Source organism: Streptomyces sp. NPDC048825, from assembly GCF_043198355.1.
GTDB classification, from domain to species: Bacteria; Actinomycetota; Actinomycetes; order Streptomycetales; family Streptomycetaceae; genus Streptomyces; species Streptomyces xiangluensis.
In genome coordinates this window covers 113887-171557 of record NZ_JBICUR010000022.1, presented here as the reverse complement: position 1 = coordinate 171557, position 57671 = coordinate 113887, and the positions used below count along the sequence as shown (strand labels likewise).

General features: G+C 69.3%; 37 protein-coding genes and 2 pseudogenes (2 of these 39 only partly in view). 25 read left to right on the top strand and 14 right to left on the bottom strand.

What is annotated here, in order from left to right; translation table 11 throughout:
• A protein-coding gene (locus ACGFNK_RS39010; protein WP_393423901.1) for an AIPR family protein crosses the window boundary here: on the top strand, window positions 1–908 show its end. The gene continues 1204 nt to the left of window position 1, outside the view; only the last 908 of its 2112 coding nucleotides appear in the window; the start codon falls outside the window, past its left edge; its stop codon occupies window positions 906–908.
• 27 nt (window positions 909–935) lie between these two features.
• Here the strand turns inward: ACGFNK_RS39010 and ACGFNK_RS39005 are convergent, their stop codons facing one another.
• The 3 genes and pseudogenes from ACGFNK_RS39005 to ACGFNK_RS38995 all read right to left on the bottom strand — a co-directional run bounded on the left by ACGFNK_RS39005 (window position 936) and on the right by ACGFNK_RS38995 (window position 3687).
• Complete coding sequence (locus ACGFNK_RS39005; protein ID WP_393423898.1) at window positions 936–2552, bottom strand: protein kinase; 1617 nt, start codon at window positions 2550–2552, stop codon at window positions 936–938.
• A gap of 79 nt (window positions 2553–2631) precedes the next feature.
• A complete protein-coding gene (locus tag ACGFNK_RS39000; RefSeq protein WP_393423895.1) occupies window positions 2632–2823 on the bottom strand; it encodes a hypothetical protein in 192 nt (63 codons plus the stop codon).
• A gap of 11 nt (window positions 2824–2834) precedes the next feature.
• A pseudogene (locus tag ACGFNK_RS38995) lies at window positions 2835–3687 on the bottom strand (helix-turn-helix domain-containing protein).
• A 242-nt stretch (window positions 3688–3929) separates the two neighbouring features.
• Between ACGFNK_RS38995 and ACGFNK_RS38990 the strand changes: the two are divergent.
• Entirely contained in the window at window positions 3930–4343 is a 414-nt protein-coding gene (locus tag ACGFNK_RS38990) for an ATP-binding protein (protein WP_393423892.1), read from the top strand.
• 34 nt (window positions 4344–4377) lie between these two features.
• On the opposite strand, the gene ACGFNK_RS38985 is transcribed toward ACGFNK_RS38990, so the two are convergent.
• The 5 genes from ACGFNK_RS38985 to ACGFNK_RS38965 all read right to left on the bottom strand — a co-directional run bounded on the left by ACGFNK_RS38985 (window position 4378) and on the right by ACGFNK_RS38965 (window position 13460).
• Window positions 4378–7581 (bottom strand): type I restriction endonuclease subunit R, encoded by a 3204-nt coding sequence (locus ACGFNK_RS38985; protein ID WP_393423889.1) that lies wholly within the window; start codon window positions 7579–7581, stop codon window positions 4378–4380.
• A 58-nt stretch (window positions 7582–7639) separates the two neighbouring features.
• Window positions 7640–7942 carry an AAA family ATPase gene (locus ACGFNK_RS38980; RefSeq protein ID WP_393423886.1) on the bottom strand — a complete coding sequence of 101 codons (303 nt, stop codon included), beginning with the start codon at window positions 7940–7942 and terminating at the stop codon, window positions 7640–7642.
• Between the two features lie 7 nt (window positions 7943–7949).
• Window positions 7950–9170, bottom strand: coding sequence for a restriction endonuclease subunit S (locus ACGFNK_RS38975; RefSeq protein WP_393423883.1), 1221 nt, complete (start codon window positions 9168–9170; stop codon window positions 7950–7952).
• On the bottom strand, window positions 9167–11263 hold the full coding sequence (locus ACGFNK_RS38970; RefSeq protein ID WP_393423880.1) for an N-6 DNA methylase: 2097 nt from the start codon (window positions 11261–11263) through the stop codon (window positions 9167–9169). Before ACGFNK_RS38970 ends, ACGFNK_RS38975 begins: the two co-directional genes overlap by 4 nt.
• Before the next feature lie 79 nt (window positions 11264–11342).
• Window positions 11343–13460 (bottom strand): N-6 DNA methylase, encoded by a 2118-nt coding sequence (locus ACGFNK_RS38965; protein WP_393423877.1) that lies wholly within the window; start codon window positions 13458–13460, stop codon window positions 11343–11345.
• Between the two features lie 195 nt (window positions 13461–13655).
• Between ACGFNK_RS38965 and ACGFNK_RS38960 the strand changes: the two genes are divergently transcribed.
• The gene (locus tag ACGFNK_RS38960; RefSeq protein WP_393423874.1) at window positions 13656–15350 is read left to right on the top strand and encodes a TIGR04141 family sporadically distributed protein; all 1695 of its coding nucleotides are present in this window, start codon (window positions 13656–13658) and stop codon (window positions 15348–15350) included.
• Between the two features lie 501 nt (window positions 15351–15851).
• On the opposite strand, the gene ACGFNK_RS38955 is transcribed toward ACGFNK_RS38960, so the two are convergent.
• Window positions 15852–17297, bottom strand: a complete 1446-nt coding sequence (locus tag ACGFNK_RS38955; protein ID WP_393423871.1) for an ATP-binding protein — start codon at window positions 17295–17297, stop codon at window positions 15852–15854.
• A gap of 323 nt (window positions 17298–17620) precedes the next feature.
• Here ACGFNK_RS38955 and ACGFNK_RS38950 point away from each other — a divergent pair, with 323 nt between their 5' ends.
• The 5 genes from ACGFNK_RS38950 (at window position 17621) to ACGFNK_RS38930 (ending at window position 27621) form a co-directional block, all read left to right on the top strand.
• The gene (locus ACGFNK_RS38950; protein WP_393423868.1) at window positions 17621–19315 is read left to right on the top strand and encodes a TIGR02677 family protein; all 1695 of its coding nucleotides are present in this window, start codon (window positions 17621–17623) and stop codon (window positions 19313–19315) included.
• The gene (locus ACGFNK_RS38945) at window positions 19315–20709 is read left to right on the top strand and encodes a TIGR02678 family protein (protein WP_393423865.1); all 1395 of its coding nucleotides are present in this window, start codon (window positions 19315–19317) and stop codon (window positions 20707–20709) included. Before ACGFNK_RS38950 ends, ACGFNK_RS38945 begins: the two co-directional genes overlap by 1 nt.
• A complete protein-coding gene (locus ACGFNK_RS38940) occupies window positions 20706–24962 on the top strand; it encodes a TIGR02680 family protein (protein WP_393423862.1) in 4257 nt (1418 codons plus the stop codon). Before ACGFNK_RS38945 ends, ACGFNK_RS38940 begins: the two co-directional genes overlap by 4 nt.
• Window positions 24959–26299, top strand: a complete 1341-nt coding sequence (locus ACGFNK_RS38935) for a TIGR02679 family protein (RefSeq protein WP_393423859.1) — start codon at window positions 24959–24961, stop codon at window positions 26297–26299. The genes ACGFNK_RS38940 and ACGFNK_RS38935 overlap by 4 nt, the downstream gene beginning before the upstream one ends.
• 926 nt (window positions 26300–27225) lie before the next feature.
• Entirely contained in the window at window positions 27226–27621 is a 396-nt protein-coding gene (locus ACGFNK_RS38930) for a hypothetical protein (protein ID WP_393423856.1), read from the top strand.
• A 50-nt stretch (window positions 27622–27671) separates the two neighbouring features.
• Here ACGFNK_RS38930 and ACGFNK_RS38925 read toward each other — a convergent pair.
• Window positions 27672–27951, bottom strand: a pseudogene (locus ACGFNK_RS38925) (phospholipase); the annotation flags it as partial.
• A 354-nt stretch (window positions 27952–28305) separates the two neighbouring features.
• On the opposite strand from ACGFNK_RS38925, the gene ACGFNK_RS38920 reads away from it, so the two are divergent.
• Window positions 28306–30123 carry an amino acid transporter gene (locus ACGFNK_RS38920; protein WP_393423853.1) on the top strand — a complete coding sequence of 606 codons (1818 nt, stop codon included), beginning with the start codon at window positions 28306–28308 and terminating at the stop codon, window positions 30121–30123.
• Window positions 30124–30415: 292 nt separating this feature from the next.
• On the opposite strand, the gene ACGFNK_RS38915 is transcribed toward ACGFNK_RS38920, so the two are convergent.
• Window positions 30416–33355 carry a BTAD domain-containing putative transcriptional regulator gene (locus ACGFNK_RS38915; RefSeq protein ID WP_393423850.1) on the bottom strand — a complete coding sequence of 980 codons (2940 nt, stop codon included), beginning with the start codon at window positions 33353–33355 and terminating at the stop codon, window positions 30416–30418.
• A 150-nt stretch (window positions 33356–33505) separates the two neighbouring features.
• On the opposite strand from ACGFNK_RS38915, the gene ACGFNK_RS38910 reads away from it, so the two are divergent.
• Window positions 33506–34552, top strand: coding sequence for a class I SAM-dependent methyltransferase (locus tag ACGFNK_RS38910; protein ID WP_393423847.1), 1047 nt, complete (start codon window positions 33506–33508; stop codon window positions 34550–34552).
• A 37-nt stretch (window positions 34553–34589) separates the two neighbouring features.
• On the opposite strand, the gene ACGFNK_RS38905 is transcribed toward ACGFNK_RS38910, so the two are convergent.
• The gene (locus ACGFNK_RS38905; RefSeq protein ID WP_393423844.1) at window positions 34590–35039 is read right to left on the bottom strand and encodes a hypothetical protein; all 450 of its coding nucleotides are present in this window, start codon (window positions 35037–35039) and stop codon (window positions 34590–34592) included.
• A gap of 363 nt (window positions 35040–35402) precedes the next feature.
• Here ACGFNK_RS38905 and ACGFNK_RS38900 point away from each other — a divergent pair, with 363 nt between their 5' ends.
• The 11 genes from ACGFNK_RS38900 to ACGFNK_RS38850 all read left to right on the top strand — a co-directional run bounded on the left by ACGFNK_RS38900 (window position 35403) and on the right by ACGFNK_RS38850 (window position 49818).
• On the top strand, window positions 35403–36446 hold the full coding sequence (locus tag ACGFNK_RS38900) for a LacI family DNA-binding transcriptional regulator (RefSeq protein ID WP_393423841.1): 1044 nt from the start codon (window positions 35403–35405) through the stop codon (window positions 36444–36446).
• On the top strand, window positions 36443–37474 hold the full coding sequence (locus tag ACGFNK_RS38895) for a Gfo/Idh/MocA family protein (RefSeq protein ID WP_393423838.1): 1032 nt from the start codon (window positions 36443–36445) through the stop codon (window positions 37472–37474). The genes ACGFNK_RS38900 and ACGFNK_RS38895 overlap by 4 nt, the downstream gene beginning before the upstream one ends.
• A gap of 49 nt (window positions 37475–37523) precedes the next feature.
• A complete protein-coding gene (locus ACGFNK_RS38890) occupies window positions 37524–39134 on the top strand; it encodes an acyl CoA:acetate/3-ketoacid CoA transferase (protein ID WP_393423835.1) in 1611 nt (536 codons plus the stop codon).
• A complete protein-coding gene (locus tag ACGFNK_RS38885; protein WP_393423832.1) occupies window positions 39131–41437 on the top strand; it encodes a gluconate 2-dehydrogenase subunit 3 family protein in 2307 nt (768 codons plus the stop codon). The genes ACGFNK_RS38890 and ACGFNK_RS38885 overlap by 4 nt, the downstream gene beginning before the upstream one ends.
• Complete coding sequence (locus tag ACGFNK_RS38880) at window positions 41434–42222, top strand: enoyl-CoA hydratase/isomerase family protein (RefSeq protein ID WP_393423829.1); 789 nt, start codon at window positions 41434–41436, stop codon at window positions 42220–42222. Before ACGFNK_RS38885 ends, ACGFNK_RS38880 begins: the two co-directional genes overlap by 4 nt.
• A gap of 41 nt (window positions 42223–42263) precedes the next feature.
• Window positions 42264–43760 (top strand): aldehyde dehydrogenase family protein, encoded by a 1497-nt coding sequence (locus tag ACGFNK_RS38875; protein ID WP_393423826.1) that lies wholly within the window; start codon window positions 42264–42266, stop codon window positions 43758–43760.
• A 1-nt stretch (window position 43761) separates the two neighbouring features.
• Window positions 43762–44934 (top strand): glycoside hydrolase family 88 protein, encoded by a 1173-nt coding sequence (locus ACGFNK_RS38870; protein WP_393423823.1) that lies wholly within the window; start codon window positions 43762–43764, stop codon window positions 44932–44934.
• Between the two features lie 59 nt (window positions 44935–44993).
• Entirely contained in the window at window positions 44994–46274 is a 1281-nt protein-coding gene (locus ACGFNK_RS38865) for an ABC transporter substrate-binding protein (protein WP_393423820.1), read from the top strand.
• A 67-nt stretch (window positions 46275–46341) separates the two neighbouring features.
• Window positions 46342–47370 carry a carbohydrate ABC transporter permease gene (locus ACGFNK_RS38860; RefSeq protein ID WP_393423817.1) on the top strand — a complete coding sequence of 343 codons (1029 nt, stop codon included), beginning with the start codon at window positions 46342–46344 and terminating at the stop codon, window positions 47368–47370.
• A complete protein-coding gene (locus ACGFNK_RS38855; RefSeq protein ID WP_386346245.1) occupies window positions 47370–48236 on the top strand; it encodes a carbohydrate ABC transporter permease in 867 nt (288 codons plus the stop codon). Before ACGFNK_RS38860 ends, ACGFNK_RS38855 begins: the two co-directional genes overlap by 1 nt.
• A gap of 1 nt (window position 48237) precedes the next feature.
• The gene (locus tag ACGFNK_RS38850) at window positions 48238–49818 is read left to right on the top strand and encodes an FAD-dependent oxidoreductase (RefSeq protein WP_393423813.1); all 1581 of its coding nucleotides are present in this window, start codon (window positions 48238–48240) and stop codon (window positions 49816–49818) included.
• Here the strand turns inward: ACGFNK_RS38850 and ACGFNK_RS38845 are convergent.
• Window positions 49808–51079, bottom strand: a complete 1272-nt coding sequence (locus tag ACGFNK_RS38845) for a helix-turn-helix domain-containing protein (protein ID WP_393423810.1) — start codon at window positions 51077–51079, stop codon at window positions 49808–49810. The two genes, ACGFNK_RS38850 and ACGFNK_RS38845, sit on opposite strands and share 11 nt — an antisense overlap.
• 281 nt (window positions 51080–51360) lie before the next feature.
• Between ACGFNK_RS38845 and ACGFNK_RS38840 the strand changes: the two genes are divergently transcribed.
• The 3 genes from ACGFNK_RS38840 to ACGFNK_RS38830 all read left to right on the top strand — a co-directional run bounded on the left by ACGFNK_RS38840 (window position 51361) and on the right by ACGFNK_RS38830 (window position 56341).
• Window positions 51361–52851, top strand: coding sequence for a class I adenylate-forming enzyme family protein (locus ACGFNK_RS38840; protein ID WP_393423807.1), 1491 nt, complete (start codon window positions 51361–51363; stop codon window positions 52849–52851).
• A gap of 145 nt (window positions 52852–52996) precedes the next feature.
• On the top strand, window positions 52997–54808 hold the full coding sequence (locus ACGFNK_RS38835; protein WP_393423804.1) for a DUF3556 domain-containing protein: 1812 nt from the start codon (window positions 52997–52999) through the stop codon (window positions 54806–54808).
• A 117-nt stretch (window positions 54809–54925) separates the two neighbouring features.
• Window positions 54926–56341 carry a phytoene desaturase family protein gene (locus ACGFNK_RS38830; RefSeq protein WP_393423801.1) on the top strand — a complete coding sequence of 472 codons (1416 nt, stop codon included), beginning with the start codon at window positions 54926–54928 and terminating at the stop codon, window positions 56339–56341.
• Between the two features lie 125 nt (window positions 56342–56466).
• Here the strand turns inward: ACGFNK_RS38830 and ACGFNK_RS38825 are convergent, their stop codons facing one another.
• Window positions 56467–57102 (bottom strand): TetR/AcrR family transcriptional regulator, encoded by a 636-nt coding sequence (locus ACGFNK_RS38825; RefSeq protein ID WP_393423798.1) that lies wholly within the window; start codon window positions 57100–57102, stop codon window positions 56467–56469.
• Window positions 57103–57340: 238 nt separating this feature from the next.
• Here ACGFNK_RS38825 and ACGFNK_RS38820 point away from each other — a divergent pair, with 238 nt between their 5' ends.
• Window positions 57341–57671 carry the 5' portion of an SDR family NAD(P)-dependent oxidoreductase gene (locus tag ACGFNK_RS38820; RefSeq protein ID WP_393423795.1) on the top strand. Its footprint extends 473 nt past the window's final position, so only the first 331 of its 804 coding nucleotides appear in the window; it begins with the start codon at window positions 57341–57343; its stop codon lies off the right edge, out of view.

Here is a 57671-nt window from a genome sequence, read left to right as displayed (position 1 = left end):
CCGAGACCGGTTGTTCACTGGACGAACTCGCTCTCGCACTCGCGTGCCTGCACCCGGATGCGGAACAGGCCGCCCGGGCCGCCAGTTCGACGGAGAACCTCTGGGAGCAGGGCCCCAAGGGCAGCCACACCCTGCTGTTCAAACGCGAGCCCTCTCCCCAGAAGGTGTGGCGCTCCGTGCTCACGCTGCGCGCGGCACGGAGCGCGGTCTACGAACTGGGCAGTGGTCAGAACAGCCGCGAGGCTGCGACCACCGAGCATGGTGGCTTTCTCGTCACCCACCTGCTCTTTCAGCATCTCGGCGCCACGAGTATCGATGACCCCGACTTCGACTGGGACAGCGAGGTCCTGGAGAAGATTCCCGCCCTCGTACCGGATCTGGTGCGTCGGCTGACGCACCAGATCGTCACTCGTTACGGGCCACGTCCCCAAATCAGGACCGCCTTCCAGACCGCGGAGACGTGCCGGGAGCTCGCGAAGCATGTCCTCGGCGACCTGGCCGATGGCGTCGCCGTTCCCGCACCTCCCGTGAAGGAGCGCAAGCCGCGTCGTCCGAACACCGTGCCGCTCCTGGTCGACCGCCGTGTCATCAAGGACGGATCCCCCCTTCGGTACGTGGCTCAGACCGAGCCCGAGCGTGACGCCATGGAAGAGTGGCTCGCCGAAGACGAAAGCCGACGCCAGGCGACCTGGGTCAATCACCGGACCAAGCCGATCCTGTGGGCGTACGACGAGCAGCAGTACTCGCCGTCCGGGCTGGTGTCGAAGATGTGGGCGGACGCCGAGTGGGACGAGCGACCCGTGGCCAACCAGGGAACGGCTCGCTGGTTCCAGTCGGATGACCTGAGCCTGTGGGATCTGGCTCAGCGCATCCACATTGAAGAGGGCGAGGCTGAGGACGAGGCCTGACGGCGTGTGCCCCACACCGGCAGGACGTCAGTAAGGGCGTGGTCCCTCCGGGTCGCGCAGCCGGGCGAGGAGATCAGCGATCTCGCGGGTCTCCTCATGGTCCTCGCCGAGGAGGACGCACATGTCCTCGTGGAGGGCGTCGAGGACCCCCTCGGCCTCGGTGCGGCGGCCCTCGGAGAAGAGGAGCACACCGATACTGCGGCGCAGGTCGAGAGCGGTTTCGGAGGCGTCCCCGGCCGCGTCGGACACGACTTCCAGGACCTCCTGGAACTCCCGCAGGGCGACGGTGGCCTGACCTAGGTTGGCCCGGCAGTGGGCGGCGTGCCGACGGCATTCCAGCGTGCTTTCATCGGCCGGTCCCGCCGTACGGGCGTAGACGGCGGCCAGAGCATCGAACTCCGGCAATGCACGCCGGAAGTCTTCGCCGGCCATGAGGACCGCCGCTCGCTGCCGCCGCAGACCGAGCACACGGGGGTTGAGTGCGCCGAGGGCGGTGGCCGCCGTGGCGATCGCCGCCTTGAGGACGTCCGCGGCCTGGGCAAACCGCCCGCTCTCGGCAAGGTCCGCGGACCGGGCGTAGGCGTCCCGGATCGCCTCCCGCAGCGCGGTGTCGACACGCCCGGCGACCGCCGCGGGACCCGTCGGCTCCGGTGAGGGCGCTGGCGCCGTGGTCCGCCGGAGGGGTGCGTTCGGCTGCCGGTAGACCCCCGTCGGGTCGGGTACTGCAGAAGGGGAGCCGCCGTGGGTGAGGGCCACGGGTTCGGCTGCCGATCCCGGCTGCGGCAGGTGCGGCGACAGGCGCTCGTACACCGCGTACGCGTCGGCGGGACGCTGCTCGGGCACCTTGGCCAGCAGGTCCAGGGTCAGCGCCTCCAGGTCCTCCGGCACCTCGGGCCGCAGGGTGCGCAACGGCTTCGGCGACACGTTCATGTGCTGGTGCAGGAGCTGGTAGTCGTTGTCGCCGCTGAAGACCGGCTCTCCGGCGAGGAGTTCGTGCAGCACGCAGCCAAGCGCGTAGAGGTCGCTCAGCGGTGTGATCTGCGCGCAGTCGATCTGCTCGGGCGGCATGTAACGGCTGGTGCCGATCCGGCTGTTGGTGGCCGTGAGCCGGGTGACATCCGTGCGCAGCAGCTTCGCGATGCCGAAATCCAGCACCTTGACCGTGCCGTCAGCGGCGATCAGGACGTTGTCCGGCTTCAGATCGCGGTGCACGACTGGGATGGCGTGCGCGTACGACAGGACGGTGCAGATCTGCGCCGCGATTGACGCGCCCCAGCTCACCGGGAGCAGCGCCGCCGTCCCGTCCTCCGCGCCTGCCAGCACCCTGCGCAGGGAGATCCCGCGCACGTACTCCATCACCAGGTACAGCCGGTCGTACGACGCCTCGTCGAGTACCGCGTCGAACACCTGCGGCACCCCGTGATGCCCGATCCGAGCGGTGACGCGCGCTTCGCGTTCGAAGCGGCGGGCGAACTCCTCTGCCTGCGCGGGCGATGCGACGACGTCGGGCCGGATGAGCTTGACCGCGATCTCCCGGTCGAGAACGGCGTCGTAGCCCCGCCAGACCGTGCCCATGCCGCCGGACTCGATCTCCTCGATCAGCTCATAGCGGCCCTGCTCGCCGATTCTCCTTGCCTGTGACACGCGTTGCGCCCCCGTCGTCCTGATGCCACGTCAGTCGATTGCTGTACACGGTACCTATTGGCGGGGCGCGCGGCAGGGGTTACACCAGGTGGTCGGCCTTGCCGGCCTTGATGTCGGTGATGAGGGTGCGCAGCGCTTCGAGGGAGTCGGTGAGGTATCGATCCTCTTGGCCGTTGACGGCTATGTAGCCGTTGCCGTCGGCGTCGGTGCCGAGGCGGAAGCAGTTGCTCGCGTCCTGGCAGAAGGGGGCTTCCCAGCTGATGTCAGACATGACCAGCTCTCCTAAAGGCTCTGGGAAATGGTGTGCATGAGATCGAGGGTCTCCTCAGGCTTGAGCGCGATCCTTTGCATCTCGTCGAGTTGCAGACGGTACTTGCACAAATGGGCGCCCGAATAAAGGAATTCTCCTGCCGTCGTGCGATCCAGTTGCACCGTGTCGAGCGGGGGCATCTGGCCGAGGGCGTACAGGATCGCCTGGCCCGAACCGGGGAACGCCCCCGCGGAGAAGGGGATGGCCTGGATTGTGACGTTGTCACGGTCTGCGGCTGCCATCAGGTGACCAAGTTGGTTTCGTAGCACCGCGCGTCCACCGACTTCGATCCGTAGGGCGGCTTCGTGGATGATCAGCACGTAGTCCGGAGCCCCTGGCCGGTCGATGACCTGGTGTCTTTGCACGCGGTGGGCGACTCTTGCGTCGAACTCCTCGGGGGGGCAGCGGCGGGATGGCAGCCTGGAAGAGAGCGCGCGCGTATGCCTCGGTCTGCAACTGTCCCGGCATGTGCGTCATCGTGCTGACACGCAAGCCCTGGGCGTGCCACTCCAACTCGGCGATGTCCAAGAATGTCGTGGGCAGGAGGTCGCGATACGCCTCCCACCAGCCGATCGTGCGGTCGCCACACATGGCGACCAGTGCATCCACCAGGGCCTGGTCAGTGCATTCATACCGGAAGGCAATGCGCCGGACACGCTCCGGGCTGACGCCGTGGCGTCCCGCCTCGGTGCTGGTGATTACGGTCCGCTTCGTGTCCAGCAGCACGGCGGCCTGTTCGGTGGACAGTCCCGCCCCTTCCCGTAGCTTGCGAAGCTCTGCGCCCAGACGCTGCTGGCGTGCGGTCGGATTGCTCCTCGGCGGCATACGTTCCCTCTCGTCGCGTGCGGCTCAGTTTGCCGCGAAGCGAAGTTCCTTCCAACGGACCTTCGGGATTTGGTAGCACATGTACCCCCGATGTCCTACCGTGAGTATCGCGCACGCTACACACCGCAATGCCGGAAGTGCACCGCGCGAGCATGCCCGTCCGCCCTGGGACCGGTGCGCCCGCGACCAGGGCGGTAGGCCACCGGCGACCCAAAACACCTCACACAGTCGTGGAGTTCGCCATGCCCGAGATCCCCCTCGTCCCTGCCCACTGGCGTTTCCCTGCCCATCCCGCCTCCGTACGGCGGGCCAGGCACGCCGTCGCCGAATCGCTGCCGCACGTCCTCCGCCCCCAGCTCGGCGACGACCTCGGCCTGTTGACCTCCGAGCTGGTCACCAACGCCATCCGCCACGGCGCGTGCCGGGAGGATGAGGACCTCATCGAACTCGTCCTGTGGCCCGCCGACGGACACTACTGGCTCGCCGTCTCCGACCCGGGTAGCGGCAAACCCGAGCTGGCTCGCCCGGACACGGACTCCGAAAGCGGCCGGGGTCTGATTATCGTCGAGAGCCTCGCCACCGCATGGACCGTCCGGCCCCGCCCCACGCGCGGGACGTCTGTGGTCGCGGGCCTCTCTTTCCACCAGGGCGGTTGACCCGGCGGAGTGGTCGGCCGGAAGGCCAGGCGGGTCAGGCCGCCTCGTCGTCGATGTTCTCCTCCCGGCGGATCATCCGCCAGGCCGCCCGGCGCGCACTCTGGTTGAGCGACTGCTTAAAGCTGTCGTCGTGGCTGAAGTACTGCCGTCCCATGTCGGCGATGGTGTCGATGTGTTCGGCCATCTTGTCCTCGAAGACCTCGTCGAAGACGAGACCGAAGTTCTCCTCGTCGTTGACGGCGGCGGCGCGGACCTTCGGGTCCGCCTTCGCCTCCGAGAACGGTGTGATCACGTCCTGATCTGTGAAGTCGGTGCCGAACTTGTCGTTGAACTTCTCGATCAGCTCCGACAGCAGCGACTTCTCCTGCTCCTTGGCACCGCCCCCACCTTCACCGAAGCCGCGCAGCTCCGCCGCTCCCTCGGCGGTCAGCGCGAGGTCGTGCTCGCCGGTCTTCTGGATCCGCAGGTGGCTGAGGTCGACGTCTCCTATGTCCACGCCGCCGTCTCCGCGTCGCGGCAGGCGGTTGAGCAGGTGGCGGCCGTAGAGGTAGAGGCATTCGAGGTCGGCGTCGCGGTAGGGCACGATCTGCGAGAGGAAGCCGTACTTCCGTACGTAGTCGTTGAGATCTGCGCGGAACTGCTCGGCGGCCTCGGCGGCTTCCTCCTCGGGGTCACCCGCCTCGTCCTTGCGGTCCAGCAGTTCGGTGAACCGATTGACGGCGGGGTCCAGATGCCGGTACAGCTCCGCGTGGAGCTTCTCCCAGCGGGCCGCCGAGCCTGCCGCATTCTCCTCGGCCGCCAGATAGGCATCCGCGAACTCCTGCATCTCCTCCTCGACGAGAATGTCGGGCTGCATGACCTGGCTCTGCGCGGTGTAGAGGAGATTGGGGTCGGAGGGAAGAGTGTTCGCCTCCTCGAAGTACGGGCGGAAGGACTCCTTGATGTCCTCGGCGTCGTTGACGAAGTCCAGTACGGCAAGGTCCGCCTGCGACTTGCGGTCGGCCGTGCGGTTCAGACGGGAGAGGGTCTGGACGGCGCTGATGCCCGCGAGCTTCTTGTTCACGTACATCGTGGTGAGCAGCGGCTGGTCGAAGCCGGTCTGGTACTTCTCGGCGACGACCAGGATGCGGTACTCGCGCTGAGTCGCCGTCCCGCCGGTGCGCACGGCCTTGTCGTCCTTGCGTGTGTACGCGAACGCCTTTGGCAGCGCGGACTCGGCGAGGCCGCCGTTCTCCTTCGGCTCGGTGGTCTCCTCGCCGTCGTACGTCAGGCTGCCGGAGAACGCGACCAGGACGCCGGGGTCGGCGTATGCGTTGTCGCCGACGTACTTCCTGATGGCACGGGCCATCTGCACGGCGCTGTGCCGGGAGGCCGTCACCACCATGGCCTTGGCACGCCCGCCGAGCCGGCCGGCGGTGTGCGTGCGGAAATGCTCGACGATCACCTGCGCCTGCTGTGACACGGTGGAGTCGTGCGTGAGTGCATACCGGGCGAGCAGGGGATTCGCCTTGGACGGGTCCACCTCGCGCTCGGCCGGGTTCTTGTTCACCAGCTTCCAGTACGTGTCGTAAGTGACGTAGGTGCACAGGGGGTCGAGGATGAAGCCTTCCTCGATGGCCTGGCGCATCGAGTATGTGTGGAAGGGGACGTACGCCGCTTTGCCGTTGACGGTGTCCAGGGTGCCGAAGAGTTCGAGGGTCTTGGCCTTAGGGGTGGCCGTGAACGCGAAGTAGGACAGGTTTGATGCCTTGCTGCGCTGGGTGGCCTTGCGGATGAGTCTGGCTTCGGTGGTGGCTGCCGCCGCTTCGAGCTCGGTTGCCCCGGCTTCGTCGGAGTCCGAGTCCAGGCCCAAGTCACGCAGCGCCGCGCGTACGGCCGTGGCCGCGTCGCCGGACTGCGAGGAGTGCGCCTCGTCCACGATGATCGCGAAGTTGTGGCCCTGGATCTCGGTGGGGTTGCGGCGCAGGTAGTCGATGAGGGCCGGGAAGGTGTGCAGCGTGACCGTGATGATCTTCCCGGTCTCGCGGGACAGTGCCTTGGCGAGCTGGTCGGACTTCGCGCCGTGCTTCTCGTCGATCTTCACCACCAGACCGGCGGTCTTCTCGAAACTGCCCACGGTCTCGCGGAGCTGGGCGTCGAGATTGCGGCGGTCGGTGATGATCACGACCTTGTCGAAGACGGGCGCGCCGGGCTTGAGTCCGGCGGCCAGGGCATCGGGGTCGACCTCGGCTGGATCGGTGGGCGTATGCAGCGACGACAGGCGGTGGGCCAGCCACCCGATGGTGTTCGACTTGCCGGAGCCGGCGGAGGCCATGCCGAGGTAGTTGTGACCGGCGCCGTGACGGGCCGCGTGGCCGGCGAGCTTCTTGACGATGTCCCACTGGTGGTAGCGGGGAAAGATCAGCTTCTTGCGCGTCCGCCCGTCCGGGCCCTTCTCCTTGCTGAGGTGCACGAACCGCTCGATCAGGTCCAGCCAGGTGTCCCGCTCCCAGATCTGTTCCCAGAGGTACGAGGTCGCGTACGTCCCGGGGACGGTGGGCGCAGGATTCCCGGCACCGCCGGGCTTCCCCGGGCCCTCCGATCCGGTGTTGAACGGTAGGAACCGCGTCAGCTTGCCGCGTAGTTCGGGCGCGACGTAGACCACGTCCGTGTCCACGGCGAAGTTCGCGATGACGCGGCGCGCGAAGAGCAGCTCAGTGGGGTCCCGCTTGAGTCGGTACTGCTCCTTGGCGTGCTCCGCCCCCTGCCGTGTGAGGGCGTTCTTCAACTCGGCGGTCGCCAGCGGGATTCCGTTGAGAAACAGGGTGAGGTCCAGCTCGTTGCCCTTGTCCGCCTGCTTCGCCGCGTACTGCAACTCCTTGACGAAGGTCAGCCGGTTCGCCCGATAGTCGTCCAGGACAGCGTCCGATGCGACGAGCGACGGCTTGAAGTACGCGAGCCTGATCAGGACTCCGTGGTCCTTCACGCCCTTGCGGAGTACGTCCAGCACACCGTCGGTTCCGATCGCCTGGTCGACGCGCTTAGCGAACCCGGCCTGGGCGGCGTTGGCATCCTCGCCGTAGAGGGCGATCAGTTCGGCCCAGTCATCGGCTTGGGTCTTGCCGATGAACTCGAAGAGCTGGGCGGTGTCCAGACCGAGTTGGGGTTGGTAGTGCGACCGGCTTCCTTCGCGCCAACCGCGCTCCAACAGGGCGGCGACTATGGCGTTTCCGAATGCTGCTTCGTCGTGGACGGACATGAACGGCTATTCCCCCCGTTTTCCGGTGACCAGATAGGTGATGTCGCGGCAGAACTTGTCAAAGTGTGATCGCCGGCAGGTGAAACTCTAGAGCGATCGTGCAGGAGGTTGCAGGTTCAGGGACCCGACGCAGCACCTCCCTCCACCCGCCGCGCACAGCCACGGCCTCGTCCGGGCCATCCGCGAGCGCGTCGCGGACAAAGCGCAGGGCGTCGAGGAAGTTCGACTTGCCTGCGGCGTTCAGTCCGAGCAGGGCGGTGAACCGGCCGAGAGCCACGTCGCAATGAGCGATGGACTTGTAGTTTTCGACTCGGACACGGGTGATGAACGGCATCGGGCGGGGAGGCGCGGCGGGATTCATGGCGCGATCATTCATCGATCCCACGTCCGCTGGCCGTGGAGACGTCGATCTGACCGGTGACGGCGGCGGTGATCAGGGCTTGGCGGCGCTCGGCGAGCAGTGCCTCCTGCGCCTTGAACTTCCCCAGTAGTTGGTCAATGGTGCCGACTTTCCTGTCGAGAGATTTGACGACGGCATCTTGTTGAGAGCGAGAGAGTGATGGCACAGGGAGTTGCTTCATGGCGCCTACGTTGAAATGTGACTGAATGCTGCCGACGGCGTGTTCGGAAACGCGTTCACTCGCGTAGTCGGAGTTCAGTACGTACTCTAGAAACGTCGGTGAAAGCTTATCTCCGGGGCGAACCAAGATCAGGTCAATACAATTGGCCCCGTCCAGAGAAGCGGGGACTACTGCTGTTGAGCCAGCTTGACCAGTCCGCACTACAACGACGTCACCAGCCCGCAGTCGTGACTTCCGGTTTTCCGTATGACCTTCTTCGCTGATGTGTACCAGGTCTTCGGTAGTGATCTCGCCTGGCTGCACGTTGAGTCCCCTGAGTGCAGGTACGCCACCATTTTCCACGTACCACTTGGCTGGTGTAATGACGATTCCGACCGTGATTTCCTCCGTCAGGTATTTTAGAGGCGTCAATCCGTGTACTGATGCCCTGCCGTCAAAGCCGAGTTCGGCGTCGATGATCCTGTTGCGCTTCAACGCAAGCAGATTCTTCATCCGGCGTCGCTTAGCGGCAACTGCATCGATGCGAGCGGTCTCGGCATCGAGAAAGTCGGCGATGCGGCGCTGTTCTTCTGGGCTCGGTGCGAGTACTGGCACCTGGGCAAGCGCGCTAGATGAAAGTTCTAGAAACGTCGTGCCAAGTCCCTGCGCCTGAAGGCCTTCTTTTGCTGATTCTAGTTGATACCCGAAGAAGCGGGAATCTACATCGGCTGTGGGTACAAGAGCGCGGCAGCCCTGATTAAAGGCCATAGGCACCTCGCTGATGGCGACGTAGCCGATAGGAGCGCGTGTCGACAGTAGGATGGCCCCCTTGGGCGCGACGGTCGACCCGGTATCCACCCCTCTGCGGGTAAGACTCCGGCGAGTCGTTCTGAGGGGGCTGAATGTCTCCCCGAAGTCGGCCGGTGTGGCCCAAGGAATGTTGCCCCCCCAGTTCTCGGCATCGGGAGTGGGTGTGCCCCCGTTGACGATCCTGAACAAGCGGCGAAGAGGCAGGACCCTTGACGTCATTCCGTTACCTCACCCAGCAGCGCCTGGATCTCGTTCTCCAGAGCCTTCAGCTCCGCGTCGATCTCGGCCAGCGGCCGTGGTGGCTTGTACGCGTAGAAATGCCGCGTGAACGGGATCTCGTACCCGATCTTCGTCTTGCTGTGGTCGATCCACGCGTCCGGGACATGCGGCAGAACCTCGCGGCGCAGGTACTCCTTCACGTCCTCCTCCAGCGGCACGTTCTCGTAGTCCCGCATCTCCGGATCCGGCTCAGGCTCGCCCTTGATGCGCTGGACCTCGCCCTCCGGGTCGCGGACGCCGACCGCCTCCCGTAGCGCCTTGCCGAACGGCGCACCCGTCGGCCACAGCAGGCCGGCCGCGACGACCGCATCCTTCAAGTCGATCCACGCATCGGACTTCGTCGTCCATGACTTGCCGACCAGCGGGCGCAGCGCCTCCGCGAAGGCCTCCGCGTCCGTGGCCCGTGCGATCGGCTTGGACGCGGTGACCGCCGCCAGCGTCTCCTCCGTCACCTCGAAGCGGAGCTTCAGCGGCCGTTCGACGGTGATCCGGTGGTACCCGAAGTCCCGGTTGCGGAAGACCTTGATCTTCCCAGCCCGGTCGGCCAGGTCATGGCCGCCGCCCTTCTTCGCCGCGTCGACGACCGCCAGCGCCTCCGTGTAGAGCCTCGTGATCTCGGAGATGTGCTGCTCGCCCAGTTCCTTGCGCTTGTCGCCGAGCGACTTCCGCATCTTGCGCCAGTAGTCGCGCGCGTCCAGCAGGACGACCTTGCCACGCCGGTCCCTGGCCTTGCGGTTGCTGAGCACCCAGAAGTACGTGGAGATGCCGGTGTTGTAGAAGAGCTGGTCGGGGAGGGCGACGATGCCCTCCAGCCAGTCCTTCTCCAGGATCCACTGCCGGATCCTGGACTCACCCGACTCCGCCGCCCCCGTGAACAGCGGGGAGCCGTTGAAGACGATCGCGATGCGGCTGCCGCCCGCCCCCGACGCGTCCACCGGCTTCATTTTCGAGATCATGTGCTGGAGGAAGAGCAACGACCCGTCGTTGATGCGTGGCAGGCCGGCTCCGAAGCGCCCGCTCTCACCGAGGCGTTCGTGTTCGTCCTCGACGGTGTCCTTGACCTTCTTCCACTCCACGCCGAACGGCGGGTTGGCCAGCAGGTAGTCGAAGGTAGTGGGCTTGTCCTTGCCCCCCCTGGAGTCGTCGCTGCTGAAGCCGTCGTCGCTGAAGGAGTTGCCGAACTTGATGTTCTCCGGGTCCTGACCCTTGATCATCATGTCCGACCGGCAGATCGCCCAGGACTCGGGGTTGAGTTCCTGACCGAAGACCTTGACCGTGGCGTCCGGGTTGAGAGCGGTGATGCGCTCCTCGGCCGCGCTGAGCATGCCGCCGGTGCCGCAGGCCGGGTCCATGACCGTACGGACGGTGCCCGGCAGGGCCAGCGCGTCGCCGTCCGGTGCGACGAGCAGATTGACCATTAGCCGGATGACTTCCCGGGGCGTGAAGTGCTCACCGGCCGTCTCGTTGGACTGCTCTGCGAAGCGCCGGATCAGCTCCTCGAAGACGTAGCCCATCTGGTGGTTGGTGACGATTTCGATCGGCTTGCCGTCCTCGCCGAGCACGACATTGCCGTCTGCGTCCCTCTCCACCGGCCGCAGGTCGAGGTCGGCGAACCGCCCGACCACCTGGTACAGCAGGTCCGCCGCGTCCAGCCGCTTGATCTGCTGGGCGAAGTCGTACCGTTCCAGGACCTCCCGCGCGTTGGGGGAGAAGGCGCCGTAGTACTCGTTGAGGTACTTCGCCGCGTGGGAGGCGTCGCCTGCGATGGCCTTCAGCGTGTAGGTGCTTGTGTTGTAGAAGCTGTGGCCGGACGCCTTGCGTAGGAAGCGGTCGGGGTTGATGTCCTGGTTCTCGTAGCGGGCGGCGACCTCCAGGACCTTGTCCTTGGTCGGGGCGAGGACACACTCCAGGCGCCGCAGCACGGTGAACGGCAGGATCACCTTGCCGTAGTCGGACTGCTTGTAGTCGCCGCGCAGGAGGTCGGCGACCGACCACGCATGGTTCGCCAGTTCCGTGTGCTTACTGCTGTTCAACGCTGTCCTTCCGGAGTTTCGCCGTCCCCGAGGGACGGAGAGGTCAAGTCTGGCCCTTCGCGGTGCCGGGCCGCAGGTTTCACGCCGATCCGTGCGGCAACAGCGCGCCGCCGGTGAGTCCGGTGCTGAGGAGACGTGTGACGTCCCCGGCGGCCTGGTCGGCACGGCGGGCGGCGGTACGCAGCTCGTGCAGGCGGCGGAACGCGGCGCCGTAGCGCTGCTGTTCGGCGAGTGGGAGCAAGGGGACACGTAGTCGTCGAGGGTCCACTCGAACGATCGATGTGCCGGTCGCTGCGGCGTTGACGTTCTGTTCCGCTGAGAGGAAGCCGGCCAGGAACCAGGAGTCGAGCCGACGTTGATCCGGGCGGAAGAGCAGCAGATGGGGTCCGAGGAAGCAGCCTGTCTCGCTCGGCTCGACGACCCGGGCCACGGCGCTACGCCCCACGCGGAGCGTCTCTGTGAGTAGCACGTCACTTCCCTGGATCAAAGGGAGGGCGGCGCCGGTGGGAAGGTCCGCTTCCGTTCCGGAGGCGGGTCGGTTCTTCACGACGTCGGTTGCCGTGAGCGTCGGTCGTCCGCCGAGTTCTGGTTCGGGTTGCGGTAGCGGTTCGCCGCTACGAGTCCGGCGGCCTGCGGGCGCGGTGCGAAGCAAACTGAGAGCGCCGCCACGCAGAAGATCTGCGACCGTCGCTGTGCGCCAGTCGCGGGGGTGGGCGTCGGCCGGTGGCCAGTCGCCTTCGGCGCTGAGGCCGGTCAGGTCCCTTGCGGCTTGGTGGAGTTGGTCGTAAAGCTTCGTTGCCTTCTGGGCCAGTAGGGCGGGGTGCAGAGTTTGCCGGGAAGCTGTGCGGATGTGGCGGGCCGGGGTCAGGTCCACGGACTCGTTTAGGAGGTCGGTGATGGGTACAGCGCTGGCAATGCCCGGAGCTCCGGTGAAGCCGTCCTGGTCGGCGAGGTACGGCCGCCACGCCGAGAGTACGGTGTCGTCGATGGTGGCCCAGTCGAGATCCCGGTTCTCGGAAGCGGCGGCATCGACGAGCAGAACCGTCCCCGGAGCTTCAGCCTGCGGATCGGGCCGTTCGAGCACCCACAGGTGCAGGCCGATGTGGAGCGGAGTGGCCGCGCCCTGGGGAAGCGAGACGACCGCGCGGAGGGCTCCGTCACGTACGAGCTGCGCCCGGATGCGCCGGCCGGCGGTGCGTTCCGCGACGGCGGGCGGCATGAGGAGCACGGCACGGCCGCCGGGCGCGAGGTGGGCCAGGGAGTGCTGGACCCAGGCAAGTTCGGGCTCGCCCTTGGGCGGCACGCCGTAGGCCCAGCGTTGGTCGTATGCCAGATCCTCGTGCCCCCAGTCACGGACTCCGTACGGAGGATTGCACAGGACGGCGTCCGTGGTTAGGCCCTTGAAGGCGTCGGAGCGCAGACTGTCCCCGGTGCGTACGGAGATCGCCGCCTCGGGGGTGCTCAGCCGGAGTCGCACGGCGGCCTGAGCGGCCTGTGCGACCAGGATGTCCTGGCCGTGCAGTTCGGTCGCCCCTGCGGATGCCGCCGCGGCGAGTAGCGATCCGGTGCCGCACGCGGGGTCCAGAACGCTCGCGGGGAAGTCGCCCGTGCTGTCGGTCAGAAGTCGGGCCATGAGGTCGGCCAAGGGTCGCGGCGTGAGGTAGGTGCCGGTGCCCCCCGTGTCCTCCAGCAGGCGTTCGGCCAGGACATCCGTCGCAGCCTCGGCGCCATCCGTGACGACGCACTGCAACAAGGCCCTCAGCGGCCCGGCTGCCTCGGGGGCGTATGCGGCCTCCTCGCTTCCCGGGATGTCCTGGGCTCCGTCGTCCGCAGCTGACCGGACCCATCGCAGCAGTGCGTCGTCACGCAGTTCGGGAAGGGCTTCGCGCTGTCTCCGGTCCAGCCGGGTAGCCGCGAGCACCACAGGGAGCAGGTGCAGGGCCAGTTCGCCGTCGCCGGGGTGGGTGCGCAGCGCGGTGCGAAGCCGGTCCGCCGGTGTGTCCTCGGGGAGTTGGCCACGGGCGGAGAGCCAGGCGCGTACGGCGTCGAGGTCGTAGGTGGGGCTGGTGTCCGTGCCTCCCGCAGGGGCGGGGAAGTCCGGATGCCGACGACGCCAGTTGCTCACCGTGGCGCGGGTGACTCCGGCTAGCCGGGAGATGTCGGCGGCGGTCACGAGGGCACTGGCCTGCTGGTTCATGGGCTCCTGCCGGGTGACGTGGGGGCGAGCGCGCTGGACAGCTTCACTCTATACCGACGCCCAACCGATGTGAAGTGTTTGACAGTGCTTTCAGTTGTCGTTCTACTGGTTGTGCTTTCACTCGGTTTCCCGGCTTCCCCGGGTGTCCCGGGCTTCCCCCTGCCCACAACATGTCGATTCGAATGGAGCGGCACCATGGCCACCAGTACTTCCGGCACGTCCAAGCGCACCCTGTACCGACTTACGGGTGTCGCTCCCACGGTCGACGCGATGTTCGACGTCCTCGACCCGGCTCGGCTCGAAGCCGTTGACGCGGAACTGCACTTCCCGGAGGAGCGGTTGGGCGTTCCGGCGCTGCTGGTCACCGGCAGCTTCGAGCAGCCGGTCGCGAACTGGTGCGGTGAGATCAATCGCATGACCGGGTGCGAGGTGTCGCGGCCCGTGAACCGGTCGGCCGGGCTGCTGATGCTCGTGGTCGACGGCGAGGTGTATGCCATCGGCTACGACCAGGGCTTCCGCCTGGTGCCCGACCGGGTCAAGGACCGGCGGTTCGGGCTGAGTTTCGTGATCCGCAGGGTGGACCCCGCCCAGATCCGGGACATGGTCTCCCATACGCCGGGCGGGGGCCGGACCGACATCACCCTCGTGCCCAGTGGCGCTCCGGTCTGGAGCCTGGGTGTCCAGGAGCACGCGCAGATCGTGCGGCGGCTGGGCGGTCGGCTGGACGGGATACAGCTGACGATCGCTCAGGACGACCGTACGAAGATCTCCAGCGTCGAGGGCGGTACCGGGCTGCGGATGCGCCTCGGTATCGACGCCGCGGACCTGGTCGCGGACATCCGGGCCATCTCCCGTGTCCTTCGGGACGAGGCCCCGGCTCCGGAACTGGAGTTCGTCGAGCACATCGTCCCGGTCAAGGACGCCGACCTCGTCACGCGGCTGGAGGAGCAGCTCGACGACATGCTGGGCGACGTGCCGGACGGACGTATCGCAGTCGCCGTCCCGTCCGATCACTGGGACGACTACGGCGCCGCCCAGGCATTCGCCACCAAGGTGCACAGCCTGGAGGCGCGCCTCACCGACGACTTCAGCCTGGAGTACGTCCTCAACCGGGCCCGCGTGCAGAGGTCGGGAACACGCTTCGCCGCGCTTCGGGACGGCACCGTCACCCTCTACGCGCACACCCGGGCGGAGAAGGGTGACGTCATCTGGACGTCGAGCGTGCTGCGGTGGATCGAGGCGGAGGTAGCGCTCGGTGCCCGCCGGTTCTTCCTACTGGACGGGCAGTGGTACGAGATCGGTGAGGCGTACCTGGAGACGATCCGTTCGCAGGTGGAGCGGCTCATCACCGACACGCCCTCGGTCGACCTTCCGGCCTGGGTGCTCGGGGACAAGGAGCGGGACTACAACGAGTCGGTGCCCGACCTGCGGCCCGGGTACGTCTGCTTCGACCGTGACAACGTCCGGACCGCGTTGCACCGGGGCAACGGCGTGGAGATCTGCGACCTGCTGAGCCCGGACGACGTCCTGGTCATGGTGAAGCGGGCCAAGGGCTCCGACGCGCTGAGCCATCTGTTCGGTCAGGCCGTGGTCGCCGTGCAGACCCTGCTGCACTCGCCGGAGGCCATGGACGGGTTCGCTCGCAAGGTGGCTACGGCCCGACCTGGCAGGGGGCTGGCGGAAGGCTTCCGGCCTTCGAAGGTTACTTTCGCGATCCTGCTGAAAAACGGAACCGACCTCACCGCCGACACGCTCTTCCCGTTTTCGCAGGTCACCCTCGTGCAGACGGCCAAGATCCTTGAGGCGTGGGGCGTCGCAGTCGAGGTCACCGGGATCCAGGCTGCGACGGTGACTCCGAGCCGGGCGGGAATCCGCCACATGGCCGCGTAGCGGGCCCGTCTAACACGTCCATGGGTAACTAAGATCACCCGTACCAATTGCGGACCGACGGGCTTTCCCCTACGCGAGGACCTACCCCCCACCCGCACGAGTCACTTGTCCCCTGGGGGGGACCACCTCGTGTCCATGCTCCTGCTGAGGCTCCGCTCCGCCCAGCCGTTGATGGGCTCGCGGTTCACGTAACCACCGTCGGGTTCGCTGCAGTATGCGAAGGCGGCCGAATGGAGTCGGACCCGGGCGCCTTCGAGCGCATCGAGCAGACCGTCTGACCCCAATAGTGACGAAGACCCCGTCCGGACCGCTGCAGGGCGCGATGTCGTCTTACGTAGCCAACAAGGTAGCCACACAAGCGCACTCCCTACGCGTTTGCACAGGTCATAGCGCTGCGATGGCACTCCCCGGCGTGCAGCCCGACTCGTCTGGCGTTTCATATTTTTGCAGGTCAAAGCTCTGCTTCAGATCCGCTGATGCGCCTACCAGTGGGCGCTCGCGTCACGCAGCGGAACCCCAGGCCTCCATCAGCTGCGCGGGCTCGTACGCCGCCGCGAGTCCGTCCACCGTGACCCCGGAGCGGGACACCGCGATCAGCGGAGTGTCCTCGTCGGCACCGGGTACGGCCAGGGCGTCCCGGGCCAGCGCTGCCAGGGCCCGGCGGTCGAAGGAGCCGCGCTCGTGCCACTTGATCGAGCCGACAAACCCGATCTCGCGCGCGGGCGACCGGTCTGCCCCCACCAAGTCCACTTCGGGATTGTTCGTACGAGGCCACCAGCCGCCCACTTCCCGCACCTGCGGCCAGGTGTCGTCGGGGAGCAGCCGGGCCAGGGACTCCCTCACGACGGGTTCGATCGCCCGCCCGCGCCATGCGGTCCATCCGCGTTCGATGGCATCGACGACGATCCGGCTGCGCCCTCGCTCGATCTCCGGGATCCCCTGCTCCAGGAAGGCGAGCCAGAAACGGAGGTAGGGATCAGCGACCCGGTAACGGCGGTCGCGGTCTCCGGGGCGGGCGGAGAGAGGGCTGTCGACGGCGACGAGTCGTTTGTCGGCGAGAGTGCGCAGGGCGGGGTTCAGCGAACCGGGCGGGAGCGGCCGGTCGGCAGCCCCGGCTTTCGCGGCGATCGTCCCGAAGGTCCGCTCACCGCTGCCGATCACGGAGAGCACGTGCCTGGCTTGGAGGGCAGTGGGGAACTCGGCGGCCAGGGCCCGCTCGGCGGAGACGAGGAGGGACGAGGTGGGGTCGTCGAGGGCGCGGGCGAGGAAGTCGGTGCGGCTCTCGCCTTCCTGCCACTCCTGGCAGATGAGCGGGAGGCCGCCGGTGATCAGATGGGCGTCGAAGGCCTCCGCGGCCGGGAGCCCGGTCATCGCCATGACCTCGGAGGGGGAGAGAGGTGCGAGGACCATCTCGACCCCTCGCTGGTGGAAGGGGCGGCCATAGGCGGAGAGCTGTTCCATCATCGCCAGGTCACTGCCGATGAGGATGAGCAGTACGGGTTTCCGGCTCAGTACCCGGTCCCACACGGTCTGCAGGGTGCCCTCCAGGACCGGGTCGCCTTCGAGCATCCAGGGCAGCTCGTCGAGTACGACGATGCTGGGGGTGTCGTCCGGGAGTACCGCCGCGAGCTGACGCAGGGCGGTGTCCCATTCGGCGACGGTGGTGACGCCGGTGAGGAGGGTGGTGTCGGGCAGTGAGGAGTTCCGGACCTCGGTGAGGAAACGGGCGCGTTCGCGGTGCGCGTCTTCGCCTCGGGTGGCCTGGTGCACGACGTACGGCACCTGGGCGCGTTCACAGAAGAGGTCCACCAGCCGTGACTTCCCGACCCGGCGTCGGCCGCGGAGCAGCAGGGCCCGGCCGCGCTGGTCGCCGCGGCCCTCGCGCACCCAGGCGAGGTGGCGGTTCAGCGCGGTCAGCTCGGATTTGCGGCCTACGAAGCCTGGCATCGATCACCTTTCGAAGTTGCTCATCTTGAGCATACTCAAGTGAACCATAGTATGGAGAATACGAGTAGTGGAACAATTGCTATCTGTGACGAGGGAGGGGGTGCCCAGCAGCATGGAGAGCAGGCGGAGGCAGGTCGGTGATGCCGCGCAGCCGTGGTGCCGGGCGCACCCGGCGTGCATCGTGACGTCAAGCCCGGCAACGTCATGCTCGGCGCCGAGGGCCGTGTGGTGCTCACCGACTTCGCCGGGCCGGCGTCCGCATGAGCGGTCGGTTTTTGCCGACTTCCTCCGGAGTGTCAGTGGGGGTCCGTACGCTCGGCGGTGTGAAGGGGGACGAATTGCACGAAGAGCTGCCCGATGATCTGCCGGACGAGGGGAGCGGCACCGACGCCTGGCAGCGGCTGAGCGCGTACGCGTACCTCAGTGCACCCGAGCGCCTGGAGTACGTCGCGGTGATGCGGGTGTTCTGCGGCACGCTGCTCGCGGACTTGGCCGTTCCCGACGTGCTCGCCAAGCTGGCACAGTCGGGCGACCCGGGCACACCGAGTAAGCAGGGCAACCCGGTCGGTCCGGCGGCGGCGCTCGACGCGGAGACACTCACCGCCCGGCTGGAACAGCTCGTGCGCTGGGGCGATCTACTGCGCAGCACGCACACCGTCACGGCGAGCAGCATCGCCGAGTACCAGCGCTCCCGGTCCCGCTACCAGCTGTCCAAGCTGGGGGAGCGCGTGCAGCGCGATGCGGACGAGGTGCTCGCCGGAGCGGACGCCGCGCGCGAGGTCAGCAGTGAGCTGCTCACGCTTGTCGACCGGGGCCTGCGCGACATCGCCGCCATGGCCGCCGCGCCGGGCGGCGCGGATCCACAGCAGGCGCTGGAGCGGATCAGCACGCTCTTCGTGCAGTTCGCCGAATTCGCCGAGTCGGTACGGGACTTCTACGCCTACTTGGGCCAGGTGCTCGCCCGCTACGACCTCGACGGAGCCGAGTACCAGGGGTTCAAGGAGCTGCTGCTCGACTACGTGGAGGCGATCACTGAAGACGTGTCCTTCCGCGCACCGCGCATCGCCGCACACCTGCGGGCGATCTGGCCCCACCTGCCCGCACTGCTGAGCCGCATCGACGCACACGCGGCAGGCCTTGGAGCACTGTCCGGAGCGCTCTCCGACGCGTTGCCGAAGACGCGCGTGCAGCGCAGCCGGGGACGGGACCTGGCCGACTGGGAGGGGCTGCGCGACTGGTTCGCCGACAGCGACGGGCACGGCAGCCAGGTGGACCAGCTCCGGGACGCCACCCTGCGCGCCCTGCAGTCGCTGCTCGCCAACGCCAAGCGGATGCTGCGCTCGGCGTCCGGGGAGATGTCCCGCCGCAAGGACCTGCTCAGGCTCGCGGCCTGGTTCGACGCCGCCGAGACCGAGGAGGCCCACGACATCGCGGTCGCCGCCTTCGGGCTGTACGGAGCGCGGCATATGGGGGTGGCGCCGGATCCCGACCAGACCGTACCGGCGTACGTGAGCTGGTGGACCGGACCCGTCGTGGACGTTCCGGTGGCGTTGCGCGAGCGCGGCAGCCGGGCCCCGCGCGGGCGGTCCGCGGCGGTGGAGGATCATGGCGTGCAGAAGTGCCGCCTCATGGAGCAGGCACGCGAGCAGGCCGCCGCCCGCCAGGCCGCGGCCGCCGAACTGCGCAGCGCCTCCGGCCGGTTCGACCAGGTCAGGTTGGGCTCCGCCGCCATGCGCCTGCTGCTGGAACTCCTCACCGCCGCCCTCGGCAACGCCCAGCTACACAAGGGCGATAAGGACGATAAGGGCGACGGGGGCGACAGTGACTTTCTGCTCGACGGCGCGCAGGCCGGCGACGCCGACCTGGGCATCAAGCTCACCGCGTGGCGCACTCCGGGCACGCACACACTCCTGCGTTCCGTGGACGGTGACCTGACCGCGGACGACCTCACCCTGGTCGTCGAGAGCATGGTCGCCGACAGCGCCTTGGCGCCCGCCGCCGAGGAGGCGAGCGCCTGATGGCCCTGCCCTCCGCGCACGACGTGGCACTCGCCGCCGAACGTCGCACCGCCGCCCGCCTGCTGCTGGCCCACCCCCTGGTCACCAGCAACGGCCCGCACAGCGACACCTTCCCGCTGATCCGGCGCCACGCCGACTGGCTCGCCCAGCGCTTCCAGCAGGTGTTCGGCTACCGGCTCCTCGTCGAGGCGTCGTACGCCCGCCTGTTCAAGGCGGGTCTCGGCCCCGGATCCGGTCACCGTCTGGAGCGGCCGTCCACCGGCACACCGTTCACCCCGCGGACGTACGCCTACTTGGCTCTCGCGCTCTCGGTCCTCGTCACCGCCCCGGAACAGCTCTTGCTCTCCCAACTCGTCGCCGACCTGAGGGCCGCGGCCGTGGACGCCGGGGTCGAGGTCAGCGACACCGGGCGGCAGGCGGAGCGTCGCACGCTCGCCGCCGCGCTGCGGCAACTCGTCGACTGGGGTGTCCTCGCGGAGACCGAGGGGCACGTCTCGGCCGTCGCCGAGGAGCGGGGCGGCGAGGCGCTGCTGACCGTGGACCGCGAGATCGCCCGCTCGGTCGTCGCCGGGCCGCTGGCCCAGAGCCGCGACGGAGCGGATCTCGTACGCCGCGCGGCCGACCCCGGTTTCGGCGGCCCGCGTACGTACGTCCGCAGGCGCCTCGTCGAAACCCCCGTCGTCCACCTCGACGACCTCACCGGCGCCGAGCGCGAATGGCTGCGGACCCGGCAGCGGCGCGAGTCCCAGGCCTTCTCCGAACTGCTGGGCCTTGAGGCCGAGATCCGTGCTGAGGGCATCGCCCTGGTCGACCCGGACGGCGAACTCACCGACCTGCACCTGCCCGGCACCGGCACGGTGGCCCAGGCCGCGCTGCTGCTGGTGGGGCGGCTGGTCGACCGATTGCACCCGGAGGATCCGGGCCACCCCGCGGTCGGCGGACGGCTGGTCATCGGCGTCCCCGTCCCGGACGGGCTGCTGCCAGAACTGCTCGACGAGCTGATCGAGGAGTACGGCCGGCGCAGCAACTGGCGGCGCGGCTTCCTGGAGGACCGGGACGGGCTGCTCGCCGCTGTCCTCGACCTCCTGGTCCGCATGCGTCTGATGGCGCCCGCCGGCCCGGTGCGCGCCGACGGCCACGGCCTGCCCGAGGGGTACGAGGACGCCGCACCCGACGGCCGGTCCGTCACGGACGTCTCGGACGCCCGAGGGCAGGACGGTACGGGCGGCTGGGTGCTGCTTGCCGCGGCCGCACGGTTCGCCACCAAGGTGGCCCTCAAGTCCCGTACCGGTACCGAACAGACCGCAGCAGATCACGTCACCGGACAGTCCACAGCGGACAACGCCGACTACGTCACCGACGTCGACCACGTCACTGAGGAGCCGCCCCGGTGAACCGCCCCCCGTCCCCGCACCGTTACCGCCTGCACCGCGCCGGCATCCGGAACGTCTGGCAGTACGACGAGCAGGAGTTCTCCTTCGGAGACGGCCGCCTGCTGCTGCGCGGCAAGAACGGCGCGGGCAAGTCCAAGGCCCTGGAGATGCTGCTTCCGTACCTCCTCGACGGGGACGCCCGCGCCCTGGACGCCACCGGAACGGGCCGGACCACGCTCCTCTGGCTGATGCTCGACGGCTTCGAGCAGACCAACCGACTGGGCTACCTGTGGGTGGAGTTCGTGCGGACGGACGAGCAGGGGGACGACCACCACCTCACCCTCGGCGCGGCCATCCGTGCCTCCCAGTCGACCAGGACGGCCAAGCCGTTCTTCTTCGTCACCCCGCTGAGGGTGGGCGAGAACCTGCATCTGGCACCCGCCGGCCAGCCGCTCCCCGTGGACCAGCTCAAGTCGCTCGTCGGTGCTGAGAATGTCACCGACCGCGCAGTGGAGCACCGGGCCCGGGTCGCCCGCCACCTGTTCGGCCTCACCGACCCCGCGCGCTACCGCAACCTGCTCCACCTGCTGCACCGCCTGCGCCGCCCCACCATCGGCGACCGCATCGACTCCGGCGGACTGGTCTCCGTCCTCGCGGAGACGCTGCCCGCGCTCGACGACGAGATCGTGGACAAGGTGGCCCGCAACCTCGACGACCTGGACGCCGTACGGACCGACCTCGGGCGCCTGGAGCGGACCGACGAGGCGCTGCGGACCTTCCTCACCGGTTACCGCGGCTACCTGCACGGGGCGCTGCGCCGCCGGGCCGATGGGGTGAGCGACGAACTGGAACGGCTGACGGAGCACCGACGTGCGGCGGCCGAGGCTGCGGAGAAAGCGGCGGAGCTCCGCACGAGTGAGGAAGAACTCGCCGCTCGCCTCGGTGTCCTCAGGGCGGAGTCGGAGGCAGCCGAGACGGATCTCGCCGCCCTGCACGACAGCGCCGCCTACCGCAGCCTCCAGGAACTGGCGGAGAAGCGCGCCACTGTGACCGCGCTGCACAGCGCGGCGGCGACCGCCTTCAAAGCCCTGCGCCAGGCCCACAGCACCCAGGAAGAGGTTGGACGGCGTCTCACCGACGAGGCAGGAAGGCTCGGCGAGGAGTTGGTCGAACTCGGCACGGCGCACGGCGAGTTGCTGCGGGAGGCGGAGCGGTCCGGGCTCGACCCCGTGCACCTGGGAGAGCCCGCGGAGGTCCCCGTCACCCCGGTCGCGGCCGCGGCGGCGGCCGAACTGACGGCCCCCGACGGCGACTTCCACTTCGTCCGCCACAGCGAGGTGCTGGCCGTCGACACGGAGGCCTGCGCCGACGCGCTGCACGTCTGGGACACCCAACTGGACGCCGCGGGGCCGGTGATCAGGAACCGCGCCCGAGCCGTGACGGAACTGGTCGCGCTCATGGAGAAGTCGCGCCAGGCCCAGCGAGAGGCGTACGGGGCCGATGCCGCACGGGAGCGCCTGGAGGAGCAGGCGGAAGAGGCACGTTCGCGGGCCGGACGCCGCCGGGAGGAGACGGCGCGCGAGGGGGAGGCGTACTCCGATGGCGTCCGGGCCTGGACCGAACGGCTGCAGAGCTTCACCGGCGTGTCCCTCGACGCCGTACGCGACCTGACCGCTCACGACCCGGCGGACGGGCCGCTGCCCGCCCATGCCCCTGACGAGGTGGCCGACACCGCCCGGTCGGCCGTCGACCCGTGGCTGGCGGAACTGGGCGAACAGCGTGACGCGCGCGCCGTGGCGATCCGCGAGCTGGCCGCCGAACAGGACCGCCTGCAGCGTGAGCGGAACGACTGGGAACGCCGCACCGACCCCGAGCCCGCGCCCCCGCCTCACCGCTCAGCGCCCCGCACGCCGGGCACCGGCGCACCCCTGTACCGGCTCGTGGACTTCGCCGACGACGTGGAGCCGGCCGCCCGGGCAGGCCTCGAAGCGGCACTCGAAGCGAGCGGCCTGCTCGACGCCTGGGTGTGCGCCGACGGCACCGTCCTGGACCCGGCCACGCGGGACACCCTCCTCGTCCCCGCCGGTACGCCGCCTTCCAGGAACACCCTTGCCGAGGTGCTGCGCCCGGTCGTGGCGCCGGACAGCGGGGTGAGGACCGAGCAGGTCGAAAGCGTGCTGCGGGCGGTGGCTCTGGTGACGGAGGGAGTCACGGGCACGACGGGGGCCATGGGCACGACGGCGGACTCCGCGATCGGTACCGACGGCTTCTGGAAGTTGGGCGTCGCCCACGGTCGCCACACCAAGCTGACCGCCGAGTACGTCGGCGCCGAGGTGCGCGCTGAGACCCGCCGCCGGGCCCTGGCCGAACTCGACCGGCAACTCACCGACGTACAGGAGAAGCTGACCGAGCAGGAGAGCAACCTGCGCATCCTGACGGAGCACCGCACGAAGGTGGCCGACACCTTGAGCCACCCGCCCACAGCACGACGGCTGACCGACGCATGGGCCCGCGCGGCCGAGGCCGAGCGCACCGAACAGGTGGCGGCCGGCAAGGCGTCCGCAGCCGCCCGCGAGGCGGAGCAGGCGCGCGCCCACGCGGTCGCCGCCCGACGTGAGACCGAGGCGGCAGCAAGCGCGAACGACCTCCCGGTCGACCCGACCGCACTCGACTCCGTACGTCTCGCCCTGGACCGCCTCGGCACGGGCACCGAACGACTGCGCCGACGACTGCGCGCGGTCGCCTCCTCCGCCGACGGTCACCGCCAGGGCCGGGAAGGCTACGAGCGCGCTCTGACGTCCTGTCGGGAAGCGGAGTCCGACTACGCCGAGCCGCTCGCCCGCCTGGATGCCGCCCGCCGCACGGTCCGGGGCCTGGAGGAGGCCCTGGGGGCGTCGGAGCAGGAGATCCTCGCCCGCGAGGACGAGGCGAAGCGCCGCATGGAGGCGGTACGGCGCCAACTTCCCGGCGTTCAGCGGGACATGAGTGCCGCACACGACGAACGCGTACGCGCGGAGGAGGACGAGAGGGTACGGCGCGAGGCGCTGGCCACGCAGGAGGGCGAGGTGATCGCGAGCGGCCGGCGACTGCGTACGGCGCTGTCCTTGCCGGGCGTGAGCAGGGGCGCGGCACTCGACATTCCGGCGGAGGACAAGGCGAATACGGCGGACACGGCGGACACGGCGGACAGGGCAGGCACGGCGGACAGGGCGGACTCCACGGATGACGATGCGCGGGACCGTACGGCACGGGACCGTACAAAGTCGCTGCGCCGACTGGTCGGGGCCGTACGGAGCGGCCTTGACGCCGAGCGACGCGACATCTCGGACACCACCCTCCTCAACCGGCACACGGAGCTGCGCGACCAGCTCTCCGGAGGCTACGACGCCACGCTTGAGGAACACGACGGCATCAAGGTCTGCCGCCTCGTCGACGACCACGGGCCGGCCGACATCGCCGTGGTGGGCGAGCGCATCGCAGCCCAGGCAGCCGAGGCCCGCGAACGGCTGACGGAACGCGAGCGTGAGGTGTTCCAGCGGTTCCTGACGGGAGAACTGGGCGACCATCTGTCCTCCCAGGTCCTGGCAGCAGGCGCCCTGGTGGCTGCACTGAACGTCACCCTGTCCACGGTCCGTACGTCACACGGCTTGGGCGTCACGCTTGACTGGAAGCTGGCCGACGGCGTGGAGGCCGACGTCAAGGCGGCCGTCGACCTCCTGCGCAGCCCCTCGGGCCTGCGCACCCGCGAACAGTCCGAGCAACTCCGCGACGTGCTCCAGCGCCGCATCGAGGACGCCCGCCGCGCCGACCCGGGCGCGGGCTATGCGGCCCACCTGCGCACAGCCCTCGACTACCGCGACTGGTTCACCTTCACCCCCTGGGTCGTGAACGACGCCGCCCCCGGCAGCCGTCGCAAACTATCGGGCCGCACGGGCCTCAGTCAGGGCGAGCAACGTGTCCTTTCCTACTTGGTCCTCTTCGCCGCCGCGGCCGCCCACTTCACGAGCCTCGCGGAAACGGCCCCGCACGCACCCCGGCTGATCCTGCTCGACGATGCATTCGCCAAGGTCGACGAGCCCACCCACGCACGCCTCGGCCGCATCCTGGTCGACCTGGACCTGGACTTCGTCCTCACCAGCGAACGCCTGATCGGCAACTGGCCCGACGTGCCGTCGCTGCACATCTACGAGTGCCTGCGCGACCCGCACGTGCGAGGCGTGGCGACGCTGCACTACACGTGGAACGGGCGGCAGCGGCGGCTGGTGTCGGTATGACGAGACGGGACGCACCCGGGGCGCCCCCGGACGCCGACGCCCTGGCGTTCCTCACTCGCCCAGGTCTCACCCGCCTCTGGACGGCCGTACGGGCACGCCTGGAACGCAACGGCCTCCAGCCGACCGGCACGGTCAGGCTCCAGAACCTGGACGCACAGGAGTGCGAGGCCTTGTCCCTCCTCCTCGCGAAACCGCTCACGGCCCCCAACGCCACGATCCGCCTGGCGGATCTGGACACCCGCCTGCGCGCCAGCGCGGTCGGCCGAGGCCTGGCCGCGACGTTGGCGGAACTGGGCCCACCCCTGACCGACCGCCGCGCGGCCCGCGACGCGGCGGCAGCCGAACGCACCCGCCTGTGGTCCACGGCAGAAGAGACTCTGACTGCCACGCCGCTTGGCGATCAGCTCTGGCCCCGCCAATGGCTGGAGGAGATACGACGAAGCGGCACGCTCACCCGCCAGTCGTCCCGCCAGTCATCCGACCAGTCGTCCCAGACGGCGCTTACCACCGTCATCCAGGCCATCCAGACCCTCGCCACCCTCTTCCCCGGCACAGGGCCCGACTCCACACCCACACCCACACCCACCCCCGCCACCTGGGGCCGTGGCGAACTGGCCACACGCACCACGGGCTCGGCCCACGGCCTGGACGACGGCACGCTGCTGGCCCGCCTGGTCCTGCGCGGCATCGCGCTGGCCCAGGACGTCGAGTTCCCGACCGACGCCCCAGGTCGCCGCGCGTTGTGGCGCCGGGCCTCGGTCACCCCGGACGAGGTCTCCAGCACGGTCCTGACCTACGGTCTGCGCCCGACGGGCGGCACTTGGCAGGAGACGGCCCTCCGCGAACGCGCCGACCACCACCTGGAGACGCACCTGACGTTGCGCGAACTACGCACGGTGCGCCTGGAGTTGACCCCGCGCACCCGCATCCACGTCTGCGAGAACCCACGCATTGTGGAGGCCGCGGCGGACGCCGGCTGCACCGCACCGTTGATCTGCACCTCGGGCAGCGCGACGACGGTCGTCCTCACCCTCCTGGACGCGCTGGCCGCGACCGGCTGTGCCTTCGCCTACCACGGAGACTTCGACTGGGCGGGCATCGCCCTGGCCAACCGCGTCATGCAGCGGTACGAGGCGACGACTCCTTGGCGTATGAATGCGGCCGACTACGAGTACCTCATAACCCGCTCGCAGGTGCACGGCACCCCGCAGCTCTCCCTCACCGGCGCTCCGGTCGTGGCCATGTGGGACCCCGAACTGACCCCGGTGATGGAGGCGTTGGGCATCGCCCTGCACGAGGAAGGTGCTCTGGACCTGCTGCTGGAAGACCTCGGATAAACCAGAAGGCCTGCGCACCGCCCAGAAACGCAAGCGGATCCTGCTTCGCCTGATGGAGGAGCACGGCTGGGAGTCGGACGGCACCACGGCGACTTACGCGACGCCCCATGTCGCCGTGCACGCGATGTGCACGGCCTCTGGTCACGCGGAACGTCCGCGCAGGTCACAGGCAACTTCCACGATTCACACCGCTGTCCCCGGCGTACAGCCCGACTCGTCTGCCAGCAGGGCTCTGACCTGGACTTATGGTCTGGTCGGAGTCTTTTGTCGTGTCTGGGCACATCTCGCTTCTACCTGCCAGTTCCCGGGAGTTCCCGCGCAAGTGTGCACGCGTTGTGCACTGGGGCACGGTCTCGGGCAGGCCGCGGCACCCCGTCCGCGCCGGGCGCGAGTGACGATGCCGGCACATCTCCCGAGAGCGCGGGGTCGGCTGACGTGGTGAGCACACCGCTCTGTTCGATCCGCACTGCGCCTCGAACCCCCGGCGGGGCCACATGCAGATGGTTGGCGACGCGGGAGCGTCGACACGCCGTCCACCGTGGTAGACCGCAGCGTCCACCACGCTGCGCTCCAGCGATACCCGCGGGGGCTCGGCCTCCGCCCGGACTCCGCCCACGAGCTGCGCGAGCGCGGCCCCGGCGGCCGGATCTCCTGTGCCGACCTCGCCGATACCGATGATGATGTCCGCCATCGTCCTCGGGCCTGTCCATGGACTACGAGGTCTTCCTCCCCTCCCGCATCCGCGAGTCCTGGCTGCACACCAACACCAACCACTTCAGCGTCGCCACCGGCCAGGCCGGCGCCGCCCGCTGGTGACGACCTCGTCAGCCATGGTCGTCCAGCGCATCCTGCTCGTATTCTGTGCGTCCGCGGATGCGGTCACGGAGGCGCGCCTCCCTCCAGGTGAGCTCGTTCAAAGGACCCGCATGAGTCAGATGCCCGGCAGCGTCAAGTCCGTTTGCGCCATGCTCCTCGTCATAGGTGCGGGGTGCCTTGTCCCTGCTCTGTGGTTCGTCACGGACGCTGTCACCTTGGAGACCGGCGCCATGGGGGAGCTGATCGTGGGCCTGCTGCTCCTCAAGGTGTTCCTGTTCGGGGCGCTGGCCGTGAGCTCGATCGTCATCGCTGCGAAGTTCGGTCGCGGCGGCAATCGCGTCCGCATCGGAGCGGTTGTCGTCGGCTCAGTGATCACCGCCCTCTGCGCGATCGGTGTGCTGGTCCACGATGGCTCCTGGAGCTTTGGTGCCGGAGCCGGATTCCTGGTGATCGCCCTTGCGACCAGTCAGGATGCCAGAGACTGGTTCGACCGGTGGCCTCGGTGACGAAGCGCGCCGAGAGCAACGCCGCCGTACGCCGTGGTCTTGTCCTCGGCGAGGAAGCTGACGGCGGGCAGGCTGCCGGCCTTGAGGGAAGCGTCGAAGTCGGTCAGGTCGTAGTTGTGGTTGGCCCGCCCGCTGTGCCCCACCTCGGCGATGCTCTTCCGGGCCAGGTGGTGCGGGTTGGCGGTCGACTTGTATTAGGCGAAGGCGTTGTGGTGCGGGCTGTAGTCCTCCACCGCCGCGCCGCCGACGTTGGTGTGGGTGGTACTGGCGCACTTCGGGTAGTCGCCGCTCGTACCGTCCCAGGCGGGTGGAGGGCCGGAAGCCTCCGCGAGGGCGCGCACGGTCGACGGTGTGTGGCCCCCGGTGGGTCGGCGCTTCCGAGAGGTCCGCATACTCGGTGATCGTCGCAGTGCCGTGAGTGCCGTGAGTGTCGTGAGTGTCGTGAGTGCCGTGAGTGCCGTGAGTGCGGTGACTGCTGTGACCGGCGGGCTGAGCAGGTAGAAGGGTTGTTGGGGGATATGAAGGACGCGAACGAACTTGCCGTGCCGGAAGTGGTGGCCAGTCCCGTTCTTCGGGCGCAGCCGAGCGGCAGGCCTGGCGCGGTGGTTGCTGCGCCACCGAGTGCAGCCGGTCGGGCCGGCTGCGGGTGAGGGGCATACCGAGCCGCACGCCTGGTGGAAGGTGATGTGTCTGACGGGCGTGGACTACTTCTCCAGCCTGGCTTATGTGCCGGCGATCGCGGCGCTTGCGGCCGGGGCGGTGTCGCCGTTGGCGACGTTGCTGATTGTGGCGTTGACGCTGGTGGGGATGCTGCCGATGTACCGGCGGGTGGCCCGGGAGAGCCCGCACGGAGCCGGGTCGGTGGCGATGTTGGAGGATCTGCTGCCGTTTTGGCGGGGCAAGCTGTTCGTGCTGGTCCTGCTCGGTTTTGTCGCCACGTCGTGGATCATCACGATCACCTTGTCCGCGGCGGACGCCTCCGTCCACATGGTGGAGAACCCCTACCTGCCCGATGCCCTGCGCGGTCATGAGGTCGCCATCACGGTGGCGTTGTTGCTGGTGCTCGGAGGGGTGTTCCTGCTCGGTTTCAGCGAAGCGGTCAGCGTGGCCATCCCGCTGGTCGCGGTCTTCCTGGTCCTCAACGCGGTGGTCATCGCCGTCGGTTTGGTGGACGTGTTCACCACGCCGGGGGCGTGGTCGGCGTGGACGGACGCGCTTGGCGAGGGGGGAGGCGGACTCGGCGATCTGGCGGGGCCGGCGCTGGTGGCGTTTCCGCTGCTGGTGCTGGGGCTGTCTGGCTTCGAGACCGGGGTGAGCATGATGCCGCTGGTGTCCGCCGACGGCGCTGATCCCGAGCAGCGGCTGCGCTCACGAATCCGCAACACCCGCAGGCTGCTGACCACCGCCGCGCTCATCATGAGCGTCTACCTGCTGTCCGCGAGCTTCGTGACCACCGTCCTCATCCCGCACAAGGAGTTCGAGCCCGGCGGCGAGGCCAACGGCCGGGCCCTGGCCTGGCTGGCCCACGAGCACGTCGGGGAGGCGTTCGGCACCGTCTACGACGTCAGCACCATCTTGATCCTTTGGTTCGCGGGCGCCTCCGCCATGGCGGGGCTGGTCAACATCGTCCCGCGGTACCTGCCCGACTATGGCATGGCCCCGGAGTGGGGACGGGCGGTACGCCCGGTCGTGATCGTCTACACCGTTCTCTGTGTCCTCATCACCATCGCGTTCGACGCCGACGTCGATGCCCAGGCCGGCGCCTACGCCACCGGCATCCTGGCCATGATGGTCTCCGGCGCCTTCGCGGTCACCGTCTCGGTCGTACGCCGCCGCCGGCGCGCGGCCGCCGCAGGCTTCGCACTGCTCACTGCGGTCCTGCTCTACGCCCTGGTGGCCAACATCGTCGACAAGCCCGACGGCATCGCCATCTCCGGCATGTTCATCGCCGGCATCATCGCCGTGTCGCTGATCTCCCGGGTCTCACGCACCACCGAACTGCGCGCCGACCGCATCGTCTTCGACGAGGCCGCCCGCCGGTTCATCACCGACACCCTTGCCCACGACAACTCCATCAACATCATCGCCAACCGGCGTCAGGCGGGCGATGGCGCCGAGTACTCCGGCAAGGAGCGCGAGCAGCGCGGCAGCAATCCGGTGCCCGCCCCGGCCGATGTGCTGTTCGTGGAAATCGATGTGGTCGACCCGTCCGACTTCAGTGAAGTCCTCGCTGTACGCGGAGTCGAGGTCGACGGCTACCGCATCCTGCGCGCCGAGGCACCGGCCGCGCCGAACGCCATCGCCGCGATTCTGCTCGCCCTGCGCAACGCCACGGGAGTTCAGCCGCACTGCTTCTTCGCGTGGGCCGAAGGCAGCCCCCTGATACACATGTTCCGCTACTTCCTGCTCGGCCGCGGCGACACAGCTCCGGTCACCCGCGAGATCATCCGCAGCAACGAACCCGACCCCGACCGCCGCCCCGGCATCCACGTCGGCGGCTGACCCCGCGCTCCGTCTGGCGAAGACGACGCCCAGGGCCTGTCGGTCGCCGAGGACCTCCGGTCGGGATGCGCCGACTGGGGCTTCATCGGAATCAGCGTCGCGTTCATCGTCGGGCTCGCCGGCACAACCTTCAGCCGGTCGATCGGCGCCTATCGACGGCTTGCCGCCGAGTAGCGAGGTGATGGACTACTACGACGGCAACACCGTCACCGGCCTGTGGAACGACGCCCATAGAAAGCAGCAGACCCGAACTGAGAGCGGTAAGCAGCTGCCGAGCTGCCCTCAAGGGCTGTCATGGTCGTCTGAGGTTCCGCTCGATCGCCTGCCGTGCCGCTTCGAGGACGGCCGGCCGGCCGGGGATCGGTTTCGCTGCGGCGGTCGCGGGGTGCGCGGTGGGTTCGGCGCCGTGAGAGCGGTCTGGGGCGGGGCGGGTGCCCTCTACGGCGGGTGCGTCGGGGGCCTGGTCGGCCGCGGCGTCGATCAGGGCCGCCGGTTCGTCGTCGCCGAGCCGGCGCAGCAGGTCGGCGAGGTTGCGCAGGGCGGTCCACAGGTGGGTCCAGTTGCCGTTGCGGGCGAAGTACTCGATGGCGTCGCGGTAGCCGTCCAGCGCCTCGTCGACCCGGCCCGCACAGGCGCGTACCGAGTGGAGCCCGACGGTCGCGACGCCGACGAGGAAGGTGGCGCCCGAGGTGCGGGCCAGGTCGATGGCACGGAGGTAGTGCCGCTCGGCCGACTCGGTGTGGCCCGCGAGGCTGTCGATCTCCCCGGCGACGTAGGCGCCCCACGAGAGCATCGAGGGCGACACCGCGGCGGTCAGCCCCCGGTCGTTCAGTCTCCGCGCCTCCTCCAGATCGCCCGCGTAGGCCATCGCGAGGGCGGCGATCCCGAGGCTCTCCCGCTGCGGGCCGACGAGATCGACCGCGGCGAGGCAGTGCTCGACCACGTCGTCGTAGGCGCCGCGAGCCAGGTCGGCCACCGAGAGGACCATCAGGCAGTGCCATGATCCGGCGCTGTCGGCCGCTTTCTCCAGCCCGGTACGGGAGAGCTGGTCGGCCCGGCGGTAGTCGCCGCGGTGGTAGGCGGCTTCCGCCGCGACTCCGAGCACGGCCACAGCACCCGGGTGGCCGGCGAGCGCCGGGTCGTCGGCCAGTTCCTCCGCCCAGTCGCGAATCTCGACGAGATCGCGGTAGGCGACCGCCTCGAACAGCGCGACGACCATCGCCACGGCGTCGTCCAGAGATCCCTGGCCGCGGACCAGCCGCCACGCAGCCCGCAGGTTCGGCAGTTCGCGGCGCAGGACGGCGTCGGCCTCGGGCTCCCGCTCGGTGTCCATGACGGTGCCGATCCATGAGGTCAGCTCGACGGCCCAGCGCAGCATGCGCTCGGCCGCGGCCTTGTCCTCGCCGGCCGCCGCGAGCCGGTCAAGACCGAAGGCCCGCAGCGTCTCCAGCATGCGGAACCGGGTGGCCCCCTCGAAGGAGGCCTCGACCATGGAGGCGTCGACGAGGCGGGCCAGAGTGCTTCCGGGGTCGCTCTCCAGGCCCAGGCCGGCGGCGAGCCGCTCCGCGGTGTCGAGGTCGACACCGTCTACGAAGACCGACAGATGCCGGAACAGCCGCCGTTCGTCCTCGGTGAGGAGCTGGTACGACCACTCGACGGTCGCGCGCAGCGTCCGGTGCCGGGAATCCGCGCTGGGGCTGCCCCCGCCGAGCAGGTCGAGCGAGCGGTCGAGGCGGCCCCGCAGATCAGCCAGGGAGAACGTGGACAGCCGGCCGGCCGCGAGCTCGATGGCCAGCGGCATCCCGTCGAGCCGGTGCACGATGTCGGCGATCGTACGCAGCTGTGCCGGCGTCGGTGGCGGCCCGGGGCGAACCCGGCGGGCCCGGTCCAGGAAGAGCGCCACGGACGGAACCCGTGAAGGATCCTGGTCGGGGTGGGGCAGCGGCAGCGGCGCCAGCCGTGAGACATGTTCGGCCGCCAGACCGAGAGGTTCGCGGCTGGTGGCCAGCAGGGAGATTCCGGAGCACGTGGAGAGGATCGTGTCCACCGTGTCCCGTACGCCGTCGAGCAGGTGCTCGCAGTTGTCGATCACCAACAGACCGGGGCGGTCGCACAGCACGGCGACGCAGGCGGACAGAACGTCGCCCCGGTCGACCTTCAGGTTCAGGGCCGCCGCCAGCGCGTGCGGGATGGCGGCGGGATCGGTGACCGGCGCGAGCAGCAGCACCGTCACCGTGCCGCTCTGCCCCGCGACCTCCAGGGCGACCCGGGTCTTGCCGACGCCGCCGGGACCGACGAGCGTGACCAGCCGCTCGGTCGCCAACAGCCGGTGCAGGGCCGCGACTTGCGCCGCACGGCCGATCAGCCGGGTGGTCGGCCGGGTCGGCACCACGGGCCCGGCGGCCATCCCGGGCAGGGTGGGCACCCCCGGCCGGGCGGGCACCTCGCGCAGGCCGGACGCCGAACCCTCGGCGCCTGCGATGATCTCGCGCTCGAGCTCGTCCAGCGCGGGTGAGGGATCGAGGCCGGTCTCGTCGACCAGCCGACGCCGGTATTCCCGTCCGACGCGCAGCGCGTCCGGCGCCTGCCCTGTCGCCGCCAGCGCCCGCATGAGCAGGAGGACCGCGGGCTCGCGCAGTGGGTCGGCGGCCGATGACGTGGCAGCGAGGCCAAGGATCCGGTCGGCCTGTCCCGCGGCGACGGCGACCGCGATCAGCGCGTCTGTCACCTCGCGGCGCAGCAGCGCGTACTCCTCGACCGCGGTGGCGATGGGCACGATGTCGGTGAGGTCGGCGAGAACTGGGCCTCGCCACAGCCCGTGCGCCTCTTGAAGCAGGGCGAACGCGCCGGCCGGGTCGCGCTGTTCCGTCGTACGCGCCGTCGCGAGCAACGCACGCGCCTGCGCGACGTCCAGTTCGTCGCGTCCGAGTGCGAGCCGATAGCCGTCCTGCCGCGTCTCTAGCCGGGCCACCGCAGGACCGAGGTGTCCGCGCAGCCGGGACACCTGGTTGTGCAGGGCCTGACGCCCTGATTCAGGTACCTCCGACGGCCACAGCGCGTCCATGAGATGGTCGACCGTCACGGTCCGGCCCTCGGCGAGCGCGAGCAGCGCGAGCACCGCACGCCGCTTCGGACCGGGTACGTCGACGGGGGCACCGCCGACGAGCAGCCGCAGCGGCCCGAGCACCTCCACACGAACCAACGGCGACGGCGACAGACGCCCGACTGCCATGGGAACCCCCGTGTCCGGCACGCTCGTGCGACGAGGACGAACTGGGTCTGTTAGCACGACGATAGCCCGTGCGAGGGCTGTGACAGGTCGCGCGCCAATCCTTTCTGTCGTGACCGGCAACGAGCCGGTTCGACAAGAAGGAGAACTGGGATGGACCACGAGAAGGTCAACGAGTTCCTGGGCCGGTTCGTGACCGACCTGGGGGCGACCGAAGCCGCCGGATCCGTCGCGATCGGCCATCGGCTCGGGCTCTACCGCGCACTCGCGGAGGGCCCCGCGACGCCCGAGGAGTTCGCCGAGCGCACCGGGTGCCACCCGCGCTACCTCACCGAGTGGCTGCGTGGACAGGCCGCCGGCGGGTACGCCGACTACGAACCGGCAACCGGTCGGTTCGCGCTGACCGAGGAGCAGGCATTCTGCCTGGCCGACCCGAACGGCCCCAACGTGCCCGCGGCCTTCCTCGCCGCTCTGGGGATGCTGCGCGCCGAACCGCGGATCGCCGAAGCGTTCCGCACCGGAGGCGGCGTCGGCTGGCACGAACACCACGAGGACGTCTTCGTCGGGGTCGACGCGTTCTACCGGCCCGGCTACGTGGCCGAGCTGATCCCGAGCTGGATCCCGGCTCTGGAGGGGGTCGACGCGAAACTGACCGCCGGCGCGCGCGTGGCCGACATCGGCTGCGGTCTCGGCTCCACGTCACTGCTCCTCGCCGAGGCCTACCCGCGCACCACCGTCGTGGGCTCGGACTACCACGGCACGTCGATCGAGCTGGCCCGTAAGAAGGCCTCCGAGGCCGGGGTCACCGACCGGGTCACCTTCGAGGTGGCCACCGCGCAGACCTTCGCCGGCACGGACTACGACCTGGTGATGACGTTCGACTGCCTGCACGACATGGGCGATCCGCTCGGCGCCGCCCGGCGGGTGCGGGAGGCGCTGGCCCCGGACGGCACCTGGCTGCTGGTGGAGCCGTTCGCCTCCGACACGGTCGAGGACAACTTCAACCCGGTCGGCCGGCTCTACTACAGCGGCTCCACGTTCCTCTGCGTGCCCAACAGCCTGTCCCAGCCGGGCGGCTATGCCCTGGGCGCACAGGCCGGCGAGACCGCTGTCCGCCAGGTGATCACCGACGCCGGTTTCACCGGGTTCCGCCGCGCCGCGCAGACGCCGTTCAACGTGGTGTACGAGATCCGGCCGTGAGCCGGTGGGCGATCCGACCGTGAGACGGATGCGGCGGTCATGCTCGCCCACGACCGCCGACCGGCCGGACGACCTCGCCCTTGCCGCAACGGCCCACGATGCGCATGACCACGGACGGCGGAAGCGGCCGACGGCCGCTTCCGCCGCCGCGAATCAGCAGAAATCCGCTTACCAGACGAATGAGGAGTATGAGCAGCCACCATACGAACCTGGCCAGGCCGCGCCGCAGGAGCGTCATGCTGACTGCGTCGATGCTCGTTGGCGGCGTGCAGGCCACCGGTGCGGCACCAGCCGACGCCGCGGTGCCAGGGCTGATCCGGACCACCCACCCCATGACCCAGCTGGACTCGGCGTCATCGAAGGCACGGACGCCGGAATGCCCGCGGGGGGCGGCGGCCGCGTCGTCGGTCCTGCCGCGGGAGTGATTCCGGCTCCGCACCCTGCTACCGGTCACCACCCGTACGCGCAGCTCAGAGGACATTTTCACGAACCGCGCACCTGTCCCCGGCGTACAGCCCGACTCGTCTGCTTCTATGGCCCTGACCTGGGGGTTTACCCGGGGCAGGGCCATTTCTTGTTTCGAATCCCGGCGGGAGCAGAATGTCGGCTGACGTGGTGATCACGCCTCTATGAACTGCCTCCTGGGTCGTCGGTAGTTAGACCGATATAGCAAGCTCTGACTCCACGCTGAAGCGAACATGTGGCATCTGTCAAGACGGATGCCTGTCATCTCTGCGTATTCATGCACCTTTTCCGGAAACTTGTGCAGCACCTCTTGACACATGGGCGCAACCCGGCCGACAGTCCTCACCATCAACTAGGTAGACCGATCTACTAGGCGGTGGAACAGGTGCCAAGAGTCACCCTCAGCGACGTAGCCGCGGCCTGCGGAGTCTCCAAGGCCACGGTGTCGCTCGTGGTGCGGGACAGCCCCCGGGTGTCCGCGGCGACGAAGGTGCGCGTTCGCGAGGCCATGGAGCAGCTGGGTTACGTGTACGACCGGCGGGCGGCGAACCTGCGGGCCCAGCGGTCGATGACGGTGGCACTCGTGGCGACGAACGTGCGCAACCCGTACTTCGCCGAGCTGACGATGGCGATCGAGCGGGTGCTGTACAAGCGCGGCTACACGCTTCTGCTCGGCTACAGCCACGACGACCAGGAGCGACAGACGCGGCTGCTGGAGGCGATGAGCGAGCACCGGGTGGACGGGATGCTGCTGGTTCCCTCGTACGACACCAGCGGCGAGATGCTCCAGAAGTCCCTGGGCGCCTCAGGAACCCCCCATGTGTTGGTCACGCGGCATGTGCCCGGTCACCAGGCGGACTACATCGGGGTGGACAACCGGGCGGCGGGACAGCTGCTCGGCGATCACCTGGTGCGGTCCGGGCGACGGCAGGTGGCATTCATCGGCGGCCCGCCCCGTTCCACGGCACGGGTGGAGCGTGAGCAGGGGGTGTGCACCGCACTGGAGGCACATGGGCTCGCCCTCGACCCTGCCTTGTCGATCGCGACCAGCGCCGACCGCGACGGCGGCGAGCGTGCGGTCGAACTGCTCGCCGAGACCGGCCGGCCGTACGACGCGATCGTCTGCTACAGCGACGTGGTGGCCTTCGGCGCGCTCTCCGCGCTCCGGGCGCAGGGTGTCGAGGCGGGCCGGGAAGTGGCGGTCGCGGGCTTCGACGACGTACCCGACGCCGCCCTGCAGCACCCCTCGCTCACCACGGTCGCCACGCATCCCGACCAGACCGGTGCCGAGGCGGCGGAGCTGCTGCTCCGCCGCATAGAAGAACCGGATCTCCAGCCGCATACCGTGCTCCTGACACCGGAACTGAAGGTGCGCGACTCCACACGGAGCCAGGACGGCGTCGTCCCGCACACCGCGGACCCGCGATGAGAGCGCCGTCGACCGGACTCCGCTGGGGACTGATCGGAGCCAGCGACATCGCGGCCACCCGGATGATCCCGGCCATGCGGGCGCTCGGCCACAGTGTCACCGCGCTCTGCTCTTCATCGGCACTGCGCGCCACCGTCTGGGCGGGTGCGCACGGCGTCCCCCACACCACCACCAGCGCCGAGGAACTGCTCGCCCGGGACGACATCGACGCCGTCTACATCAGTACGACCAACGACCTGCACCTGCCCCACACGCTCGCCGCTGCCGCCGCCGGCAAGCACGTGCTGTGTGAGAAGCCGCTCGCGCTCGCCCTTGCCGACGCCTGGTCGATGGTCGAGGCCTGCCGGACCGCGGGCGTCGTGCTGGGCGTGAACCACCATCTGCCCGGTGCCGCCACCCACCGCCGCATCCGTGAACTCGTCGCGGCCGGCGCGGTGGGGCGGCCGCTGGCGGCCCGGGTTTCCCACGCCGTGGCGCTGCCGGAACGGCTGCGTGGCTGGCGGCTGCGCGACCCGGGGGCCGGGGCAGGGGTCGTACTCGACATCACCTGCCACGATGCCTCGGTCACCAACGCCCTGTTCGGTACGCCTGTCGAGGCCACGGCACTGGCGGTGCGCCAGGGCTCGTGGGAGGCGGCGGCCGAGGACGCCGCGATGAGTGTCATTCGCTACGGCGACGGCGTACTGGCCCAGACCCACGACGCGTTCACCGTCGCCCACGCCCGCACCGGCCTGGAGGTGCACGGCACCGACGGGTCGATCACCGCGGTCGACGTCATGACTCAGAATCCGGTCGGCACGGTCCATCTGCACGACGCCGCCGGCTCCCGGGAGATCGACGTACCTGGCCGACGTGATCTGTACGAGGTGGTCCTGGAGGACCTTGCCCGCGCGGTCTGTGGCGCGGGAGAGCCGACCGTCACCGGTACGCAGGGAGTGCATGCGCTCGCGGTCGCCCTCGCCGTCCAGGAGGCCGCCCGCACCGGGCGCACGACACCCGTCGACCTCGCCCCCGCCACAGCGCACTGATCACTCGCCCGCCAGAACGCGCCCCCAAGAACGAAGGAGAGGCATCTCCATGCGAACAGTGCCCGCCGTGACCGCCGTCGAGGCGGCCGAGCTGATCCCGGACGGAGCGGTCGTCTCGGTGAGTTCCTCCTCCGCGCTTGGTTGCCCGGACGCCGTCCTCGCCGGTATCGGTGAACACTTCGCACAGACGGGTGCACCGCGCGGACTGACCACGGTGCACCCCATCGCGGCCGGTGACATGTACGGCGTCCCCGGCATCGACCACCTGGCGCAGCCGGGGCTGCTGTCCAGGATCGTCGCCGGCTCTTATCCCAGCGGGCCGTCGTCCGCCGAACCGCCCCGCATCTGGAAGATGATCGAGGCCGACGAGGTCGAGGCGTACAACCTCCCCTCCGGAGCGCTCTTCCAGATGCACCGGGCGGGCGCCGCCCGGCAGCCCGGCGTCCTCAGCGACGTCGGCCTCGACACCTTCGTCGACCCCCGCCACCAGGGCGGCCGGATGAACTCCGCCACCACCGAGGACCTCGTCACCCTCGAATCGCGCGACGGCCAGGAGTGGCTGTTCTACCCCGCGGTCCGTCCCGACGTGGCGATCGTCCGGGCGACCACCGCCGACGAGTGCGGCAACCTCACCTTCGAGGACGAGGGCTCCACGCTGGGCGCGCTGGACCAGGCATACGCCGCGCACAACAACGGCGGGATCGTCATCGCCCAGGTCAAGCGCATCGCCGCTGCCGGCACCCTGGACCCTCGCCAGGTACGCCTTCCCGGCATCCTCGTCGACGCCCTGGTGGTGCATGAGGAGCAGTGGCAGACCACGCAGACCGTCTACGATCCCGCGATCAGCGGCCAGATCCGCCGCCCGCTGCAGGTCGTCGAACCGGTGCCGTGGGGCCTTGAGAAGATCATCGCCCGGCGTGCCGCGCAGGAGCTGCGCGAGGACGACACCGTCAACCTCGGCTTCGGTATCTCCGCCCTGATCCCCAGGGTTCTCGTCGAGGAAGGCCACGCCGACGCCGTCACCTGGGTCATCGAGCAGGGCGCCGTCGGGGGAGTGCCGCTCACCGGGTTCGCTTTCGGCTGCGCGCTCAATCCGCAGGCCCTGATGCCCAGCATCGACCAGTTCACTCTGCTCCAGGGCGGCGGCTTCCATCGCGCCATGCTCTCGTTCCTGGAGATCGACCAGTACGGCGACGTGAATGTGCACCATCTGCCGGGCCGCCGGCACGTCACCGCCGGCGTCGGAGGCTTCGCCGACATCACCTCCGCGGCGCGGAACATCGTTTTCAGCGGCAACTTCACCGCCGGGCGGCGCGACATATCCGTCGCGGACGGCCGACTGACCATCCGCCAGGACGGCGCCGTGCCCAAGCTCGTGGAACGCGTCAGCGCGGTCACCTTCTCCGGCCGTCGCGCCCTCGCCCAGGGCCGCCGTGTCCGCTACGTCACCGAGCGCTGTGTGCTCGAACTGCGGGAACAGGGCCTCACCGTCATCGAGATCGCACCCGGTGCCGATCTTCAGATGGACGTACTCGACAAGGCCGCCTTCCCGCTGGCCGTCGCGGACGACCTGCGCGAGATGGACGCACGGCTGTTCTGCCCCGAACCCGTAGGCCTGGCACTCGACACCCCGCACCACACCAAGGCAGGTATGCGATGACCACCCCCTCGCCCGGGACATCCCCATCGGGAGCCTCCTTCCCGTCCGGCGCGGCCCGCACCGCGCTGACCGCTACCGAGGCGCGCGTCGCAGACGCCCTGTTCGAACGGCTCTTCCCCGCGGACGACAACGGCCCCGGAGCCCGTGCCATCGGCGTCCTCGACTACGTCGACCGCGCCCTCGCCGGCCACGACAGCCGCCACGTCCCCCTCTACCAGGCCGTCCTCGCGTCCCTCGACGCCTCGGCCCGCAGCACCTTCGGCCACGGCTTCGCCGACCTGCGCACCGACCAACAGGACGCGCTCGTACAGCACTTCAGCGAAGGTGGACTCGACGCACCGCTCGGCCCCGAGGAGCAGCAACTCGCCTTCGCGCAGGTCCGTGCCCATCTCCAAGAGGGGCTGTTCGCCGATCCGGCCTACGGCGGCAACCGTGACGCGGCGGGCTGGCGGCTGCTCGGCCACCCCGGCGTCTGGCTGGAGAACTCCGCCGAGGAGAACCTCTCCGCGGACCCGGTGACCAAGGGTGGAGTCGTCCGCACCCTGGCCGATGTCGCGGACGCGCTGCCGCACGACGAGGCGGAGGAGGAGTGGACACGCGAGGCGTACCGCAACGCCCTCTCCCAGTCGACGGAAGAAGTGGACGTCCTGCTCGTGGGCGTCGGTGCCATGGGCGGGCTGGTCGCCCAGACCTTCGCGGAGGCGGGCCTGTCGGTCGTCGGTCTGGAGGCGGGTCCCTGGCGCGCGAAGGACGACTTCCGGCCCGACGAGCTCGGTGACGCCTACTACGCCCGCGCCGGACTCGGGCCCAAGTTCCGGACGGAGACGCCTCGTTGGCGCCAGGACGCGGATGACGCCGAGACCCTGGAGGCGACGTTCTCGCTCGGCCGGATGGTCAACGGCGTCGGCGGCTCCGCCGGCCACTACGGTGCCTGGCTGCGCCGCTTCCACCCCTGGCACTTCCGGCCGCTGACCCGCATCACCGAGCAGTACGGGCGAGACGTGCTCCCCGAGGACTGCACCCTCGCCGACTGGCCGGTCACGTATGACGAGTTGGAGCCGTACTACACACGCCTGGAGCACCTGATCGGTGTGGCCGGCGACGAGTCCAACCCGTACATCGAACGCAGCAAGCCGCTGCCGATGCCCCCGATGCGGCCCTTCTCCCTCGGCGAGCGGTTCCGTACGTCGACCGAGGCCCGGGGTCTGCATCCGCACTCAGTGCCCGTGGGCGTCAACACCGTCGAGTACGGCGGTCGGCCCGCGACGACCTACTCGGCGTGGAGCAACGGGCTCGGCACCAGCAGCGGGGAGCGGTGGCACCCGGGGCTCGGCCCGGTGCCGCAGGCTCTGCGGACCGGCAGGTTCGAGCTGCGCACCCACTGCCGCGTCACCCGCGTCCTGCTCGATTCCACCGGGAAAGCCGTCGGAGTCGAGTACCTCGACCCGAACGGCAGGGTGCGCACTCAGCATGCCCGTGCCGTGATCCTGGCCGCCTACACGTACGAGAACCTGCGGCTGATGTTCGTCTCCGCGGACAGCAAGCACCCCGACGGACTGGGCAACAGCACCGGCCAGCTCGGCAAGCACTACATGACCAAGATGTTCGCCCACGTCAACGGCTACTTCCCTGGCGTGTACTTCAACCGGCACACCGGGCCGGCGGCCCAGGGCGTGGTGCTGGACGACTACGTCGCCGAGCAGTTCGACTTCGCGGCGCACGGCTTCCTCGGAGGCGCCACCCTCGGCGCCGAGCAGCAGTTCCTGCCACTCCAGATAAGCCGGGAGTGCCTGCCGCCCGACGTCCGCCCCTGGGGGCGGTCCTACCGCGACCACCTGCTGCGCTGGCAGCACCAGGGCGTGGTGCGGATCCAGCCGGACTCGCTCCCGTACGCCGGGCACTTCGTCGACCTCGACCCACGACACCGCGACCGATCCGGCGTGGGCATGCCGGTGGTCCGGATCACTTACCGGCTGCGCGAGAACGAGCGTCGGCTCGCGACCTGGATGGGCGTGCAGGCCGACCTGCTCCTTCGCGAGATGGGCGCGGCCACCACGTGGGAAGGTCCGCACTTCACCGGCGTCGGCTCCAGCCACGACCTGGGCGGCACCCGCTTCGGCGAGGACCCCACCGGCACGGTCCTCGACCCGTGGCTGGCCGTTCACGACACCCCGGGGCTGCACGTCTACGGCGGCTCGGCCTTCCCCAGCTGCCCCGGCATCAACCCGACGCTCACCATCTGGGCGGTCGTCCTGCGCGCCGCCGAGAAGCTGGCCCGAGACCTGGGCGGGAGCGTCGCATGACCGTCAACGATGTCGACGGCGCCGTACGGGGCACGACCGAACGCGACGTCGCCACGATCCTCCTCGACCGGCCCGCCAAGCTCAACGCGCTCACTCCCGAGATGCTGGACGACCTCGAAGCGGAACTCCGCACTGTCGCCGCAGGGGACGCCCGAGTGGTCGTCCTACGAGGCGCCGGCCCGAAGGCGTTCTGCGTCGGCGCGGACATCAACCGCTTCTCCTCCCTCACCCCCGTCGAGATGTGGCGGGAGTGGACCGCCCGCGGCCACCGCGTCTTCGACCTGCTCGCTTCGCTGCGCCAGCCCACGGTGGCCGTGGTGCACGGGGTGGCTGCGGGCGGCGGGCTGGAACTCGCGCTCGCCTGCGACTTCAGGATCGTCACCGCGGGCGCCCGGCTCAGCCTGCCCGAGGTCGGCCTGGGAACCGTCCCCGGCTGGGGAGGCACCGAGCGGCTGACCGAGCTGGTCGGCCGGGCCCGCGCCAAGCAGGTCGTTCTGGCTCGGCAGCAGCTGGACGGGCCGACGGCCACCGCATGGGGCCTCGCCACGGCATGCCCCGAACCGGACGCCGCCGAGGCCGCCGTGACGGACCTGGTCGACCGGCTGGCCGCCGGGGCACCGATAGCCGTCCAGCTCGCCAAGCAGCTGATCGACGCCGCGGCCGACGGCGCCCCCAGCCGCGTACTGGAGGCCATCGGCGGCGGCCTGACCTCGGCCACCGAAGACCTCGCCGAAGGGATCCGGGCCTTCCGCGAGCGCCGTACCCCGCACTTCCACGGACGCTGACCGCCACCACTCGAGCGAGTACGAGATCGAGGTAACTGGACATGACCGCCCATCAGATCACTGCCGCAGAGCGGCTGATGGTCATCGACGGCAAGGACGTCGGTTCCGCAGCCGACGAGTGGTTCGAACGCGAGAGCCCGGCCCACGACGTGGTCGTCGGCCGCTACCCGCAGGCCCGGGCCGCCGATGTGGACAACGCTGTGCGTGCTGCCCGCCGGGCCTTCGACGAGGGCCCCTGGCCCCGGATGTCCGGTGCCGAGCGTGCCCAACTGCTGTACAGGGTGGCCGCGTTGATCCGCCGCGATGCCGAACAGCTCGCCCGCACCGAGGTGCTGGAGAGCGGCAAGCCGATCTCCCAGGCCCGCGACGAGATCGAGGGCAGCGCCGGACTGTGGGAGTACGCGGCAACCCTCGCCCGGCACTCCTACGGCGACGCCCACAACCAACTGGGCGAGGACGTCCTCGCGCTGGTCGTCCAGGAGCCGGTCGGTGTCGTCGGGGTGATCACACCCTGGAACTTCCCGCTGCTGATCGCCTGCCAGAAGCTGCCGTTCGCGCTGGCCGTCGGCTGTACCGCCGTGGTCAAGCCCAGCGAGCTCACCCCCGGCACCACCGTGCACCTGACGCGGCTGCTGCTGGAGGCGGGCATCCCGGAAGGTGTCGTCAACACCGTGACCGGAGCGGGTGAGACGGGTTCGGCCCTGACCTCCCACCCCGGCGTCGACCTGATCTCCTTCACCGGCTCCACCGCGGTCGGACGCCTGGTCGCCCGCACCGCCGGCGAACAGCTCAAGCGCGTCGAACTCGAACTCGGCGGCAAGAACCCGCAGATCGTCCTCCCCGACGCCGACCTCGACGCGGCGCTGGACGCCATCGTCTTCGGCATCTACTTCAACGCCGGCGAGTGCTGCAACTCCGGCAGCCGCGTCCTCGTCCACCGCGACATCGCCGAGGAACTGCAGACGGCGGTCGTCGAGCGTTCCCGCCAAGTCCCCGTCGGCGATCCCCTCGACGAGACGACCAAGGTCGGCGCCATCGTCAATCAGCAGCAGCTGGACACCATCGAACGCTACGTCGGCGAAGGAAACGCCGACGGAGCACAGCTGCTGCTCGGCGGTGACCGGCTCAGCCTGCCGACCGGGACCGGGCGCTTCTACCAGCCCACCGTCTTCACCGGGGTCACCCCGGAGATGTCCATCGCCCGCGAGGAGATCTTCGGCCCCGTCCTGTCCCTGATCACCTTCGACGACCTCGACGACGCGATCCGCATCGCCAACTCCACCATGTACGGCCTCTCCGCCGGCATCTGGACCCGGAACATCGACGCGGCGCTGACGGCCGCGCGCGGCATCCGGGCCGGCACCGTCTGGGTCAACCGCTGGATGGACGGCTACCCCGAACTGCCCTTCGGCGGCTACGGCGCCAGCGGCCTGGGCCGCGAACTGGGACGCCAGGCGCTCACCGCCTTCACCGAGACCAAGACCATCCAGCTCCAGGTCGGCCCCCGCACGGCCCGCTGGCTGCCCGGGGAGGCGTGACATGACGACGTACCCGATCCTGCCCGAGCCGCTGCCGCTCGCCCTCCCGGACGGCTGGACGGTCCCCGCCTCCTTCGCCCCGGCCGCCGACCGCGCCTGGCGGACCGCCGCGACGAAGGTCCGTGGCCTCGTCGAACGCCACCCCGACCGATTCCCGCTCTACACGCAAGGCGGGGCCTGGGCGGTGGACGCCGAGGCGTGGACCAACTGGTGCGAAGGCTTCCTCGGCGGGCAGCTGTGGATGCTGGCCGACCACACCGGCGACCCCTGGTTCCGGGAACGGGCCGAGCACTACAGCCGGCTCGTCGAGCACCGCAAGGACGACCGGAACGTGCACGACCTGGGCTTCCTGTTCTGGTCCACCTGGCGCCGCTGGTACGAGGCCACCGGCGACCCCGCCCGCGACGACGTCGTCGTGCACGCCGGGCGCACGGCGGCGTCCCGCTTCAACGAGCTGGGCCGGTACCTGCCCAGCTTCCTCGCCCCCGACAGCCTCTTCATCGACATCATGATGAACGTCGGGATCATCTTCCACGCCGCCCGCCGCACCGGGGACCCCGACCTCGCCCGCATCGCCCACGAACACTGCCTCACCACTCGCCGGGTGCTGGTGCGCGGCGACGGCAGCGCCTCCCACGAGGGCATCTTCGACCTCACAGACGGCAGATTCCTGCGCCAGACCACCCAGCAGGGCCACTGCGACGACGGCTCCTGGGCGCGCGGCCAGGCCTGGGCCCTCTACGGGTTCGGCACCGTCTACCGGCACACCGGCGACCGTCGCTTCCTCGAAACGGCCCGCGCCTGCGCCGACTTCTACATCGAACGCACCGGAGACCGGCTCGTTCCCCCCAACGACTGGGAGGAGCCCGTCCCGGAGCGCCCCTACGAGTCGTCCGCCGCGGCAGCGGCGGCCGGCGGGCTGTGGCAGCTGGCCGGGCTGGAACCTGACAGCGCCCGGGCCCGCGGCTATGCCGACTACGCCGTACGCATCCTCACCCGGCTGTGCGAGGACGACTTCCTCGCCCACGACGACCCGGCGTGGGAGGGCCTGCTCAAGCACGGCAGCTACCACGAGGCCAAGGGTCTCGGCGTCGACGAGTCCGTGATGTGGGGCGACTACTGGTTCCTCGACGCGATCGCCGCTGTCGACGGCGTCGCCCGCCCCGCCAACTGATCCAGCAGTACTGGGAGTTACGAACGGCCCGCAAAGCCATGACCTAGGAGAGCCGCGTCATGAAGCACCGCATACCCAGATACCTGTCAGCCGCCACCGTGGTGGCAGCTTTGCTCACCATGTCCGCCTGTGGCGGCGGGAGCGAGTCCGCCGGAAGCGGCGGATCCGACGCGAAGCAACTGGAGGTCTTCTCCTGGTGGACCTCCGGCTCGGAGGACGCCGCACTGAAGGAGCTGATCGCCGGATTCAAGAAGGACAACCCGGGAGTCAAGGTCGTCAACGGGGCGGTCGCGGGCGGAGGCGGCGGCAACGCACAGGCCGTCCTGCAGACCCGGCTGCAGGGCAGCAACCCGCCTGACACCTGGCAGACCCACCCCGGAGCGGCCATCGGCGAGTACATCAACTCGAATCTGGTCGCCGACCTCAGCTCGGTGTACGAACAAGACAGCCTGAACAGTGCCATCCCCAGGGAACTGGTTACTTCGGTCAGCAAGGGCGGCAAGCCCTACGGCGTCTCCACCGGCGCCCACCGGGGCAACGTGCTCTGGTTCAACAAGAAGCTCACCGCCCAAGCCGGCGTCGAACTGACCGCCTCCACCACCCCGGACCAGCTCGTCGACGCATTCGCCAAGCTCAAGGCCAAGGGCATCACCCCGCTGTGCCTGGGCGGCAAGGACGCTTTCGCCACCGCCGAGCTCTTCGAGAACATCCTGCTCGGCGCGGTCGGCCCGAACGGCTGGGATTCCCTGACCTCGGGCAATACGGACTGGGACGACGCCAAGGTCAAGCAGGCGGCAAAGCTGTTCGCCGAGATGCTCCCGTACGCGGACCCGGACGCGTCCGCGCTCTCCTGGGACCAGGCCACCAAGCGGCTCGCTTCGGGTGACTGCGCCGTGGAGAGCATGGGCGACTGGGCGTACGGCGAACTCGTCAAGGACGGTGCGAAGGACGGCACCGACTTCGGCTACGTTCCGCAGCCCGGCACCAAGGGCACCTTCGTGACCGTGGTCGACACCTTCGTGGTTGCCGAGAACGCCAAGCACAAGGAACTGGCGCTCAAGTGGGCCTCCGTGATCAGTACACCGGAAGTCCAGCTGGCCTTCAGCAAGGACAAGGGCTCGACGCCGATCCGCGGCGACGTTCCCACCGACTCGCTGCCCGCCTATCAGCAGCAGGCGGCGATGTCCTTCCGTGGCGACTCGCTCGTGCAGTCGATCGTGCACGGCGAGGCCATGAGCCCGCAGTTCCAGCAGTCCTTCTACGACGCCGTCACCCAGTTCGTCCAGTCCAAGGACGTGGACTCCTTCGTTCAGGCCCTGGCCACCGCCGCCAAGGGCTGACCCCCGTCCCACTCGGGTCACTGGCGGCGGGCCCAGCCCAGCCCGCCGCCCCACCCAGGAGGTCCCCATGCCGGTACTGACCCGGCCCGCCGCACCGGCGCCCCACACGACGAAACCGCCCACGAAGACCTCGGCGGGGTCCTCATGGTGGCGGAAGCACCGCTTCAGCCTCGCCGTTCTGACACCCAGCCTGATCATGATCGGGATCTTCGTCTACGGCTTCATCGGATACTCGGTCCGTGTCTCCGTGTCCAAGTGGCAGGGACTGAACCCCGACCTGTCGCCCCGCGATCCGCTGTACCAGACCTATGACGACATGTTCCACACTCCGCGCTTCCAGGCGGACCTGCGGAACGTCACCGTGTTCACGCTCCTCTTCCTCACCCTGGCCGTCGTGGTCGGTCTGGTGCTCGCCCTGCTGGTCCACAACGCGCTGGCCGGCCGGACGTTCTTCCGGGGCGTCTTCCTCTTCCCGTATGCACTGTCGTTCATCGTCACCGGCGTGGTGTGGCGGTGGATCTTCACCCCGTCGACCGGCGCGAACCTGATCCTCCAAGGGCTCGGCGTCGACCACGGACCCAAATGGATCACCGACCCCGCGGTGGCCGGCGATGTCTCATCCGCACTCGAACCGATGCTGCCCGGCGGGCACTTCATCCAGGTCGAGCTCGGCATCCCGCTCGCCCTCATCCCGGTCGTCATCGCCGCGTCCTGGCAGCTCGGCGGCTTCGTGATGGCCAACTTCCTCGCCGCGCTGACCGCCATGCCCGAGGAACTGCGCGAGGCGGCGAGCCTCGACGGCGCTGGAACACTGCGCTACCACTGGCACATCGTCCTGCCCTGGCTCCGTCCGGTGACGGCGGTCGTCCTGATCCTCCTCGGCCACATCAGCCTGAAGTCCTTCGACCTCGTCTACGCCATGGTCGGCCAGGGACCCGGCTTCGCCACCGACGTACCCGGAATCTTCGTCTTCGAGCAGACTTTCCGGGCGCTGCGCTACAACACCGGCGCCGCCGCCTCCGTCGTCATGTTCCTGCTGGTGGCCGCAGTCATGGTGCCGTACCTCTACCGCAGCGTCATCAGGGAGAAGCACTGATGAGTACAGCCCGTATCTCCGCCACGCCACCACGGCGTCGCCGTATCCGGTACCCCGGGACCGGGCCGCTCGCGGGAGCGGTCGCCCTGGTCCTGCTCGCCGCGCTCTTCCTGGTTCCGGTCTACGTGATGGTGATGGCGGCCCTGAAACCCCCCGTCCAGGCCGACGCCGTCCACATGTGGGAGCTGCCCAGGAGCATCGACTTCAGCGGCGTCGAGCAGGCGTGGGAGAAGCTGTCCCCCAATGTCCGCAACAGCCTGCTGATGGTCCTGCCCGCCACGATCGTCTCCTCGCTCGTGGGAGCCCTGAACGGGTTCGTCCTGGCCAAACTCCCGTTCCGCGGGGCGAAGGTGCTGTTCGCCGCGATGCTGCTCGGGATGTTCATCCCGTACCAGGTGATCCTCGTTCCGCTGGTGCGCTTCCTCCAGTCCGTCGATCTGTACGGGACGCTGCCGGGCCTGATCCTCGTCCACATCATCTACGGCATCCCCATCACGACGCTGATTTTCCGCAACTACTTCAACCAACTGCCACACGAAATAGTGGAGGCGGCCCGCGTCGACGGCTGCTCCAACGCGGCGATCTTCCTGCGGGTCATGCTGCCGCTGTCCCTGCCCGGCTTCGTGGTCTGCGCGATCTTCCAGTTCACCAACATCTGGAACGACTTCCTGTTCGGCATCACCGTCGTACCGGATCCCACCCAGCAGCCCGTGACCGTGGCACTCAACAACCTCGCCGGGAACTTCTCCGTGCAGTGGAACAGCGTCATGGCCGGCGCGCTGCTCGCCGCGCTCCCCACCGCCCTCGTCTACATCCTGCTGGGCCGCTTCTTCGTGCGCGGCCTGACCGCCGGATCGGTGAAATGACATGACAGGCCCTTTCGGAGCCGACGCTCTCTTTGGACCACGCTCTTCGCGCGTCGTCGGCGCACTGGACGACGACACAGTGCAGTGCGACGTAGCCGTCATCGGTTCCGGCATGGGCGGGGCCACCCTCGCCCACGCTCTGCGGGAATCCGGCGCCCGGGTCCTGGTCGTGGAACGCGGCGACTTCCTGCCCCGCGAGGACGCCAACCGGTCACCGACCGAGGTGTTCCTCCGCGGCCGCTACAAGAACGCCGGGCAGTGGTACGACGCGGCCACCGGCCGACCGTTCCAGCCGGGCGTCCACTACTACGTCGGCGGCAACACCAAGGTCTTCGGTGCCTGCCTGCCCCGCTTCCGCGAGCAGGACTTCGGCACCGTCGAACACGACGACGGTGCTTCCCCGGCCTGGCCGGTGTCGTACGCCGACCTCGAACCGCACTACGCCGAGGCCGAGCGTCTCTACCGCGTCCACGGCGAGACCGGCCGCGACCCCACCGATCCGTGGCGCTCGGGCGGCTTCCCCTACCCGGCGCTGCCGCACGAGCCGCCGGTCGCCCGGCTGGCCGAAGCGATGTCCGCGCAGAGCCTGCGGCCGTTCCCCATGCCGGTCGGCGTCGACCTGCGTGAGGGCGGCACCTGCGTCCGCTGCCGTACCTGTGACGGCTTCCCCTGCCCGTACGGGGCCAAGAGCGACGCCGAGACATGCGCCATGCGCCCCGCGCTGAGCAGCCCCACCGTGCGGCTGATGACCCGGACCACCGTCCGGCGGCTGCTCACTTCGGCGGACGGGTCCCGCGTCACCGAGGCCGTCGCCGAACGCGACGGCAGCCCCGTCCGTATCCGTGCCGACCGCTTCGTCCTCGCCTGCGGGGCCGTCAACACCGCTGCCCTGCTGCTTACTTCGGCCTGCGAGCGCCATCCGCACGGACTGGCGAACTCCTCCGGACTGGTCGGCCGGAACTACATGGTGCACAACAGCACCTTCCTCGTCGCCGTGGACCCCCGGCGCCGCAACCCGGTCGACTTCCAGAAGACCCTGGGCCTCAACGACTGGTACACCGCCGGACCCGGCACGCCCTACCCGCTGGGAAACCTGCAGATGCTGGGCAAGATCCAGGCACCCATGGTCAAGGGCGCCCGGCGCTCCGTACCCCTCCCGGTGCTGGACTTCATGACCCGCCGCAGCATCGACCTCTACCTCACCACCGAGGACCTGCCCGACCCCGCGAACCGCATCACCGTCGGCCCGGAGGGACGGATCGACGTGCACTGGCGGCCCAACAACCTGCGGCCCCATCGCGAACTGGTGCGGCGGACCACGCGCATGATGCGGCGAGCCGGCTATCCGCTGGTCTTCAGTCAGCGGATGGGCATCGAGACCAACTCCCACCAGTGCGGCACCGCGGTGATGGGCGTCGATCCGGCGCACAGCGTCCTCGACCCGGACTGCCGGGCCCACGACCTCGCCAACCTCTGGGCCGTGGACAGCTCTTGTTTCCCGTCGTCCGCCGCGCTCAACCCCGCTCTCACCATCGCCGCCAACGCCCTGCGTGTCGCCGCGAAAGGAAGCGTCACCGCATGACTCCACCAGCCCCTTCACTGCCTCGGCCGCCCTCGGCGTACCTGATGCCGAGTTGCGCGCAGGCCCGCAGGGCCACCTCGATGTCCAGGCGGTTCTCGGTGAGCGGGTGGCCGAGTATCTCCTCGGCCTTGCGCACGCGGTAGTGGACCGTGTTCTTGTGGATGTGCATACGAGCGGCGGCGTCGGTGAAGCTGCCTCGGGCGTCGAGGAAGACCTGCACGGTCTCGCGCACGCGGACCGTGGCCTCGTCGTCGCGCATGAGGTCGCCGAGGACGCGACCGGCCCAGGCTCTGACATCGGTGAGGTGATCGACGAGGAGGCCGACCAGCGCGACCTGGGAGTGGAGGACGAGCGCGCGGTCCGGGCCGGCTCCGGTGGCGGCGACGTCGCGGGCACGCTGCGCGTCCCGGAACGTCTGCCGGAATCCGTCGAGTCCGGACGACGGGTCTCCGATGGCGATGCGGAGCGCAGGGTGCTCGCGGAGTTCGCTCTCGAGCCGGGGGAGGTCGAGGGCCGGCTTGCCGGTGGAGGAGATCCACGCCCAGCAGGTCTGCTCGTCGGCGGAGATCGTCAGCGGCGCCTTGCCAGTGGCCGCGCCCAGCATCGCCGCGCCCGCGCGGAGTTGGACCGAGGCGAGGCCGGGTGAGCCGGGCCCGCTCCAGATGATCGCGGCGAGGTGCCAGCCACGAAGAGACGTCGACAGCATCTTCTCGGCCGAGGCGAGGTCGAGTCCGTCGGTGTCGAGCACGGCGCGGACCTGGGCGGCGCGGGTCGCGTCGGAGCGGGTGTCCCACCGTCTGCGTTCGTTCTCGTAGATGTCGATGACACCCTCGATGACCTGGTCGATATAGCTGTTGATCAGGAGCGCGATCCGGCTTGTCGCCGCCAGCGCCTCGTCCGTGGGCAGGTCGAGACGCCGAAGGGCGGTCATGGCCCACTGCAGGACCATGTGCTCGCCGAGGCGATAGGCACGGAGCAACGCTTCCAGTGACAGATCGTGCTGGGCGAAGCGGCGGGCGTACTCGGCCGCGGCCGGCGGCACGGTGATGTCGTCGAGGGAGATGCTCAGCGCGAGCATGTCGAGGATGGCCGCCAGGTTCGAGGAAGTGCTCGCGACCATCAGCCGCCGTACGGCGTCGTCGTGGCGGAACTCGGGGATGACGTCGACGAACATCGAGGTCATCTCGCCGGTGAGGTGCTCGAGATCGGCCTGGATGCCCTTGGCGACATCTCGCACGACTCCGTCGGCATCGGGGCTCATACCGGGACCGTAGGCCAACGGTTCCTGTCCGGAAAGTAGCTGGTGGTGCGGCGGATCCCACTGGGCGGGTTCACACGGGCGCGGAGCCCCGGCTGAACACGCCCAGCGGCCCGCCCGGAGCGGGATCCAGGGCGGGCGTTCGGCGACTCCGGGTTGACTTTGTGCCGGTGGCACAAAGCGGCGGGCCCGGGCTGGGGCGCAAGCCCATAGTCGGCCGCGTTCGTCCTCTCTACCTTTTTCCTCACTACCTTCGTCACGGTGCGACTCAATGGTGAGGAAACGTGCTGCATATCGCCGAATTGCCGGATGTCCGGGCCGCCCGGAATCCCACGGGCCCCTGTATCGGGGACGACCACGAGCAACTGGGCAATCTGGAGTTCCTGGAGCGGGTCCGGAACGCGGCGGCTGCCTTGCGTGCTCACGGAATAGGTGCCGGGGACGTGGTGGCGGTGGTTCTGCCGAATCGCCTGGAACTCGTCGTCATCATGTTCGCGGCATGGCGGCTGGGCGCCGCTGTCACGCCGGTGAATCCGGGGCTGACCGATGCCGAGGCCCGCCATCAGATCGAGGATTCCGCGGCAAAAGTGGTGATCACCGACGACAGCGCCCGTGCCGTCGGGACGCTCGACGTGGCTGCCGTCGTGGACGCCTCGCTCGCGGCGGAACGCATGGAGGGTGCGGAGGGCCCGGAGGGCACCGGCGTGGACGCCGGTGATCTGGCATCCGATGCTCTCGCCTTGATCATCTACACGAGCGGAACCACGGGACGTCCGAAGGGCGTGATGCTCGACCATGCCAACGTCGCCGCGATGTGCCGGATGATCATTGACGGTCTCGGCCTGGACGAGACCGACCACAGCCTTCTGGTCCTGCCGCTGTTCCACGTCAACGGGATCGTGGTGAGCGTGCTCTCACCGCTGCTGGCGGGAGGGCGCGCGACGGTCGCGGGCCGGTTCCGGGCGTCGACGTTCTTCGCCTCGGTGGAACGTGCCCGGCCCACCTACTTCTCGGCGGTACCGGCGGTCTACGCGATGCTGGTGTCACTGCCCGACGAGGTGCGTCCGGACACCTCGTCGCTGCGTCGGGTGATCTGCGGGGCCGCGCCGATGCCCGCCGAGCTGATCACCCGGTTCGAGAACCGGTACGCCGTGCCGGTCGTCGAGGGCTACGGGCTGTCCGAGGGCACCTGTGCCTCGACGCTGAACCCGCCCGCCGGGCCGCGCAAGCCCGGCACGGTCGGGCTTCCGCTGCCCGGGCAGACCGTCGCCGTGATGGACGGCGAGGGCAACGTTCTCGACGACGGGTCGGCCGGCGAGGTGGTGGTCCGGGGCCCGAACGTCATGCGCGGCTACCTCGGACTGCAGGAAGAGACCGCCAGAACCGTCGTCGACGGCTGGCTGCACACCGGCGACGTCGGGCGCTTCGACGCCGACGGCTATCTCGTCCTGGTCGACCGGATCAAGGACATGATCATCCGCGGCGGGGAGAACATCTACCCCAAGGAGATCGAGAACGTTCTGCACACCCACCCGGCGGTGCTGGAGGCGGCGGTGGTGGGCGCCCCCGATCCGGTGCTCGGGGAGGTCCCGGTCGCGCACGTCGTGCCGCTGCCGGGCGCGGAGGTCACCGCCGGTGAGCTCGTCGAGCACTGCCGCGGCTCGCTGGCCCGGATCAAGGTACCGGTGACGGTCCTCGTCACCGAGTCGCTGCCGAGGAATCCGGTGGGAAAGATCGACAAACGGCGCCTTCGCTCCATCGTCGTGAACTCGTAAAGGATTCACGCCGAGTAACCAGGCCGAGTAACCAGGCCGAGTAACCAGGCCCAGTAATCGCGCTCAGTATTCAGGCTCAGTATTCACCCGGGGATTTCCGGGTGCGGGCCGTCATGCCCGAAAACGGCAACGAAAGGTGAGAACAATGGGGTTCAAAACGGGTGACTTTCCGCCGGTGGACCTGGAGACGTTTCCGGAGAAGCCGCTTCAGGAACGCCTGAGAGCGCTGGCCCTGCACTGGGTGGAATACGGCTTCGGCACGCCGAAAATGATTCCGGCGACCTACGTGGTCAAGGTCCTCCTTCTCTACGTTCTCGGGGGTACGGCCCTGGCGACCTGGACCTCGGACGCCGGCCCGTTCTGGGATGTCACGCACTGGTGGAACCAGCCGGTCGTCTACCAGAAACTGGTGCTCTGGACGGTCTTCCTCGAGACGGTCGGGGTGGCGGGGTCGTGGGGCCCGATCGCCGGCAAGTTCAAGCCGATGACCGGCGGCATCCTCTTCTGGGCCCGGACCGGCACCATCCGGCTGCGGCCGTGGAAGCGGGTGCCGTTCACGAGCGGGGACCGCCGCACGGTGGGGGATGTACTGCTCTACCTGGCCTTCCTGGTGTCCCTGCTGGTGGCGGTCCTGCTGCCCGGCGTGCCGAGCGCGTCGCTCACCGAGGCGCTGCCGGACAACACCTCCGGGCTGGTGCGCCCGTCCCTGCTGATCGCGCCGATCGCGCTGTACGTGCTGAACGGCCTGCGGGACAAGACGGTCTTCCTGGCCGCCCGGGGCGAGCAGTACCTGCCCGCGCTGGTGTTCTTCGCGGTCCTGCCGTTCACCGACATGGTCATCGCGGCGAAGCTGCTGATCTGCGCGGTCTGGGTCGGGGCCGGGATCTCGAAGTTCGGGCGGCACTTCACCAGCGTCGTCTCGCCGATGATCTCCAACAGCCCCTTCGTCCCGGCGAAGTGGATCAAGCGGCTGCACTACCGTGACTTTCCCCGCGACATCCGCCCGTCGAGGACCGCGACCTTCATGGCGCACGTCGGCGGCTCGACCGTCGAGATCGTCACCCCGCTGGTGCTGCTGTTCTCCACGAACCGCTGGCTCACGCTCGCCGGGGTCGTGCTGATGGTCGTCTTCCACCTGTTCATCACCTCGACGTTCCCGCTGGCGGTGCCGCTGGAGTGGAACCTCCTGTTCGTGTACCTCTCGGTCTTCCTGTTCCTCGGCTTCCCGGCCTGGGACGGGTACGGCGTCGGCGACATGTCCTCGCCATGGCTGGCCGTCGGAATCGCCGCCGGGCTGGCGTTCTTCCCGATCCTGGGCAACCTGCGCCCGGACCTGGTGTCGTTCCTGCCATCGATGCGGCAGTACGCGGGCAACTGGGCCTCCGCGCTCTGGGCCTTCGCGCCGGGCGCGGAGGAGAAGCTGAACTCGCTGCCGCACCGACCGACGAAGAACCAGGTCGACCAGCTCCAGGCGATGGGCTACCCGCAGGTGGTCGCCGAGGTCACCATGCAGCAGACGATCGCCTGGCGGTCGATGCACAGCCAGGGCCGCGGCCTGTTCTCGGTGCTGCTGAGGAACCTTCCCGATCTGGACCGACGCACTGTGCGGGAGGCCGAGTTCGCGTGCAACTCGCTGATCGGGTTCAACTTCGGCGACGGCCACCTGCACAACATCGATCTGATCAACGCCGTGCAGTCGCGGATCGGGTTCGCCCCCGGGGAGTGGATCGTCGTCTGGGTGGAGTCGCAGCCCATCCACCGCGGGACTCAGCAGTACCAGGTGATCGACGCCGCGCTCGGGGTGATCGAGCGAGGCACGTGGAAGGTCGCCGACGCGGTCAAGGAGCAGCCGTGGCTGCCGAACGGCCCGATCCCGCTCGACGTCACCTGGACGCGGGCACAGCCGACTCCGGCGTCGGCGGTGCGGCCCGACGTGGCGGAACAACTGGCACCGTAGAACAACCGCATGCATCCCGGCCGAGTCGCAGGAAGAACCCCAGGAACAACCCTTGGGCACAACCCCAGGAACAACCTTGGGAAACCTGAGGAAGAACCTCAGGAAGGAGGGGCCGACATGAGCACAGCGACCGTGGTCGGCGCAGGCCCCAACGGCCTTGCCGCCGCCATCGCCCTGGCCCGGGCGGACGTACAGGTCACGGTGCTGGAGGCGGCCGACGAGATCGGCGGCGGCACGCGCTCCGGTGAGGCGATCCTTCCCGGACTGCTGCACGACCACTGCTCCGCCGTCCACCCGATGACCGTCGGATCACCGTTCCTGAAGAGCCTCGGCCTGGCCCGCTACGGGCTGAAGTGGACGCTGCCGGAGATCGACTGCGTCCACCCGCTCGACGACGGCACGGCCGGGGTGCTGCACCGCTCGGTCGCCGAGACCGCCGCCGGTCTCGGCGCCGACGGCCGGCGCTGGCGGCGGCTGTTCGACGGCCCGTCAGCGGCGTACGACACCTTGAGCGACGACATCCTCGGCCCGCTGCTGCGGATCCCACGGCACCCCGTGCACCTCGCCCGCTTCGGCATCCCCGCACTGGCCCCGGCATCGCTGCTGGCGAAGATGTTCAGCGGCGAGGAGGCCCGGGCGCTCTTCGGCGGAGCCGCCGCGCACGCCTTCCATCCCCTGCACCGGCCGCTCAGCGCCAGCATCGGGCTCGGCATCCTCACCGCCGGGCACCGTCATGGCTGGGCCGTCGCGGAAGGGGGATCGCGCCGTATCACCGACGCCATGGCGGCGCTGCTGCTCGACCTCGGCGGAAAGATCGAGACCGGCGTCCGGGTACGGTCGGTCGCGGACCTGCCGCCCACGGACGTGACCGTCTGGGACGTGACACCCACAGCCCTGGTGGACATCCTGGGCGACCGGCTGCCGCCGCGGGTGGCACGTTCCTACCGTCGGTACCGCTACGGCCCGGGGGCGTTCAAGGTCGACTTCGCGGTCGACGGCGGAGTCCCCTGGACCGTCGAAGCGGCACGGCGGGCCGGCACGGTGCACGTCGGCGGCACGTTCGCCGAAGTCGCCGCCACCGAGCGCGAGATCCACGCCGGGCGGATGCCGGAGCGGCCCTTCGTCCTGGTCGGGCAGCAGTACCTGGCCGACCCGTCGCGGTCTGCCGGGACGGTGCACCCCGTGTGGACGTACGCCCATGTCCCGAACGGCTACTCCGGCGACGCCACCGAAGCGATCACCGCCCAGATCGAACGGTTCGCCCCGGGATTCCGGGACCGGATCATCGGCACCGCCGTGCGCACCACGCCCGGATTCGCCTCGTACAACCCGAACTACGTCGGCGGCAACATCATGACCGGCGCCAAGGACATCCCCCAGCTGATCGCCGGTCCACGGTTCACCCTGCAGCCCTACGACGTCGGTCTGCCCGGCCACTACCTGTGCTCCGCGGCCACCCCGCCCGGCCCGGGCGCGCACGGAATGTGCGGCGCCCATGCCGCCGCACGAGCCCTGCACCACCTGCGCGGGTGAGCCGGTGGGCACCGGAGGCGCCGACGCACAGGACCCGGGTAGGCGCAGGCACACGCCAGTGATCGCTGTCACCAACCTCCGTGCGCAGAAGATCTAGGGCGCCGGGCTCACGCGCACCTTCCGACTCACGCCTGGGGGACCAACCGCTCCAAGAGTTGTTCCACACCTGCCTGCAGATCGGCCGGGGCACTGTCGTGACCGGTCAGGTGCCTGAGCAGTGCCTGCTGGAACAGCCCGTCAAAGAGTGCGTACGCCACCGCGGGGGAGGCAGCGGCGGGTGAGCCGACGAGTTCCGCGTACTGGCTGACGATGCGCCAGATCATCTGTTCCAGGCTCTGGTCGATCTCGAGGACATCGTCGCGGAACGACTCCTCGAACAAGGCCTGATTCCGGAGGTCGTACCAGAGCCGGTGCATCGTCGCGTCCTCACGCAACGTGCCGGCCATCGCCGTGCCGAAGCCGTGCTTGAGCTCCTCGGCCGAGCCGGCGGTGATCACTATCTGGTCGTAGCGGGTGACGCACTCCGCCTTGTACTGCCGCACGCAGTAGGTGATCAGCTCCACCTTGTCGCGGAAGTAGTAGTGCAGGACGCCATGGGAGAACTCGGAGTTCTGTGCGATCTCGCGCAGACTCGTACGGGCATAGCCGAGCTCGGACAGGGTCTGCAGCGCGGACGCGGCGAGTTGCGCCCGCCGCTCGGCGAACTTGTCGACCTGCCGCCGGGAGATCCGATCCTGGTTCTTGCCCACGACCTGGGTCACAGCATGTCTCCCCGCCTACGTCGGCCCTTCCACCCGCCCGCACCGTGCGGGTCCCGCACCAGGTTAGCGCGGCCCGTGACCGGCTCCCGCCAAGAATCTTGACAATCGTCCAAGAAAGTCTTGACGACTGTCAAGAAGTGCTTACGCTGGCGTTGCGTCCCACGGTCCGGGCTATCGGCCTGCGGCTGAGCGTGCGGCGCTGCCACGCAGTGCAGTCATCTCAATGAGGAGATGTTCCATGAGTGTGTACGACCTGACCGGACGCAAGGCCCTGGTGACGGGCGGTGCCCGCGGACTGGGTGCCGGGATGGCCGAGGCGCTTGCCCGGGCCGGCGCCGCCGTCGTCATCGGCGACGTCCAGGAGGAACTGGGCAAGGCGACGGCCGATGCGCTGAGGGAGTCCGGCGCCACCGCCGGGTTCGTCTCGCTCGATGTGACCGAGGACGCGAGCTGGGAATCGGCCGTCGCCCAGACGATCGCCGAGCTGGGCGGCCTGGACATCGTCGTCAACAACGCCGGAGTCGAGATCTCCGGTCTGGTCGTCGACCTCGACCCGGCCGACGTCCGCC

What these genes read in the sequence shown, in the direction of transcription:
- ACGFNK_RS38880 (WP_393423829.1), top strand. Translation starts at nt 41,434, where the DNA reads ATGACCGTCAACGATGTCGACGGCGCCGTACGGGGCACGACCGAACGC.
- ACGFNK_RS39000 (WP_393423895.1), bottom strand. Translation starts at nt 2,823, where the DNA reads ATGTCTGACATCAGCTGGGAAGCCCCCTTCTGCCAGGACGCGAGCAAC.
- ACGFNK_RS38865 (WP_393423820.1), top strand. Translation starts at nt 44,994, where the DNA reads ATGAAGCACCGCATACCCAGATACCTGTCAGCCGCCACCGTGGTGGCA.
- ACGFNK_RS38920 (WP_393423853.1), top strand. Translation starts at nt 28,306, where the DNA reads ATGTGTCTGACGGGCGTGGACTACTTCTCCAGCCTGGCTTATGTGCCG.
- ACGFNK_RS38930 (WP_393423856.1), top strand. Translation starts at nt 27,226, where the DNA reads ATGAGTCAGATGCCCGGCAGCGTCAAGTCCGTTTGCGCCATGCTCCTC.
- ACGFNK_RS38845 (WP_393423810.1), bottom strand. Translation starts at nt 51,079, where the DNA reads ATGAGCCCCGATGCCGACGGAGTCGTGCGAGATGTCGCCAAGGGCATC.
- ACGFNK_RS38850 (WP_393423813.1), top strand. Translation starts at nt 48,238, where the DNA reads ATGACAGGCCCTTTCGGAGCCGACGCTCTCTTTGGACCACGCTCTTCG.
- ACGFNK_RS38875 (WP_393423826.1), top strand. Translation starts at nt 42,264, where the DNA reads ATGACCGCCCATCAGATCACTGCCGCAGAGCGGCTGATGGTCATCGAC.
- ACGFNK_RS38960 (WP_393423874.1), top strand. Translation starts at nt 13,656, where the DNA reads ATGGCCACCAGTACTTCCGGCACGTCCAAGCGCACCCTGTACCGACTT.
- ACGFNK_RS38945 (WP_393423865.1), top strand. Translation starts at nt 19,315, where the DNA reads ATGGCCCTGCCCTCCGCGCACGACGTGGCACTCGCCGCCGAACGTCGC.
- ACGFNK_RS38885 (WP_393423832.1), top strand. Translation starts at nt 39,131, where the DNA reads ATGACCACCCCCTCGCCCGGGACATCCCCATCGGGAGCCTCCTTCCCG.
- ACGFNK_RS38915 (WP_393423850.1), bottom strand. Translation starts at nt 33,355, where the DNA reads ATGGCAGTCGGGCGTCTGTCGCCGTCGCCGTTGGTTCGTGTGGAGGTG.
- ACGFNK_RS38870 (WP_393423823.1), top strand. Translation starts at nt 43,762, where the DNA reads ATGACGACGTACCCGATCCTGCCCGAGCCGCTGCCGCTCGCCCTCCCG.
- ACGFNK_RS38910 (WP_393423847.1), top strand. Translation starts at nt 33,506, where the DNA reads ATGGACCACGAGAAGGTCAACGAGTTCCTGGGCCGGTTCGTGACCGAC.
- ACGFNK_RS38895 (WP_393423838.1), top strand. Translation starts at nt 36,443, where the DNA reads ATGAGAGCGCCGTCGACCGGACTCCGCTGGGGACTGATCGGAGCCAGC.
- ACGFNK_RS38980 (WP_393423886.1), bottom strand. Translation starts at nt 7,942, where the DNA reads ATGAATCCCGCCGCGCCTCCCCGCCCGATGCCGTTCATCACCCGTGTC.
- ACGFNK_RS38890 (WP_393423835.1), top strand. Translation starts at nt 37,524, where the DNA reads ATGCGAACAGTGCCCGCCGTGACCGCCGTCGAGGCGGCCGAGCTGATC.
- ACGFNK_RS38955 (WP_393423871.1), bottom strand. Translation starts at nt 17,297, where the DNA reads ATGCCAGGCTTCGTAGGCCGCAAATCCGAGCTGACCGCGCTGAACCGC.
- ACGFNK_RS38990 (WP_393423892.1), top strand. Translation starts at nt 3,930, where the DNA reads ATGCCCGAGATCCCCCTCGTCCCTGCCCACTGGCGTTTCCCTGCCCAT.
- ACGFNK_RS38985 (WP_393423889.1), bottom strand. Translation starts at nt 7,581, where the DNA reads ATGTCCGTCCACGACGAAGCAGCATTCGGAAACGCCATAGTCGCCGCC.
- ACGFNK_RS38855 (WP_386346245.1), top strand. Translation starts at nt 47,370, where the DNA reads ATGAGTACAGCCCGTATCTCCGCCACGCCACCACGGCGTCGCCGTATC.
- ACGFNK_RS38860 (WP_393423817.1), top strand. Translation starts at nt 46,342, where the DNA reads ATGCCGGTACTGACCCGGCCCGCCGCACCGGCGCCCCACACGACGAAA.
- ACGFNK_RS38975 (WP_393423883.1), bottom strand. Translation starts at nt 9,170, where the DNA reads ATGACGTCAAGGGTCCTGCCTCTTCGCCGCTTGTTCAGGATCGTCAAC.
- ACGFNK_RS38835 (WP_393423804.1), top strand. Translation starts at nt 52,997, where the DNA reads ATGGGGTTCAAAACGGGTGACTTTCCGCCGGTGGACCTGGAGACGTTT.
- ACGFNK_RS38830 (WP_393423801.1), top strand. Translation starts at nt 54,926, where the DNA reads ATGAGCACAGCGACCGTGGTCGGCGCAGGCCCCAACGGCCTTGCCGCC.
- ACGFNK_RS38965 (WP_393423877.1), bottom strand. Translation starts at nt 13,460, where the DNA reads ATGAACCAGCAGGCCAGTGCCCTCGTGACCGCCGCCGACATCTCCCGG.
- ACGFNK_RS38935 (WP_393423859.1), top strand. Translation starts at nt 24,959, where the DNA reads ATGACGAGACGGGACGCACCCGGGGCGCCCCCGGACGCCGACGCCCTG.